The sequence below is a fragment of the Paenibacillus sp. 3LSP genome, from assembly GCF_032465655.1.
GTDB lineage: Bacteria > Bacillota > Bacilli > Paenibacillales > Paenibacillaceae > Fontibacillus > Fontibacillus barengoltzii.
Window position 1 is genome coordinate 1 of the sequence record NZ_JAWDJI010000209.1, and the last position, 57,010, is coordinate 57,010.

49 protein-coding genes and 2 pseudogenes are annotated in these 57,010 nt (G+C 52.2%); 43 read left to right on the top strand and 8 right to left on the bottom strand.

Translation table 11 applies throughout. The annotated features are described in order from the left end of the window. Window positions 1-79: 79 nt before the first annotated feature. The 3 genes and pseudogenes from RW092_RS17845 to RW092_RS17855 all read left to right on the top strand — a co-directional run. Window positions 80-919, top strand: a pseudogene (locus RW092_RS17845) (DAK2 domain-containing protein); the annotation flags it as partial. Window positions 920-1,137: 218 nt separating this feature from the next. Further along, a complete protein-coding gene (locus RW092_RS17850; RefSeq protein WP_036713770.1) occupies window positions 1,138-1,815 on the top strand; it encodes a response regulator transcription factor in 678 nt (225 codons plus the stop codon). Further along, window positions 1,812-3,638, top strand: coding sequence for a HAMP domain-containing sensor histidine kinase (locus RW092_RS17855; protein WP_036713773.1), 1,827 nt, complete (start codon window positions 1,812-1,814; stop codon window positions 3,636-3,638). Before RW092_RS17850 ends, RW092_RS17855 begins: the two co-directional genes overlap by 4 nt. A gap of 159 nt (window positions 3,639-3,797) precedes the next feature. Here RW092_RS17855 and RW092_RS17860 read toward each other — a convergent pair whose 3' ends face one another. Beyond that, the gene (locus RW092_RS17860; RefSeq protein WP_156124688.1) at window positions 3,798-3,974 is read right to left on the bottom strand and encodes a hypothetical protein; all 177 of its coding nucleotides are present in this window, start codon (window positions 3,972-3,974) and stop codon (window positions 3,798-3,800) included. 208 nt (window positions 3,975-4,182) lie between these two features. Between RW092_RS17860 and RW092_RS17865 the strand changes: the two genes are divergently transcribed. From RW092_RS17865 to RW092_RS17895, 7 genes are all read left to right on the top strand, one after another. Next, complete coding sequence (locus RW092_RS17865) at window positions 4,183-4,776, top strand: N-acetylmuramoyl-L-alanine amidase family protein (RefSeq protein WP_316010854.1); 594 nt, start codon at window positions 4,183-4,185, stop codon at window positions 4,774-4,776. Window positions 4,777-4,815: 39 nt separating this feature from the next. Continuing rightward, the gene (locus tag RW092_RS17870) at window positions 4,816-5,493 is read left to right on the top strand and encodes an SGNH/GDSL hydrolase family protein (RefSeq protein WP_306433241.1); all 678 of its coding nucleotides are present in this window, start codon (window positions 4,816-4,818) and stop codon (window positions 5,491-5,493) included. A 38-nt stretch (window positions 5,494-5,531) separates the two neighbouring features. Next, window positions 5,532-6,938 carry an MBOAT family O-acyltransferase gene (locus tag RW092_RS17875; RefSeq protein ID WP_316010855.1) on the top strand — a complete coding sequence of 469 codons (1,407 nt, stop codon included), beginning with the start codon at window positions 5,532-5,534 and terminating at the stop codon, window positions 6,936-6,938. A gap of 12 nt (window positions 6,939-6,950) precedes the next feature. Next, on the top strand, window positions 6,951-8,090 hold the full coding sequence (locus RW092_RS17880; RefSeq protein WP_316010856.1) for a DHHW family protein: 1,140 nt from the start codon (window positions 6,951-6,953) through the stop codon (window positions 8,088-8,090). A 4-nt stretch (window positions 8,091-8,094) separates the two neighbouring features. Then, window positions 8,095-8,592, top strand: a complete 498-nt coding sequence (locus RW092_RS17885; RefSeq protein ID WP_212950736.1) for a DUF4358 domain-containing protein — start codon at window positions 8,095-8,097, stop codon at window positions 8,590-8,592. A 220-nt stretch (window positions 8,593-8,812) separates the two neighbouring features. After that, window positions 8,813-9,670 carry an NmrA family NAD(P)-binding protein gene (locus tag RW092_RS17890; protein WP_316010857.1) on the top strand — a complete coding sequence of 286 codons (858 nt, stop codon included), beginning with the start codon at window positions 8,813-8,815 and terminating at the stop codon, window positions 9,668-9,670. Between the two features lie 173 nt (window positions 9,671-9,843). Further along, on the top strand, window positions 9,844-10,419 hold the full coding sequence (locus RW092_RS17895; RefSeq protein ID WP_316010858.1) for a YdhK family protein: 576 nt from the start codon (window positions 9,844-9,846) through the stop codon (window positions 10,417-10,419). Here RW092_RS17895 and RW092_RS17900 read toward each other — a convergent pair. Both RW092_RS17900 and RW092_RS17905 read right to left on the bottom strand, forming a co-directional pair. Further along, window positions 10,416-10,559 carry a hypothetical protein gene (locus RW092_RS17900; RefSeq protein WP_316010859.1) on the bottom strand — a complete coding sequence of 48 codons (144 nt, stop codon included), beginning with the start codon at window positions 10,557-10,559 and terminating at the stop codon, window positions 10,416-10,418. The genes RW092_RS17895 and RW092_RS17900 overlap by 4 nt on opposite strands. Before the next feature lie 16 nt (window positions 10,560-10,575). Next, window positions 10,576-11,280, bottom strand: a pseudogene (locus RW092_RS17905) (APC family permease); the annotation flags it as partial. Between the two features lie 179 nt (window positions 11,281-11,459). On the opposite strand from RW092_RS17905, the gene RW092_RS17910 reads away from it, so the two are divergent. The 11 genes from RW092_RS17910 to RW092_RS17960 all read left to right on the top strand — a co-directional run bounded on the left by RW092_RS17910 (window position 11,460) and on the right by RW092_RS17960 (window position 24,279). Then, a complete protein-coding gene (locus RW092_RS17910) occupies window positions 11,460-13,400 on the top strand; it encodes an IS701 family transposase (protein WP_316010860.1) in 1,941 nt (646 codons plus the stop codon). Further along, window positions 13,393-13,545: a hypothetical protein gene (locus RW092_RS17915; protein ID WP_316010861.1), complete on the top strand. Its 153-nt coding sequence runs from the start codon at window positions 13,393-13,395 to the stop codon at window positions 13,543-13,545. Before RW092_RS17910 ends, RW092_RS17915 begins: the two co-directional genes overlap by 8 nt. Before the next feature lie 114 nt (window positions 13,546-13,659). Continuing rightward, entirely contained in the window at window positions 13,660-14,106 is a 447-nt protein-coding gene (locus RW092_RS17920; protein WP_028538299.1) for a MarR family winged helix-turn-helix transcriptional regulator, read from the top strand. A gap of 72 nt (window positions 14,107-14,178) precedes the next feature. Beyond that, entirely contained in the window at window positions 14,179-14,976 is a 798-nt protein-coding gene (locus RW092_RS17925) for an arsenite methyltransferase (RefSeq protein WP_016311643.1), read from the top strand. A 922-nt stretch (window positions 14,977-15,898) separates the two neighbouring features. After that, on the top strand, window positions 15,899-18,130 hold the full coding sequence (locus RW092_RS17930) for a hypothetical protein (RefSeq protein WP_316010862.1): 2,232 nt from the start codon (window positions 15,899-15,901) through the stop codon (window positions 18,128-18,130). A gap of 26 nt (window positions 18,131-18,156) precedes the next feature. Then, the gene (locus RW092_RS17935; protein ID WP_016311645.1) at window positions 18,157-18,912 is read left to right on the top strand and encodes a hypothetical protein; all 756 of its coding nucleotides are present in this window, start codon (window positions 18,157-18,159) and stop codon (window positions 18,910-18,912) included. Between the two features lie 43 nt (window positions 18,913-18,955). Further along, window positions 18,956-20,353 carry a glycosyltransferase family 2 protein gene (locus RW092_RS17940; RefSeq protein ID WP_036624697.1) on the top strand — a complete coding sequence of 466 codons (1,398 nt, stop codon included), beginning with the start codon at window positions 18,956-18,958 and terminating at the stop codon, window positions 20,351-20,353. Window positions 20,354-20,485: 132 nt separating this feature from the next. Next, window positions 20,486-21,295 (top strand): response regulator transcription factor, encoded by an 810-nt coding sequence (locus RW092_RS17945; protein ID WP_316010863.1) that lies wholly within the window; start codon window positions 20,486-20,488, stop codon window positions 21,293-21,295. 66 nt (window positions 21,296-21,361) lie between these two features. Continuing rightward, window positions 21,362-22,702: a nucleotide sugar dehydrogenase gene (locus tag RW092_RS17950; RefSeq protein ID WP_036645319.1), complete on the top strand. Its 1,341-nt coding sequence runs from the start codon at window positions 21,362-21,364 to the stop codon at window positions 22,700-22,702. Between the two features lie 11 nt (window positions 22,703-22,713). Next, entirely contained in the window at window positions 22,714-23,643 is a 930-nt protein-coding gene (locus tag RW092_RS17955) for a glycoside hydrolase family protein (protein WP_009225288.1), read from the top strand. 123 nt (window positions 23,644-23,766) lie between these two features. Then, on the top strand, window positions 23,767-24,279 hold the full coding sequence (locus tag RW092_RS17960) for a Crp/Fnr family transcriptional regulator (protein WP_009225289.1): 513 nt from the start codon (window positions 23,767-23,769) through the stop codon (window positions 24,277-24,279). Between the two features lie 71 nt (window positions 24,280-24,350). Here the strand turns inward: RW092_RS17960 and hmpA are convergent, their stop codons facing one another. Beyond that, entirely contained in the window at window positions 24,351-25,556 is a 1,206-nt protein-coding gene (gene hmpA / locus RW092_RS17965) for an NO-inducible flavohemoprotein (RefSeq protein WP_009225290.1), read from the bottom strand. A gap of 444 nt (window positions 25,557-26,000) precedes the next feature. Between hmpA and RW092_RS17970 the strand changes: the two genes are divergently transcribed. Further along, window positions 26,001-26,666, top strand: a complete 666-nt coding sequence (locus tag RW092_RS17970; protein WP_028538293.1) for a YitT family protein — start codon at window positions 26,001-26,003, stop codon at window positions 26,664-26,666. A 27-nt stretch (window positions 26,667-26,693) separates the two neighbouring features. Here RW092_RS17970 and RW092_RS17975 read toward each other — a convergent pair whose 3' ends face one another. Then, complete coding sequence (locus RW092_RS17975; protein ID WP_028538292.1) at window positions 26,694-27,179, bottom strand: DinB family protein; 486 nt, start codon at window positions 27,177-27,179, stop codon at window positions 26,694-26,696. A 130-nt stretch (window positions 27,180-27,309) separates the two neighbouring features. On the opposite strand from RW092_RS17975, the gene RW092_RS17980 reads away from it, so the two are divergent. Continuing rightward, complete coding sequence (locus RW092_RS17980) at window positions 27,310-27,876, top strand: CGNR zinc finger domain-containing protein (RefSeq protein ID WP_316010864.1); 567 nt, start codon at window positions 27,310-27,312, stop codon at window positions 27,874-27,876. Window positions 27,877-27,941: 65 nt separating this feature from the next. On the opposite strand, the gene msrB is transcribed toward RW092_RS17980, so the two are convergent. Continuing rightward, complete coding sequence (msrB, locus tag RW092_RS17985) at window positions 27,942-28,931, bottom strand: peptide-methionine (R)-S-oxide reductase MsrB (RefSeq protein WP_016311654.1); 990 nt, start codon at window positions 28,929-28,931, stop codon at window positions 27,942-27,944. 453 nt (window positions 28,932-29,384) lie between these two features. Here msrB and RW092_RS17990 point away from each other — a divergent pair, with 453 nt between their 5' ends. Then, entirely contained in the window at window positions 29,385-30,086 is a 702-nt protein-coding gene (locus tag RW092_RS17990) for a TerC family protein (RefSeq protein ID WP_127575097.1), read from the top strand. An 82-nt stretch (window positions 30,087-30,168) separates the two neighbouring features. Here the strand turns inward: RW092_RS17990 and RW092_RS17995 are convergent, their stop codons facing one another. After that, window positions 30,169-30,990, bottom strand: coding sequence for an AraC family transcriptional regulator (locus RW092_RS17995; RefSeq protein WP_316010865.1), 822 nt, complete (start codon window positions 30,988-30,990; stop codon window positions 30,169-30,171). A gap of 149 nt (window positions 30,991-31,139) precedes the next feature. Between RW092_RS17995 and RW092_RS18000 the strand changes: the two genes are divergently transcribed. The 9 genes from RW092_RS18000 (at window position 31,140) to nirD (ending at window position 40,123) form a co-directional block, all read left to right on the top strand. Beyond that, window positions 31,140-32,198 carry a Gfo/Idh/MocA family protein gene (locus RW092_RS18000; RefSeq protein ID WP_316010866.1) on the top strand — a complete coding sequence of 353 codons (1,059 nt, stop codon included), beginning with the start codon at window positions 31,140-31,142 and terminating at the stop codon, window positions 32,196-32,198. A 35-nt stretch (window positions 32,199-32,233) separates the two neighbouring features. Beyond that, window positions 32,234-33,004 carry a sugar phosphate isomerase/epimerase family protein gene (locus RW092_RS18005; protein ID WP_316010867.1) on the top strand — a complete coding sequence of 257 codons (771 nt, stop codon included), beginning with the start codon at window positions 32,234-32,236 and terminating at the stop codon, window positions 33,002-33,004. Continuing rightward, a complete protein-coding gene (locus tag RW092_RS18010; RefSeq protein ID WP_016311659.1) occupies window positions 32,997-34,079 on the top strand; it encodes a Gfo/Idh/MocA family protein in 1,083 nt (360 codons plus the stop codon). Before RW092_RS18005 ends, RW092_RS18010 begins: the two co-directional genes overlap by 8 nt. Before the next feature lie 18 nt (window positions 34,080-34,097). Further along, window positions 34,098-35,066, top strand: a complete 969-nt coding sequence (locus RW092_RS18015) for a sugar phosphate isomerase/epimerase family protein (RefSeq protein ID WP_016311660.1) — start codon at window positions 34,098-34,100, stop codon at window positions 35,064-35,066. A 171-nt stretch (window positions 35,067-35,237) separates the two neighbouring features. After that, window positions 35,238-35,555 (top strand): winged helix-turn-helix transcriptional regulator, encoded by a 318-nt coding sequence (locus RW092_RS18020; RefSeq protein ID WP_009225301.1) that lies wholly within the window; start codon window positions 35,238-35,240, stop codon window positions 35,553-35,555. A 63-nt stretch (window positions 35,556-35,618) separates the two neighbouring features. After that, window positions 35,619-36,185, top strand: coding sequence for an FAD-dependent oxidoreductase (locus RW092_RS18025; protein WP_016311661.1), 567 nt, complete (start codon window positions 35,619-35,621; stop codon window positions 36,183-36,185). 255 nt (window positions 36,186-36,440) lie between these two features. Further along, on the top strand, window positions 36,441-37,073 hold the full coding sequence (locus RW092_RS18030) for a hypothetical protein (RefSeq protein ID WP_316010868.1): 633 nt from the start codon (window positions 36,441-36,443) through the stop codon (window positions 37,071-37,073). A gap of 238 nt (window positions 37,074-37,311) precedes the next feature. Beyond that, a complete protein-coding gene (gene nirB / locus RW092_RS18035; protein WP_316010869.1) occupies window positions 37,312-39,744 on the top strand; it encodes a nitrite reductase large subunit NirB in 2,433 nt (810 codons plus the stop codon). 31 nt (window positions 39,745-39,775) lie between these two features. After that, complete coding sequence (gene nirD, locus RW092_RS18040; RefSeq protein ID WP_016311664.1) at window positions 39,776-40,123, top strand: nitrite reductase small subunit NirD; 348 nt, start codon at window positions 39,776-39,778, stop codon at window positions 40,121-40,123. A 295-nt stretch (window positions 40,124-40,418) separates the two neighbouring features. Here the strand turns inward: nirD and RW092_RS18045 are convergent, their stop codons facing one another. Beyond that, a complete protein-coding gene (locus tag RW092_RS18045) occupies window positions 40,419-41,135 on the bottom strand; it encodes a Crp/Fnr family transcriptional regulator (protein WP_028538282.1) in 717 nt (238 codons plus the stop codon). 448 nt (window positions 41,136-41,583) lie between these two features. Between RW092_RS18045 and adhE the strand changes: the two genes are divergently transcribed. The 10 genes from adhE to RW092_RS18095 all read left to right on the top strand — a co-directional run. Beyond that, complete coding sequence (adhE, locus tag RW092_RS18050) at window positions 41,584-44,199, top strand: bifunctional acetaldehyde-CoA/alcohol dehydrogenase (protein WP_016311666.1); 2,616 nt, start codon at window positions 41,584-41,586, stop codon at window positions 44,197-44,199. A gap of 244 nt (window positions 44,200-44,443) precedes the next feature. Beyond that, window positions 44,444-46,711 (top strand): formate C-acetyltransferase, encoded by a 2,268-nt coding sequence (pflB, locus tag RW092_RS18055; protein WP_316010870.1) that lies wholly within the window; start codon window positions 44,444-44,446, stop codon window positions 46,709-46,711. A 115-nt stretch (window positions 46,712-46,826) separates the two neighbouring features. After that, a complete protein-coding gene (pflA, locus tag RW092_RS18060; protein ID WP_316010871.1) occupies window positions 46,827-47,567 on the top strand; it encodes a pyruvate formate-lyase-activating protein in 741 nt (246 codons plus the stop codon). Between the two features lie 209 nt (window positions 47,568-47,776). Next, complete coding sequence (locus RW092_RS18065; protein ID WP_316010872.1) at window positions 47,777-49,168, top strand: ABC transporter substrate-binding protein; 1,392 nt, start codon at window positions 47,777-47,779, stop codon at window positions 49,166-49,168. 92 nt (window positions 49,169-49,260) lie between these two features. Beyond that, a complete protein-coding gene (locus RW092_RS18070; RefSeq protein ID WP_028538279.1) occupies window positions 49,261-50,145 on the top strand; it encodes a carbohydrate ABC transporter permease in 885 nt (294 codons plus the stop codon). Beyond that, the gene (locus tag RW092_RS18075) at window positions 50,145-50,972 is read left to right on the top strand and encodes a carbohydrate ABC transporter permease (protein ID WP_316010873.1); all 828 of its coding nucleotides are present in this window, start codon (window positions 50,145-50,147) and stop codon (window positions 50,970-50,972) included. Before RW092_RS18070 ends, RW092_RS18075 begins: the two co-directional genes overlap by 1 nt. Window positions 50,973-51,023: 51 nt before the next feature. Then, a complete protein-coding gene (locus tag RW092_RS18080; protein WP_316010874.1) occupies window positions 51,024-52,874 on the top strand; it encodes a cache domain-containing sensor histidine kinase in 1,851 nt (616 codons plus the stop codon). Then, window positions 52,849-54,456 carry a response regulator gene (locus tag RW092_RS18085; protein ID WP_316010875.1) on the top strand — a complete coding sequence of 536 codons (1,608 nt, stop codon included), beginning with the start codon at window positions 52,849-52,851 and terminating at the stop codon, window positions 54,454-54,456. Before RW092_RS18080 ends, RW092_RS18085 begins: the two co-directional genes overlap by 26 nt. Window positions 54,457-54,490: 34 nt before the next feature. Beyond that, on the top strand, window positions 54,491-56,098 hold the full coding sequence (gene nagZ / locus RW092_RS18090) for a beta-N-acetylhexosaminidase (RefSeq protein WP_316010876.1): 1,608 nt from the start codon (window positions 54,491-54,493) through the stop codon (window positions 56,096-56,098). Window positions 56,099-56,331: 233 nt separating this feature from the next. Further along, the coding region (locus RW092_RS18095) for an IS91 family transposase (RefSeq protein WP_316010877.1) at window positions 56,332-57,010 on the top strand (679 nt) is incomplete at its 3' end.

The following is a 57,010-nucleotide window of genomic DNA, read 5'->3' on the forward strand; positions in this document are numbered from 1 at the left end:
CACGTATGAACTCAGTTGAACGAACTTAAAAGGACGCCGCCAGGCGTTTTTCTTAATACCACAAAACCCATGATAGTTCTCGATCATGAAGCTGGACGACCGGCTGAAGCGGCTGCTTGCCGCCGAATGCGAGACGCCGGCGCTGGCCGTGCGGGGCCCGTTCGAACCGGTGCGCTATCGCAACGGCGCCGTTGAAGAGAGCGGCAAAAAGCCGCCTTCCTTCGGCATGACGACCGGCGAAGAGCATGCGGTCATTCGCGACGGGAAGCTTTCGCTTGATAACCTGATTTATGTGGTCGATAAAATGAGCGCCATCATCATCGAAAACGAAGTGCCCTTCTGCGAACTGGACTCCCATGCGGGGGACGGGGACTTCGGCATGAGCGTGGCGAAAGGATTCAGGCAGCTCAAAGCGGAATGGGACGAAGTGACCGCCCAAGCAAAAGACATCGGCTCGTTCCTGGACGCGTGCTCGCTGGTGATCATGGAGCACTGCGGCGGAGCCTCCGGACCGATCTGGGGTTCGGCGTTCCGGGCGGCGGGCAAATATGCGGGCGAGCGGAAAGAGCTGTCCGTGCCGGAAATCGCCGAAATGATGGCCGCCGTGGTCAAAGGCGTTCAGGATACCGGCGAACGATCTTTCGGCAGGGGAGCCGTCGTCGGCGACAAAACGCTGGTCGACGCGCTGGCGCCTTACGCGGATGCGTGGGCAGCGGCGGCTGAAGACGGCGCTGACCTGATTGCCGCCGGCATCCAGGCAGCGGAGGCGGCGGTCGAAGGCGCCAAAAAGACCGAAGCAATTTCCGCCCGGATGGGACGCGCGGGAACGGTCGGCGACCGGAGCATCGGGTACCCCGATGCCGGAGCGTATGCGCTGGGCGTCATTTTTACCGGAATTGCCCGGTCGCTTAGATCGTAACGGAGGATGATTGCATAAGATGCCGGATGCCGCATGTTCAACGCGAACATGCGGCATCTTTTTTTTCATGGATTCTTCATGGATTCAATGTTGCAAGGGGTTTGTCTGCAAGATGCAAACATGCTAGGATAACGAATACATACGTTGCCGGGCTTCTCCTGAAACGGGAGACCCGCGCAGCAGCCATTTGGAAAGAATAATGCAAAAGAGGTTGTCACATGCCGAATACGATTTTGATTGTGGAAGACGAACCTATTTTACGGGAAATCATGAAGGATTATCTTCTTGAGGAAGGATACGGGGTGCTCGAAGCCGCCGACGGCAAACAAGCGCTTGCGTTATTCCAGGAACATGAGGTCGATTTGATCATTTTGGACATCATGCTGCCGGAATTGGACGGCTGGTCCGTGTGCAAGAGGATCCGCAAGGCGTCAAACGTCCCGATCATCATGCTCACCGCCCGCTCGGACGAAGACGATACGCTCCTCGGATTCGAGCTCGGCGCCGACGATTACGTCACCAAGCCGTACAGCCCGCCGATCCTGCTTGCACGGGCGAAGCGGCTTTTGGACCGCCGGCAGGTTCGCGAACAGGATAGCGATACGCTGACTAGCAGCGGCATTACGATTCATTTTCCGTCCCGCACCGTATCGGTCGTGGGGGAAAACTGCAGCTTAACGCATACCGAATTCGAGATTTTGGCCCATCTCATGAAAAACAAAGGAATAATCATCACCCGGGAGCAGCTGATCACGAAAATTTGGGGATATGATTTCGCAGGAGACGACCGCACGGTAAACAGCCATATCCGCAATCTCCGTTCCAAGCTGGGGGAGCATGCCAAACATATCGTCACGGTCGTACGTTCGGGGTATAAATTCGAGGAGCAGCCATGAAAAGGAGCATCGTGCTTAAGCTGTTCTTATTGACCGCGGGGTTGTGCCTGTTCCTGATCGCCGTGATTTTCGCCTTGCAAACCGTGTTTTTCAAACAATTTTATGCCCATCAAAAGGTAAAGGATGTGCAGTCGGCGCTGCAAGCTTACGGACAGGACTACGCGAAACATGCCGCGAACGCGCGGCAGACGGCGAAGCTGGAGCAAGATTTTTACCAAAAGTATAATACATGGATCACGGAATTGGACTCCTTTGGAAATTTGCAACATACCGACGATTACTTTATGGAGATCAAGCTGGACCGTATGGACGATTACCCTGAGTTCTCCGGTCGCACGATCAAAGTCCCGCTCTACAGCTTTATTAACGTGGAAGATTTTTATAGCGATAACCAATTTATCACGCCTTGGATCAAGGAGGGCGAACCCATCGCCTTTGAAGGATTGATCATAAAAGAGCAGCTGGTTATCCAGCGGATGGCGAAATACCCATACAATCTGCGGGAGGAAGGCCAGTTGGAAAATCGGCAGATGGTCAACAAAGAGTACGAAGTCGTCAATCGGTACCCGAGCCCCCCGACCCAGTATCATGAAACTTATCCCAGCGTTTTGTTCACCGGGATGATTACGAAAGTCGAAATACCGGAAGGCGCAGGAGGCTCGCGCTACACGAACCACTTGTTTCTGGAGCGCATCAAAGCTTTCCAGGCCGATTTGCTTTACGGGGATTATGATCAAACGGCAGATGCGAAACCATTGCTGAATTACGAAGAAAACGGCGTGAGTTACAAAATATTCATCGATCCGCTCCAAGACGAGAAAGGGAAAACCGGATACCTGTTTGCGGTCACGTCGCTGCAGCCGGTGAACGAAGCTGCGGGGATGATCCGGCATTATTACGCCTACATTGCGGCCGGCGCGCTGCTGCTCGTGCTGCTTGCGTCGTTCTATTATTCGCGCCGGATCGCCCGGCCGCTGCTCCGCATCAACCGAACCGCGCAGCAAATGGCGGCGCTCGATTTCTCCGAAAAAATACCGGTTGCGACCAAAGACGAAATCGGCGATTTGTCGCGCAGCATCAACGAGCTTTCCGAGAAGCTGCACAGCCATATCGTCAGGCTGGAGCAGGACATCGAAAAGGAAAAGCAGCTCGAGCATACGCGGAAGGAATTTATCTCCGGGGTGTCGCATGAACTGAAGACTCCGCTAAGCGTCATCCAAAGCTGCTTGTCCGTGCTCAAGGACGGGATTGCCAGCCATAAGCGGGATCATTATTTTGCGGCGATGGAAGACGAAGTGAACCGGATGAACCTGCTGATCGGGGACATGCTGGAATTGGCCAAATACGAGTCCGGCACGTACAAAATGGAGATGGGACCGTTTGACATCGGCGCTGCCGTCGGGCGGATATGCGCCAAATTGGCGCCGGACATGGAGCAAAAAGGACTTCGCCTGCACGTGTCGCTTCAACCGGCCGAAGTCGTCGGCAATGAGCTCCGGATCGGTCAGGTCCTGGTCAATTTTTTGACGAACGCGATCCGTTATACGCCCGGGGAAGGGGCCGTTTTCGTCGCCGTCACGGAAGAAAGGGAACGGGTAAAAATAGGCATCGAGAACAAAGGCACCCATATCCCGGAGGAGCAGCTGGGAAAAATATGGGACCGTTTCTACCGCGGGGAACCCTCCCGCCAGCGGTCGACCGGAGGTACGGGACTCGGCCTGGCCATCTCCAAAAAAATCCTGGAAATGCACGGCGCCCCTTACGGCGTAACCAACACGGAGGACGGGGTTCTGTTCTATTTTTATTTGAATAAAAAAACGTAAGATGAAGGCGCGAACTTCGGTTCTGCGCTTTTTTATTTTTATTTGATGATGATGACGTCCGCATCTCTGCATCTCTTTCTACTAAATCTTTATTGCAGATACCCATCAATATAAAAAGTTTTACGATCAACAGCAATTTGTAGACCGTAAGCTCCGCGATCAAATCGCCGAGGAAGGCATCAAAATCCGGGATTGGACGATCGATTCGAACGATTGGAAGCTGAAGGATCGCAATTTATAGCCGCAGGGCGGCGTTAAAAAGGAAGATTTGACGGAAGGAGCTATCTCTACGGGCCGATCGGTTCTTGGAGACAGCTCCTTTTTCTCGTTTCGCATCGCAGCCCTCCGGAATCTCTACATCGTTTTGATGCCATCTGCACTTGATCTTTATTTCGCGCGATTAAACTATTTTTCGGAAGGAGGAGAGAGAGAATGAGAAAATCCGTGCTGATCGTGACTTGCTGCTGTCCGGCGCGCTGATCGTCCTGCTTTATGGCATCCGTTCGGCAGGTCAAGCCGCGGCAGCATCGATCTAAACCATCGAATGATAAGCTTTTTGGGCCAAAACGGCGCCGCCTCCCATCCGCCGGGGACGCCTTATAAAGTCGTCATCGATCCCGGACACGGGGGCAAAGACCGCGGCACGACCGGGGCGAGCGGAAATTTCGAGAAGGATTTTACGCTGCGGCTGGCGCTTAAAGTGGAGGAATTAGCGAAGAAGGAGGCGGAAATCGAAGTTCATCTGACCCGGACGGATGACCGGTTCATATCTTCGGCGGACCGCGAAAGGCCGAAACTCGCCAACGATCTGGGGGCCGATTTGTTTATATCCATTCACGGCAATACGTACGAGGACGCAAGCGTTTCGGGGACGGAAACTTACTATTATCACGACGATCCCCTCCCTTTGGCCGAAATCATGCAAAAGCATGTCGTTCAAGGGAGCGGGTTTCGGGACCGGGGCGTCAAGAAAGAGAATTACTTCGTCGTGAAGGATACGGAGATGCCGGCCGTTTTGATTGAGACGGGGTATCTAACGAACCCGCAGGAAGAAGCGCAAATGCTGGACGACGAGGCGCAGTACCGGATAGCCGGGTCCATCCTGGACGGTATCAAGGATTATCTGAAGCTGGATTAAACCATAGATGGAAATTCGATTCAAGGAAGGTAGATGGACATGAACAAAAAAATCGTAACGTCATTGCTCATCGGGAGCATCGCGGTAGCCCTGGCGGCATGCGGAAACGATGCGCCGGAAAAGCAGGCGCAAGAGACTGCTTCCCAAACGCAGGAACGGGGGAATGCTGCTGCATCCGCGCCGGAGGATTCGTATCAACGGACATTTGAAGATTGCGTGTTTCTGGGGGATTCCATTACGGAGGGGTTGTCCTTCCACGAGTTGCTCGACGAGAAAAACGTGCTGGCCGGCGCGGGGAAAACGGCGGAATTTTCGCTGGAGGACATCGGCGAGCTCACGAAGCGCAATCCAAAGCAGGTGTTTATTCAATTGGGTTCGGATGACATTTTGTGGCCGACGGACGACCCCATAGCTTACTCCATGAAAAACTACGCGAAGCTGATCGGCAAGATCAAAGAAAAGCTTCCGCAAACCCGGATCACGCTGTTGTCGGTGACCCCGGTAACGGAGGAGGCCGTCAAGATGGAGCCGCGCTATCAAAATATCGGCCGCTACAATCAAGCCGTCAAAGAATTGGCCGGCAAGGAAGGCGCCTCTTTTGTCGATTTGTCGCCGATCTTTTCGGGCGGCTCCGATTTTTACGATGCCGATGGGATTCATTTCAAATCTGAATATTATACGAAATTGCTGGAGCTGCTAAAGGAGCAAGCGAAATAACATGGCGGCGGTTCAGTCCCTTTTGGAGGTGACGCGGGTTGGTTTTTAGCAGTCTGATTTTTTTGTTTCTTTTTCTGCCCGTCACCCTGCTGGTTTATTATGCGTCGCCTAGGAAGCTTCGGAACGGCGTCCTCTTTGTCGCAAGCTTGATTTTTTATGCCTGGGGCGAACCCGTATACATTTTGATCATGGTGTTCTCGACGGCGTTTGATTACGTGAACGGTCTTTTGATCGAGAAGTACAGGCACCGAAAGGGGATCGCAAGGGCTGTATTCATCGGTTCGATGACGGGAAGCTTAGGCCTTCTCGGGTTCTTCAAATATGCCGGATTTCTCGCGGATAACATCAACGGGCTGTTTCATCTGCATCTGCAAACGGCCGATCTGCCGCTGCCGGTGGGCATCTCCTTTTATACGTTCCAAACGATGTCGTATGTCGTGGACGTATATCTTGGAAAAGCGCCCGCACAGAAAAACATCGTTGCTTTCGGGACGTACGTGACGATGTTCCCCCAGCTTGTCGCGGGTCCGATCGTCAAATACGGCGACATCGCCGGGCAGCTTGCTTCGCGCAGCGTCAGCTTGGCCCGCTTCGGCGAGGGGGCGGAGCTGTTCATGAAAGGCCTCGCCAAAAAAGTGCTGCTGGCCAACAACATCGGGTTGCTGTGGACAAGCGTCAAAGCGGAGCCGTTCGCCGAGCTTTCCGTCCTGTCCGCCTGGCTTGGGATCATCGCGTTTACGCTGCAGATTTATTTCGATTTCAGCGGGTATTCCGATATGGCGCGCGGCCTCGGCAAAATGTTCGGCTTCGATTTCATGGAAAACTTCCGCTATCCCTATATATCCAGAAGCGTCACGGAGTTTTGGCGCAGATGGCATATTTCGCTTGGCGCCTGGTTCCGGGAATATGTGTACATTCCGCTTGGCGGCAATCGTCAGGGCATGGCGAAGCAGCTTCGGAACGTGCTGGCCGTATGGTTTTTGACCGGTCTATGGCATGGCGCCAGCTGGAATTTTATCGTATGGGGATTGTATTTCGGTTTTTTCGTCATGATCGAAAAGCTGTTCCTGCTGCTGTGGTTAGGTCGTTGTCCCGCATGGTTCGGGCATGTCTATACGCTGCTGATCGTCATCGTCGGCTGGGTATGGTTCGAAATGGAGCATTTGGCGGAAGCCGTGCAATTCATCGGCGTGCTGTTCGGCTTCGGCGGTAATGGCTTTGTGGATCGGCAGGCACTGTACGCGCTGTCCGCGAATGCCGCGCTGTTTATCGTATTAGCCTTTTGCGCGACCCCGATTCCGGGCAAGATGCTCGCATTCGTGAAAACGAAATGGCAATGGGCCGGCTCTATCGCCGCTCCGCTCCTGTATTTCCTGTTCATGGCGTTGTCGACGGCTTACCTGGTCAACGAAACGTACAATCCGTTTTTATATTTTCGATTTTAAAGGAGGGCGGCCATGGACAAGTTCGAAAATTTCAACAAAAAAACGCCGGCGGTATTGCTGCTGCTGTTTATCGGCGTCATGCTCGCCCTGAATCTGGCCGCGCCGGACCGGACCTTTTCGGACTCGGAGAACCGCATGCTGAAGCAGCTGCCGCATTTTACGTTCGAATCGCTGCTTTCGGGCGCCTTTACTTCCGATTTCGAGGCTTACGTGTCCGATCAATTTGCCCTGCGCGACTTATGGATCGGAGCGAAAACCGACGCGGACCGCGCCATGGGAAAAAAAGAAAGCAACGGCGTTTACCTTGGAAAAGGCGGTTACCTGATCCAGAAGTTCGTCCCTCCGGCGGAAGGGGATTTGGAAGCCAAAATGCAAGCCATCCATGCGTTTGACCAAGCGACGCCAGGCTTGCGCAAATATGCGATGATCGTGCCGACGGCAGCGGCCGTGCTTCAAGCAAAGCTGCCGAGATACGCCGAAACCGGCGCCGAGGAGGTTTATTTAGGAAAGGTCCGGCAGATGATGCCTCCCGGCATCCGTTTTGTCGATGTGTTCCCCGCATTATATGCTGTACGGGAGCAGCCCATTTTTTATCGAACCGACCACCACTGGACGACGAAAGGGGCTTATGCCGCCTATCTGGAGCTGTGCAAGCACATGGGGCTGAACGCGCAAAAAGAAGAGGATTTTCACATCCGGCAGGCCACCGGCACGTTTTTCGGCTCGCTGTATTCCAAAAGCGGGTACAGGCATGTGCAGCCCGACTCCATCCAGCTCTATCTGCCAAAGCATCCGGAAGCCTATACCGTCTCGTATGTCGACGAAGGGCGGACCACCGATTCGTTGTATGCGATGGACCAGCTGCGGAAGAAGGATAAATATGCGGTCTTTTTGAACGGCAACCACGCGCTGGTTCGGATCCAAACGGGTCAGAAGAACGGGAGAAAGCTGCTGGTCGTCAAGGATTCGTACGCAAACAGCTTCGTTCCGTTTTTGCTCATGCATTTCGGCGAAATTGACGTGGTGGATCTTCGTTACTACGAGGACGATCTGGCGGCTTTGGTGAAGGAACGCGGCATTCGGGAGATGCTGCTGTTATACAACGCAATCACGTTTTGCGAAGACCCATCCATCAAACACATATCGGAGTGATTTTATGAATACGCCATGGAAAGGAAAAACACGGGGCTGGCTTGCCGCCATCCTCGCAATCGCCGTCGTCATTGGCCTGTTATCCGGGTGCGCAGGGGGGAGGGGCAAAGGAACCGCCGCGACGTCCCTCGATGAAATAGGGGAAAAGATCGGACAGGCGGCAGATTTGAAAGAAATGAAAAAGGGAGACCTGAAAAAGCTGCAGAAGTTGTACAATATCGATCCGGACGCCGTCGAGGGCTTCATCCTCTATACGTCGAACTCGAACGTCAGAGCGGATGAATGGGCAGTGATCCAACTGAAGGATCCGCAGCAGGCGGAAAACGTCAAAGCCGGCATCGGGCAGCGGATTGCCGCGCAAAAAATCAAATTCAAGGATTACCGCCCCAACGAGTTTTTTCTGGTGGAAAACCATGTGCTGAAAACCAAAGGTTCGTTCGTCTTTTTTGCTGTCTCTCAGGAAGCGGAGCAAATGGAAAAAGCGTTCGACGATGCGTTTTGATGCTTTTTTGACTGGATAGATGCACAGATAGATATCAAATGATCATAGTTTGCTGCCAAAGAAGCGGGGCGCTGCATCGACGCGGCGGAATGACGCTGCTGGGCGTAGCCGTTACTTTTATCACCCTCAAACGGAAAAAGCAGCCATCCAAGATGGAGAAAAAAGAAATGGCTTCGCATTAATATTTTAGACCAATCAATCTGAAAAGGGGAAACCAGACATGAACAACGACAGCAAAATTTTGATAACAGGCGCGAGCGGCAAAACGGGAAGCCGCATTACGAAACGGCTTATCGAGTTAGGATACGGCGTTCGAACCGCGAGCCGCGGGCAATCGGCTACTCTCGGGGCAGGCGAGCAAGTGACATTTGACTGGTTCGACGAATCAACGCATGCACCCGCTTTAAAAAACGTCGATAAGCTGTATTTGGTCGGTCCGGTTGGGATGATGGATCCTTCGCCAATCGTGCTGCCTTTTCTGGAAAAAGCTTTAAGGGAAGGCGTACGCAGGGTCGTTTTTCTCGGCAGCGCTTCGATCCCCGAAGGCGGCCCGGTTTTTGGCAAGATACATCAGGCCATACGCCAGCGCGTTCCGGAATGGGCGGTACTGCGGCCGTCCTATTTCATGCAAAATTTCACCGAAGGCCATCATGGAGCCCAAATCATCCGTGAAGGGACCATGATCACCGCCACCGGGTCAGGCAGGGTCGGGTTCGTGGACGCCGACGATATTGCAGAAGTGGGGGTGAGGGCGCTGATCGATCATCAGCCCCACAACACCGATCATATCATCACGGGTCCGCATTCCCTGACTTACGCGGAAGCGGGTGAAATCATCGGCGCGGCGGCCGGCCGGGCGATTCATCATATACATGTAAGCACGGGGGAGCTGGCGAACCGGTTGACGTCTTTTGGCATGGCGGAAGATTATGCCCAGTTTCTTGCCGGAATGGATGAAGACATCATGCTCCATGGCAAGGAGGATTTGGTAACCGATACGGTCGAGCGCATCACCGGGCGCCCTCCAAAGTCGCTGGAACAGTTTGCCCGCGAGCATGCTTCGTTTTGGAGACCGTAATAAACAGAAAACCGCGGATGCCGCGGTTTTTTGTTTTTGGGGCCGGACGGCATAGCCTGAAAAAAATAATATATCAACATCTGCATCTCATATCTCGGCGATTTTGGGTAAAAATGTTAAGGCATAGGGGGTTCCCGGGCAAGACCAAAAAAACGCAAAGGTGTGTGACATCGATGAACAAAAGAATCGTCTCTCTGTGCCTTGCAACCGTGCTCCTGACAAGCAGTTGCGACCGTGGTGCCAACGGCCATGCGGAAACCGCCGCGGAAAAGGAAAATGCGGAAATGGGCATGATGAGCATGCATCATCACTCCGATTCGGGAGAAGTACCGAAAGGGTTAAGAGAAGCCGAGCATCCGACATACCATGTGGGAGATACCGTGGTCATCCACGCGAAACATATGGCTGGCATGGACGGGGCCACGGGAAAAGTGGTCGGAGCTTATGATACCGTAGCCTATTCCGTTACGTACACCCCGACGGACGGAGGCAAACCGGTGCGCAACCATAAGTGGGTCATTCAGGAAGAAATCAAGGATGCAGGCAATCAACCCTTGGAGCCGGGACAGAACGTGATATTGGAAGCCGATCATATGGAAGGCATGATGGGGGCTCAGGCCACGATCGAAACGGCCGACCGGACGACGGTATATATGGTGGATTACATCCCGACAAACGGGGGAGCCCCGGTAACAAACCATAAATGGGTCGTGGAAAGGGAGCTTTCCGAAAGATTATATAAAAGTTAACTTCCCGTACCCGGACCATTCAGCCTCTTTCGTCCTGTTTCCCCGGAGCGGCTGCCGATGACGATGCCCGTTCCCCATCTTCCACTTGCGTAAAACAAGGCGCCCATCGAGAGATGGACGCCTGATTTGCATTCGGACACACGACTTTTTATGGCTTTATGCGGTTTTGTTTCCGGTTTTCCGATGCCGCCGCAGCAGCGGGTAAAACAGGATGCCGCTGACGATCAGCGCAACTCCGAGCAGGAACGTCTTGAGATCCGCCGTTCCCGCGATGATCACCCACAGCGAATAGATCGCCGCCAATCCGGCAATGATTCCCTCGCTTACGCGCTCCTTCCGCAGCGCGTAGGTTTCGCCGGTCCAGATCAGCTTGAGGTGATAAAGCGAAGCGATCAGGTAAGGCACCAAATAAGCGAGCGTAGCGATATAGATGATAAAATCGAATGCGGCCGAAATGGAGCCGGAAACCGTGGACAGCAGCAAAATCTGGCCGAGCGCGTTGGAGACCCAGAGGGAAACCTTAGGCATGCCTTTGCCGTTTTCCTTGGAAAACGACGGGAGGAACACGCCCAGCTTGGCCGCTTGAAAAGGCACCTCGGCGCTGAGCAGCACCCAGCCGATCGTGGAGCCGAGCAAACTGATGAGCCCAAGACCCGCCAATAGCTTGCCCCCGATCGGGCCCGTCACGGCGGAAATGCCGTCGACTAACGGATTCTGGGAAGCCATCAGCTGCTCCTGCGTCAGGAGGCCCATCGTCAGCATGCTGATGCCGACATACAGCACGATCGAAATCAGCAGCCCCGCGATGGTCGCGCGGCGGATATCCTGCTTCCGGCGGGCGCGGGCGGCAAAGACCATCGCGTGCTTTCTCAAAGTCAACATCTTTCAAATTACATCCAAAGAAAATGACATCTGTTAATTTAATACTACAGCGAAAGATATGACTGGACAAGGAGTGAAACAGGTTTTACAATGGATTCAAGGGGACGGAATGTTTCCGTCGTACACTTGAATTCCCAAAAAAGGACGAGAAAACGCAAATGGATGACAGCGTGGAATCACTCAATATAACCTCCATCCAAGATTTACAACCGATTCACATTATGTTGGTCAATGGCACAACATTCGAGCGAACCTGGGATCAGTTGGTCCGCCAACATCATTATCTTGGATACACCAAAATGTATGGTCCCCGTATTAAGTACTTGGCCATGCATCATGATCAGCCGTTGGCAGCCATCAGTTACAACCGGGCCGCACTGAAAGTGGGCGTGCGGGATCGCTTCATCGGATGGGATGAGGCCTTGAAACAACAGCATTTGGATCGGTTGGTGTGCAATAATCGTTTTCTCATCTTGCCGTGGGTTCATGTACCGAACCTTGCTTCGTATGTGTTGTCCCGGACTTTGCGGCGTCTCCGGGAAGATTGGTTCCGTTTGTACGGTGCCCGTCTGTTCCTGGTCGAAACCTTTGTCGATCGATCCCGTTACGAGGGAACGTGTTACAAAGCCGCGGGATGGCAACCATTGGGCCAAACCCAAGGGTTTTCCAAGGTTGGACATGCATACAAGTATCACGGACACCGAAAAACGGTTTTCGTTAAAGTACTGGACCCGCGTTTCCGAAAAGAGTTGGGCGTAATGCCCGACCCCCGTCCCCTATTCATCCGCAAAGCGGAAAACAGGGAGGGGACCCGGATGCTGCTATCCATACCGGACTATGATCCGCACATCTTGGAACAATGCGGGATTGATGAGAATGAGAGCTCGATCGTTTCCGACATGCTGGAGCAATATTTGGAACACTATCGCCCCTGCTATAAACGTTCCGAACAAAAACAGCTCGCGGATACCTTTATCAAAGGGCTGCTCAGCGATCTGGACCGGAAATCCATTGAGCCGGTAGCGCTTCGTTATACGGGAGCTGAAGGCGTGCGTCCACTGCAAATGTATTTCAAAAATTCAACTTTTGACGATGAAAAGATGCTGAAGATCTATCAGCAGCAATTGGCCGCGCTGATCGGCGAGGAAGACGGGATGCTCAATGTGGACGGCTCCGACTTTCCGAAGAAGGGCTCCCATTCCGTGGGGGTCGCTCGTCAGCATTGCGGCATCTTGGGCAAAACGGAGAACTGCCAGGCTGGCGTATTTGTAGGTTACTCCAGCACCAAAGGGTATGGGCTGGTTGATCGGCGGCTCTACATGCCGGAGTCCTGGTTCTCTGAATCCTATGCTAGATTGCGAAAGCAGTGTGCCGTTCCCGATAACCTGACGTTCCGGACGAAAAACCAGTTGGCTTCGGAGATGCTGCAAGCTGCAGCCGCTTCCGGTACATTTCCATTCCGGTGGGTCGGTTGCGACTCGGCCTTCGGCTGTGATCGGGCTTTTCTCGAATCCTTACCGGAGGGTTGTTACTACTTCGCCGATGTACGTGCCAATGAATTGGTGTTTCCCGGTATGCCCGAGATGATCATTCCTCCTTCAAAGACCAAAGGACGGAAATACAAGTATCCGCGACCCTCGTTTCCGCCGGTCAAAGTGGCCGATTACGCGAACGATGAACATTTGCCGTGGCAACGCATCGTTTTGGCTGAAGGGGCCAAGGGACCCATTGTGGCTGATGTCAAGTGTGTACGAGTAGTGGTGTGCACCAGTTCCACGCCCTATGGAAACTATCTGGTGCCCAAAGAGGCCGTGTGGCTGTATATCCGTCGTTATGCCAATGGCCGAATTAAATACTCCCTTTGCAACGCGCCGGAAGATACGCCGATGGAAGTCCTGAATCGGGTAGCGACCATGCGTTGGCCGATTGAACAATGCTTTGAGGAATGCAAGAGTCACTTGGGTATGGGACATGTGGAAGCTCGTTCTTACAAGGCGTGGCATCGGCATATGCTGTTTGTCATGATGGCACATTTATTTACGCAAATGCTGCGCATTCACTTTAAAAAAAACGATCGTATTGACCATGCCGATGGCTAAGCAACTGATCGCCGCTTCTCTTTCTCAGGATCGTTCGATCTATCACCGGGTTCTGAATGAAATCCGGTATCGACTGAAACGCAATCAAATCGCTTACTTGTCTCACCGAAAGAAAGTAATGAAGATGATCGGTTCAAAAACGTGAATTCTAGAACTTTCGCTGTAGTACTAATTGAATTAATAGATTTACTACGAGGGGCAAAATTACTTGCAAATTGCAAATAAATGAGTATAATGGATTCATAAGAGGTGAGGCACCATGGAAAATGTACGTGAATTATTTCAGATCATGACTCGTCGCTTTGGCTTTCTGAATAAAAACTGCTGTTCTGCGGGTGGCTGTGACATCTCCGTCATTCAAAGCCATATCCTTTATGAAATTGATCGTCAGCACAAGCCTTCTATTCAGCAAGTAGCAGAGACATTAGGGACCGATATCACGACATTTAGCAGACAGGTTCAATCGTTAATTAAGATGAATTTAGTCAAGAAAACGCCCGATCCAAAAGACCGCAGGGTGCATCTTCTTTCCTTAACGACGGAAGGCAAGTATGTTGCGGGGGCGATTGACCAGCAAATGAAAGATTATTTCAACGAAATCTTCTCGCACATGAACGATTTTGAAAAAGAGACCGTCATCCGCTCGATCAAACTATTAAACGAAGCGATGGCGAAATCCAGCCAATGTTGTTCAGCCCCTTATTAAGGGCGATCTTTTCAATAATATTTGCAAAATGCAAATAATTATAAATATAAAAAAGTAAAGGAGAGAGGATTCATGAATCAAGTCAAGAACGATCAAATTCGCCAAAATGTACGCAGCCGGTACAAAGAAATTGCTTTGCAAGGGGCGGAGGAGTCCAGCTCGTGCTGCTCGTCAGAATCAAGCTGCTGCGGTACGGCCAATGAGGTCTCTTCGCAGTTGGGTTATTCTACTGAAGAACTAGCGGCTGTTCCAACTGGCGCGAATCTAGGCCTAGGATGCGGGAATCCGCAGGCAATAGCAGAGCTGAAACCGGGGGAAGTCGTATTGGATCTCGGAAGCGGCGGCGGTTTCGATTGTTTTCTGGCATCAAGGCAGGTTGGGGATACCGGTTATGTGATAGGGGTCGATATGACGCCTGAAATGGTGAGCCGCGCTCGGGGCAACGCTGTCAAAGGCGGGTTCACGAATACGGATTTTCGGCTGGGGGAGATTGAGCATTTACCGGTTGCGGATCAAACGGTGGATGTGATCATATCTAACTGCGTCATCAATCTCTCGCCGGATAAACAACAAGTCTTTGATGAGGCATTCCGTGTTTTACGCTCCGGCGGGCGTCTAGCCATTTCCGATGTCGTTACGACGGCAGAGCTTCCGGCGGAAATCAAAAACGACTTGGATGTTTTGTATTCGGGGTGCGTATCTGGGGCTTCATCGGTTGAGGAACTCAAAGCGATGCTTAAGCAAAGCGGATTTAAGGATATCGTAGTCGAGCCGAAAGAGGAATCCAGAGCGTTTATTAAAGATTGGGTCCCTGGTTCGAAGGTAGAAGACTACATTGTTTCTGCCGTCATCAAAGCGGTCAGACCCTAAGGTTCATCGATTCCGACCGCGCATTCTCGGGCACTCGCTGTGAACCGGAAGGTCGGTTCCCCTAACGTCTCTAAGGGGGATGGCAAGGACGAGAGGTCCTAGGAACTGTGCCGAGAGTCGATCCCGGGGCACGACGGGCGTGCCTTCAGACCGAGTCTGGACCAGAAGGGATTGCGTTTGCGGACATTATTGGAGCCGACATCGATTCGCCGGATTAACGACGAGTAAATTTGTGCAAAGCTAAAGTAAAACCAATGAAGCTGCTGATCTGCCGCTGGCGGATCGGGAGCTTTTTTTGTTAACAGAAGGTGAAAAATGAATGAGCTGGGATCTGGAGGGAGTGGGCGGGAAAACGTCATTTTTTAGGAAGGAAGTCGCCGATCAAGGCAGGATGGCATGACGCAAAAACGTATTCCAAGATGCTGAAAAAACGATAGTCCCAAGCTGGGACCTGGGAAGCTTTTTTTGTGAGGGGCTGTAACGGAAGCAAATCGCGAAAAACCGCAGAATGATGCGATTTTCGGACAAGACTTTGGTATCAATTTTGTAACCATTATGGAAAAGGGTGTAAAAATTGAGCGAAACCTAGATGAATTTCGCACGTCTATTATCACGAAATGAACCAACCGGACAAGGGTGCCGAAAATCCGTATCCCCCCGGAAAACAGGCCCAACTGTAAAACACTCCCAACAGCCTAGTTACACGACAGGTCCGGTTGGTTCATGATTAAAAGTGATTTTGAGAAGCGGAGGTGCGAATCGGCCATACTGCATCATCACCTGCATAGCTGCATAGAAAAGCGGCCGTACGTAAGGTTGCTGCCCTTATTGCTCATCGGAGGCCAGACACAGCAGGGGCATCGATCTTAAACGGAACGTGCACGAGAAGAAGAACAGCGAGGTGAACTAAGAGGTAAATCCGATGACGACATTAGCGAAGAAACGATTAGCGATCGGGCTCGTTCTGGCAGGCCTCTTGATCGCAGGCTGCGTGGTGCTGGTCGTATTAAACTGGCCGCCGCCCCATTACAGCTATGCGGCAGAGGACGGAACCGAGCTGAAGTTCCGCACCGAAGGGGACAAATTTCTCGCCTATGACGGCGAGAGCCGCTGGGAGGAGCTGTTCGTCAAAGGCGTCAACCTGGGGGCGACGGTGCCGGGACATTTTCCTGGGGAATTTCCGATCACGGAAGACGACTACTTACGCTGGTTCCAACAAATTGACGATATGGGCGCAAACGTCATTCGTATTTATACGGTGCACAACCCGGTGTTCTACAAGGCGCTCGTCAAATACAACCGGGACAAAGGGAAGGATCCCCTCTATTTCATTCAAGGGATCTGGTCGCCGGAAGAGCAACTCATTGAGCAGCAGGACGCTTATATTCCGGGGATCAAGGAAGCCTTTCACAAGGAAATTGAAAAAGCGGTCAAAGCTGTATACGGCGATTTGAAGGTGCCCAAGCAGCCGGGAACATCGGGCGGCAAATATACCGCCAACGCCGGTCCTTATCTCATGGCTTGGCATATCGGCACCGAATGGGACCCGGAAATGGTGGATAATACGAACCGCAAGCACGCGGATGTTACGCCGTATCAAGGACAGTATTTTGCGGCGACCGAGGAAGCAACCCCGTTTGAGAGCTGGCTCGCGGAGCTGGTGGACGACACGGCTCAGAAGGAGCGGGCTTACGGTTGGGAGCATCCGATCACGTTTACGAATTGGGTGACCACGGATGTGCTGGAGCATCCTGGTGAACCGTTGTTCGAGGAGGATCTGGCCAGTGTGGATGCCACCCATATTCGGCCGGTGAAATGGGAAGCAGGATACTTCGCTGCTTATCACGCGTATCCGTACTATCCCGACTTTTTCCATCTGGATAAGACGCTCGAGACGATTCCGGATGGAAATGGGGATTACAACACCTATAAAGCTTACTTACAGGAGCTCAAACCTTACTATAAGGACATTCCGGTTATGATTACCGAATATGGCGTCCCGTCTTCGCTGGGCGTCTCCCACCTCGGCCGAGGGGGACGGAACCAAGGGGGGCACAACGAACAAGAGCAAGGTGAAATCAACGTCTCTTTGACGAAGGATATTTACGATACCGGATATGCCGGCGCGATCTTGTTCATGTGGCAGGATGAATGGTTTAAGAAGACGTGGAATACGATGCGCTTTGAGATCCCGGAGGATCGACGCGCCTTTTGGCTGAATGTGCTTACGAACGAAAAACAATTTGGCCTGTTGTCCATGGGTCCCGGAAAAGAAGACGATCTCATCATCGACGGCAAGCTGGACGATTGGGACAACCTGCCGGATGGAGAGGTCCAAGTCTGGGATCAACCAGCATCTGGCATCGACCGGCTGCAGGTGACCCATGACGAAGCTTATGTGTATGTCGGGCTGCGGCTCAGCGAGCCGTTCGACCCTGCGAAGCGGCTCATCCGCCTCGGTGCAAACACACAGCCTGGCGGCAACCAACCGGTGACGGAGATGCCAGGGCTGCGGTTAGACGACGGCCTGGAAGCGATCGTGAATATCGGAAGCGATGAGGAGACTGAGGTGCGGGTGGCGCCAAGCTACGATTTCCACCGCCGTCTCTACGGGCGGTACGGTTATTGGATGCTGGACGATCCTACCGAGGAGCAAACCGTGCAGTTTCAACCTTGGAAGCTGGCGGTCAGCTTGACCATGAAACCTCCGGATACCCGATCGGCCCATCCGTTTCAGGACATGACCGTTGGGCAGCTGATTCGCGGCACAACCGACACGGGAAGCGATGATTTCAACTCTCTCGCTTCGTGGCAGTACAGCGGCAATGAGGTAGAACTGCGCATTCCTTGGATGTTGCTGGGCTTCGCTGATCCCAGCTCGCGCCAGGTCATCGACTACCGGCCTTTGAAGGAGGACCTCGCCTTCTCGACGACCGAGACCGACGGCATCACCTTCGTGCCTTGGATTGAGGAGCGAAGTGAATCAGGGACAGATCACGGTGACAGCGGGGAGAACGTTGCTTTGGACACGTTCCCCAAATACGTATGGCAGCCTTGGGAAACCGTGCAGTACACCGAACGGCTTAAGTCCGGTTATTACGCCTTGCAGGCGTTCTACCGCACCTTGCCAGATCGCAGGACCACGGGAGAATAACCAGGCGCCGAGAGGAGGAAATGAAGATGGCGGGTCAGCATCTTGGCCTGGCAATTGCCTTTATTTATGTATGCCTGGGGCTGATCGGCATAGGCATACTGCTCTTGTTTTACTTAAAGATCCGGCATTTGCGCATTCAGCGTAAAACGAAGGAATACTTGCAGAAGCACCAAGACTATTTCATGTTCCTTCAGGCTCATTTGGGCGATGCTGAGGAGCTTCCGCTGCCGCCGGGCAAGCTGACTGAGCTGGAACGGCGGGTGATCCAACAGCGGGTAACCGAATGGATCGAACAATTTAAGGGCGATCTGCAGCAGAAGCTGATCGCATTATGTTACAACGCTGGCTTTGTCCAGCAGGACCTGAAGCTGCTCGACAGCTTGTTCTACGGCCGGCGGATCGCCGCCGCCTACCGGCTTGGCGGGATGCGGGCGGCGGAGGCGGTGCCGCGGCTGCTCACGATGCTGAAGGATCAGAAATACAGCCCGCTGAGCATCGTCATTGCCCGCTCAATTGCCAAGAGCGCGGAGCATGAGCAGCAGCTCAGAGATATGCTGGTCTATTTGTTGCGTCATGGCAAACCGATTCACCATCTCGCCGCTGACATTCTGATGGAGACGCGGCTGGACACCAGCCGGCTTCTCCTTCAGTTGATGAAGGAAGACAACCCGGATCTGGTGAAGGTGGCGATGGCTGCGATGCGCGGCCAAGAAATGCCGGGGCAAGTCCCGGCGCTGGGGCGTTATGCGTTTGCGCTTGAGAGGAGGGAGACCACTGCTTAGAGATATTTTGCTGATTTATGGTCTGTTTGCGACGTATTACGTCATGTCGGTTAACTTGATTTATTTTTCGATTATGACGTTCTCGTTCCGCCAAATTCTGACGATCTTCCGCCGGGCGGCCTATTCGAAATACAACACGCTGTCCGGTTCTGAACTGGTACCGCCGGTCTCGCTGCTGGTGCCTGCCTTTAATGAGGAACTCACGGTTATTGAGAACGTGAAATGCTTGATGACCCTGAACTATCCGACCTATGAAGTTATCGTTATTAACGACGGATCGAAGGATAACACGCTGGGCGTGCTGCGGGAAGAATTTGAGCTGATGCCGCTAGAGAATCCAGACGTTCGTCACACGATCGACTGTCAGCCGATTACGGCGGTGTACCACAATCCGAAGTACCCGCATCTGTACGTCATCGACAAACCGAACGGCGGTAAAGCCGATTCGTTGAATGCCGGCATCAACCTGGCGCATTATCCGCTCATTTCTTCGATTGATGCCGACTCGTTGCTGGAGAAGGACGCGTTGATCCGGATGGCTCGGATGTATATGGAAAATCCGGAGGAAACGGTGGCCATCGGCGGCGACGTGCGGATTGCCAACGGCTGCGTGATTGAGAACGGGGCAGTGAAAGAGGTTTCGCTGCCTCGCAAAATCTGGCCGATGTTCCAGGCCACGGAATACTTGAAGGCGTTCCTCGGCGGCCGGATCGGCTGGAGCTCCATCAATGGGCTGATCATCGTCTCTGGAGCGTTTGGCCTGTTCCGCAAGGATTACGTTATCGCCGTCGGCGGTTATCGCGGCGGGTATCCCGGCGAGGATATGAACATCATCATTAAACTTCATCGGTACATGCTGGAGAACAAGCTGAAGTACCGTATCGCCTTCTGTCCGGAAGCGGTGTGCTGGACACAAGCGCCGGACACGTACCGGATTCTGTCGAACCAGCGCAAGCGTTGGGGCCGCGGGAACCTGAAGAACATGATCGAGAACTACGACATGGCCTTTAATCCGAGATACAAGGTGATGGGGCTTCTGACGATGCCGTACAACATTATTTTTGAAGCGCTGAACCCTTATTTTAAAATCACGGGGCTGCTCGCCCTGATTGGGTACACGCTGATGGACATGACGCACTGGCGGATTCTTGCGATCTTCTGGCTGATCAACTTCCTCAGCGGTTACGTGCTCAGTATCGGGGCGCTCTTACTGGAGGAACTGGCGTTCAAACGATTCGACAAGCTGTCGGATTTGTGCAAGCTGTTGTTGTTCTCGGCGCTAAAGTTTTTCGGTTACGCGCAGCTCGGGGGATTGTGGCGCATCCAGGGACATATCCAGTTTATGCGCAATAACAACTCCTGGGGGACGATGACCCGTCAAAGCTGGCAGGACAAAGGAGATTCGGCTGCCAAAACAGCCAAGCCGGCCAAGTCAGCCTAGGGAACGGAGAGCTCCCTCCCCCGCTTTGCGGCGGTTGCCGGAAAGGAGATGATAGGGCAAAGGAAGGCTTGGATCCAAGAAGTAACCAAACTTAAGGATAAACTTACGGAAGAAGAAAGGCGGGAATGAATGATGTCAAACCTGACAGCACTGCATAACCAAACGGAACAATCCGGCTTATACGCCGGCATGGGGCAACGCGTGAGGGAAACAGCCAGCGAGGTAAACGGGGTGGTATTCATTTATTCCGCAGGCGGCCCCTCTTACGTGGCATCCCAGGTGCGGGGAATTTTGGAGTCTGAACCTGGACTTCAGTTTGATGTATGGAGCGGGGATGAGCCAGGAAGCGTGGCGGTACTGCTGCCAGGCCTGACACTGGATGCCGTTCACTATCAAGGCTTGCGCCTGAAGCAGCAGCTGCAGGAGCGCATTGCCGATTACCGTCCGCGGATGGCGCTGGCCAGCTTCACTTCGCAGGCAGCGATTACCCCGCAGGTGCTGAGTCAAATCGAGGAAAAAGCCAAACAGAATTACTCCGATGATATTTATATTTTTACCAAGGCTGACATGCTGGTTGTCAAAAGCCGAGTCCTAATCGTGGAAGGGGATCCGGCGGTACGCGAATTCCTTCAAATCCGGCTGAATATGCAGGGCTATGAAACGATGACAGCCGATAACGGCTTGACCGCCCTGGACTTGATTGCCGATTGGAAGCCGGATCTGGTGCTGACAGAGCTGAACCTGTACGGGATCGATGGACTGCCGTATATCCATAAAATTCAGAAGGTCGGCAACGAGCAGATGCCTAAAATCGTTGTGCTAACGGAGCAGCGGGTCGAGAAAACGATCAGCTTATGCTTCCAAAACGGGGTAGACGATTATATCACCAAGCCGTTCTCCCCGGTTGAACTCGACGCGCGAATTCGCCGTTGCATCCAATAACATCTGATTCCAATACAGAGAACATAATGGAGGTAGAAACCTGTGAACAATCATTACCAGAAGCTGATGAATGCGATTGAATCGAAAACCGCCGTACTGGGCGTAGTGGGTTTAGGTTATGTCGGCTTGCCGCTGGCAGTGGAAATGGTGAAGCAAGGATTCCGAGTGGTGGGCATCGATCTGGATACATCAAAAATCGAGAAAATCCACCGCGGAGAATCGTATATTCACGATATCCCGTCCGAAACGCTGGCCGAAGTGATGGCTACAGGGCGATTCCAGGCAACCACGGATTACGCGGTACTGTCCGAAATTAACGCGGTCAGCATCTGCGTGCCGACGCCGCTGAGCGAAAATCAGGATCCCGATACCTCCTATATCGTCACCGTGGTGGATCAGTTGAAGCGGTACATGAAAAAAGGCATGCTGATTACGCTGGAAAGCACAACTTATCCGGGGACGACGGAAGAGCTGATTCAACGCGAGCTGGAGAAGCTGGGCTATACAGTAGGTGAGGACTTCTTCCTCTGCTTCTCGCCGGAGCGGGTCGATCCGTCCAATCCGAAATTTAATACTTACAACACCCCGAAAGTCATCGGAGGAACTACCAAGGCTTGCTTGGATTTGGGGACGGCACTGTATTCCCAATATGTCCAAACGGTTGTTCCTGTGTCCTCGCCGAAAGTGGCGGAAATGTCCAAACTGCTGGAGAACACGTTCCGCAGCGTGAATATCGCTTTTGTGAATGAAATGGCTATGATGTGCGACCGCATGGGCATCGATATTTGGGAAGTCATCGACGCGGCGAAGACCAAGCCGTTTGGCTTTATGCCGTTCTATCCGGGACCAGGCATCGGCGGTCACTGCATCCCGCTGGATCCGATGTATTTGAGCTGGAAAGCGAAGGGCTTCCGGTTCTACAGCCAATTCATCGAGCTGGCGCAGTCGACCAACGACAACATGCCTTATTATGTCGTGAATAAAACGTCCAAAATCATGAATGAATATGCCAAATCGATTAAAAAATCCCGCATCCTGATCCTTGGCATGGCGTACAAGCCGGACATCGCCGACCTGCGCGAATCGCCGGGATTGTCCGTATACGAGCTGTTTAAGGACAGCGGCGCCAAGGTGGACTATTACGACCCGTATGCGACAAGCTTCCGTGAAAAATCCGGCGGCGTGGTGCACAGCGTCGAATACGACCTTGATCGATTCAAAGCCTACGACTGCATCGTCCTGGTGACGAATCACAGCAACTTCGATTATGAAGGCATCGCTCACCTCGGCGTGCCAATCGTGGACACGCGCAATGCGTTCCGTGATTATCCGCTGCCGCATGTGTATAAGATCGGCCACTCGGTTGCACAAGTTCAGGAAGAGTCCCCAGCGTTGATCGTAGGTTAAGGATACGAGTCTTGATACTCAAAAAACCGATCTTCGTCCGCCTTCGGGCGTTGTCGGGAAGCAAGCGGCCGACCCTGCTGGTGCTTGGCGGAATGCTGCTATTGGCTTTGCTTATGTTATTGGCTTTTATCCGGCCATCAGGTTCACAAGCGAAGGCAACCTGGATTTGGGAAACGAAGGTGATCGAACAGCAACCGGACGAGCTGCTGAACTTCGTCCGCAGGCAGGGCGTGAATACAATCTTCTTGCAAATTGGCAGCGGGGTAGAGCAGGGCAGTTACCGCAGCTTCATCCGCGCTGCCTCCCAGGCAGGTATCCAGGTGCATGCTTTAAGCGGTCATCCGGATTGGGCGCTGCGGGAGCATCGGGGCGAAGCCGAGGCGTTTCTGAAATGGGTGATCGACTTCAACCGGGAAGGGAAGCCGGAGGAGCGGTTTGCGGGCGTCCAACTGGACGTTGAGCCCTATTTGCTGGACCGTTGGCGGAACGATCAAGAAACCGTGGTAGAGCAATGGATGGAGGGCATCCGTATCTGGACTGAAGAGGCGAGATATAACGATCTTGCGATCGGTGCGGCCGTTCCATTCTGGCTGGATCGGATAGATCACCCGAGCGGAGCCCTGAAGCTGCCGCTGGGCGACTGGATGGTTGATCAGTTCGATTACTTGGCGATTATGGCCTATCGGGATGCTGCAGGCCGCATCTATGAAATTTCACAGCGGACGCTAAATGAAGCGGATCGGCAAAAGAAACGGGTCTGGGTGGGCGTCGAGCTGGGCGAGAGCCGGGAAGGGCCCGGCGTCTCCTTCCATGATCTGCCGCTTGCTTCGCTGGACCGGGAAATGGAAAGGTTAGAGGAGCTGGGGAAAAGGCACGGATCGTTTGCCGGCATTGCCGTTCACAGCTATGAAGCTTGGCATCGTAAACTCAATGGGCCGTAATAACAGAAGGCTGCCCCATAGAAATAGACGGGGACAGCCTTTGTTTTGATCTTGGTTAGGACAGTCTTCTCTGTTTTTGCTATAATAAAACTAATTGGCAGTTGTGGAAATGGAGAGATTGGCATGATCCTACATAAAGGCGAAATCTTGTTCCGTCAAGGGGACGATGGTTCTTTTCTATACCATATTAAGAGCGGGCTGTTTAAGGTAACGCGTCTGCACCCGAACGGGAACATGGTTTTGTTTAATATTTTGTACCCGGGGGAAACGGTACCGCATCATTCCTTGATTACCCCGAAAGAGGTGCACGGGACGGCGATCGCTCTCATGCGTAGCGAGGTTGAAGCGATCCCTGCGCAGGTATGGTATCGCGAGCTTCAGGAGGATCCGAAGAAGCCGCTGGAGGTCGCGCAGCTGTTGCAGGAGAAGGTTCGGTTCATGCAGGAGCGGCTTGACCATTTGACGATAGGGACGCCGGCTGAACGTCTGGAGCTGCTGACGAAATGGCTGGGACAGCATGCTCATGGCGTACCTTTGACCGATTATTTAACTCAAGAAGAGATCGGACAGCTGATCGGCGTGCGGCGAGAGACGGTGAACCGGCTGCTGCGCAGCCATGGTCACGAACGGTCATAAGAAACGGCTTCACGAACAAAAGCGCGGATAACCGGGGATTGCTCCGGTTATCCGCGCTTTTGGTATGCCGCTTATTCGTCCAGGGTTCCAGCCGGTCCAAAAAATTCAAAGTGAATCCGCTCTTCGGGCACGCCCCATTCCTTCAAGGCGCGGCGAACCGCCTTCATGAAGGGAACCGGGCCGCAGAAGTAAAAGTCGCTGTCAGCTGTCGTAATCGTCTTTAGCCAAGGCAGATCGATATAGCCGGTTTTGTCGCAGCCTTCGCCGGCTTCGGACGTTTCATATACGGTGTAGGTACGCAGATTGTCGTTGGTCCGTGCGAGCTCGGCAATATGCTCCTTCATCGCATGGTGCTTCGCGTTGCGAGCGGCGTGGACATAGACGATATCGCGTTTGATTTCGCCTTGCAGCGCTGCTTCCAACATGCTGACCATCGGCGTAAGACCAACGCCGCCGCTGAGCAACACAAGCGGCAGGTTCGACGATGGATTCAATGTGAAATCGCCGGCCGGCGCGCTAAGTTCGAGCACATCGCCTTCTTCGATCTGGGTATGCAGATAGGTCGAGACAATGCCCGCCGGGCGGTCCTCCGCAGCATCCTCCCGTTTCACCGAAATCCGGTAATACGGCTTGCCCGGTGCCGTGGACAGGCTGTAATGGCGCAGATGGGTAAACTCCTGGCCTTCCGGTTTTACACGGACGGTAATGTATTGCCCCGGCTCATAGGCGGCAATCGCTTGGCCGTCCTCCGGCTTCAGATAAAAGGAGGTGATCACGTCGCTCTCCTTAATCTTCCGGTCAACGATGAAGCGGCGGAATCCGCGCCAACCGCCTTCTTTTTGCTCGGCTTCGCGGTACATCTCCGCTTCTACGCTGATAAATACGTCCGCAATGACACCATATGCCTTAGCCCAAGCATCAAGGATTTCCTCGGTGGCGGCGTCACCCAGCACCGTCTTGATGGCGGCGAGCAGGTTCTCGCCAACAATCGGGTATTGCTCCGGCTGGATTCCTAACGCCCGGTGCTTCTGGGCAATGCCGCGAACGACCGGAAGAATCTCTTCCAGACGGTCAATGTGCGCCGCAGCGGCATACACCGCATTCGCCAGCGCGGTAGGCTGTTTGCCTTGGCGTTGGTTGGCATGGTTAAACACGTTGAGCAGCTCGGGATGATTTTTGAACATGGTCTGATAGAAGGTTTTCGTAATCGTTTGTCCATGAACTTCGAGAACAGGTACGGTAGATTTAATGATTTCGATCGTCTTTGAATCAAGCATCGGTGGAACCCTCTTTCCTTGATTTTTCGTTCCACCTCAGTATAGGAAGGCTTGAATGGTCAAAAGGTGACTTTCGTCACATCGAAAATTGCCAATGTGTGAACTGTTACTAAAATGCAATGACATCTATCACACAATCCAAGGAAATAAATTGGCTTGTCGCCTGTCCCGTGGAGTCATGATTCGTTTTGTGGTATAATATGAATAGAAGAAATTCTAACAGAAAGGATCAGGATACCATGAGTCCCCGAAGGACGAAATCCCAAAGGACGATTTGGAAACGTTGTGATCTCTCTTACACTTAGCTCCTTTCGTAGCTAGTCGGTATTTCGGCGACAAACCTACGAAGGAAGCGTGAAATCATGCGAAGGATGAATTCCTCATGGACTCACTCCGTAGGGTGTTGCCGAATGGTCAACCAAACTACGATAAGAGGGATTCCAAATGAGGACAATAGCAAGATGGCAGACGTACGGTACTCGGTTATTAATGATGTTAGCAGGATCTAGTTTATTGGCGTTTACGTATTACCACATCAATTTTCAGAACGGATTGTCGGAAGGCGGATTTGTTGGCCTGGCGTTGCTTGGCAAATATTTGTTTAACCTGCCTCCGGCCTTGACCATGATCGCACTGGATTTGCCGATCGTGGTGCTTGCCTGGTGGTTGAAGGGCCATCGGTTCGTGCTGAATACGGTGGTGGCATCATTGACGTTTTCGCTGGTTTACGAGTTGTGCGAGCAATTTTCGCCGCTGTCGATGAACCTGCACGGCAACCTGCCGTTGGCCGCATTACTGTCGGGTCTTCTCACCGGTTTCGGTGCGGGACTTGTGCTGCGGGCCGGCGGAGCGAGCGGCGGGGACGATATCTTGTCCATGCTTCTAAGCCAGTGGTCCGGCATCAAGATCGGTACGATGTTTATTATCATGGATGCGGTCGTGCTGACGGTCTCATTGTTATATTTACCATTCAAAGAAACGATGTTTACCATATTGGCAGTGCTGATCGCCGGCAAAGTGATTACCTGGACCGTCCATTACGGTCAGGGACAGCTTACGCCGATGCGGCTGCCTTACCATCCAATCAAAGAGAAAACGGCTCGAGCTTAAGGCTCGGGCCGTTTTCTCTTTGATGGATCAGGATCTCCAAGATCCCTGCTGCCGGCGGATCAATACGATTTGTCCGGCATGATAGGCATCATGCAGCATCCAGCGGGAGAGTTCGTGTCCGTACGACTCGCCCGTATTGACATAAGGTGCCGCCAGGGCTTCAGCGGTCAAGGAAGCGATCACTTCGCGCAATTCCAATTGAATTCGTTTCGTTTCAGCGAGCACGTCTTCCCAGGCCGCTTCGTCCTGAACTCCAGTACCGTTGAAGCTCTCTTCGTTCGTTTCGAATCGGGGGCCCGGTTCGATTCCTTTCAAACGGCTGAGCATCCGCCCGTTATAGTAGTTGATATGATTGACGGTTTGCCAGATCGTATTTCCGCCTCCCGGAGGAGCCCAAGCAGCTTGCTCGGCGGTCAATCCCTCCAATGCTGTCGACAACGGCACGATCCATTCCTCGACATCCCAAGTATTGTCCTTTTGCACAACGAGTAAATCGACGGGGGTAATGCTCATTCCATTTCCTCCTTATCATTGTAACTGGCTAATTACGATTTCAAGGGTTACAATGATATTGTAGCAGAAGAAATGAGAAATGTAACCGTTTATTTATTGATTAGGTCGTTACGGATTTGGGGGCTTCGAAGTGGAAACATTATGGAGTGATTTTTTGAACAGCGAGTGGCATGACTGGCGGGGAAGCGGACGCAGCGAAGATCGGCTGGAGAAGCTGAACTATCAGCAGTGGTTCCTTAATCAATGGCAATTGACTGCTCCTGTGCCGATGCCGGCGGAAGAGGTCTTGGCCATGCGTCATTTTCGGGAACGCCTGCATGCCTTAGCGGTCAAATTGGCGGGAGGCGGCCAGATGGAGGAAGCGGATTGGCAGATGCTCAATGAACATTTGGTGCAGGATCCGGTTACCCGCAGGTTGTCCGGAGAACCGGGAGGCATCCGGCTGCAATATGTTCCAGTGACGGAGGACTGGCGCCATGTGCGGGCAGAGATTGCCGCCAGCTTCAGCGAAACGCTGCTTCACGGGGAAACGTCAAGAATTCGCCTGTGTGACAACCCGGATTGCCGCTGGTTTTTTTACGATGACACGCGTAACCGGACGAAGAAATACTGTGAAGACAAGACGTGCGGCAATTTGATGAAGGTGCGGAGGTTTCGCGCCCGGAAGAAGGCGGGAACCGATCCAGGCGAGCAATAGCTTGTTCTTCATAAATAACAAGAAACAGGCGGCCGAGAGGGGCTGCCTGTTTCTTGTTTCAGGTATTACTTTTGCGATTTGGGCTCATCTTCAAACAGGTACAGATATTCTCCGTATCCTTCCTTCTCCAAATCGGCCTTCGGCACGAAGCGGAGCGCTGCCGAATTGATGCAATAGCGGAGTCCTGTTGGTTCCGGACCGTCCTCGAAGACGTGACCCAGGTGGGAATCGCCCAGCCGGCTGCGCACTTCAGTGCGAATCATGAAATGGCTGGTATCGGTCTTCTCCTTGATGTGATAGCTCCGGATCGGGCGGGTAAAGCTCGGCCAACCGCAGCCGGCATCGTATTTGTCACGGGAACTGAACAACGGCTCGCCGGAGACGACATCCACGTAAATGCCTTCTTCTTCATGGTCCCAATACTCTCCGGTAAAAGGACGCTCAGTCGCATTATTTTGTGTGACCTCGTATTGGATTGGCGTCAACTTGCGCTTCAGCTCTTCCCGATTGGCAGGGCCGGACCAGTGGCGCTCCAGAAAATCCTCGCGGCCGGAACCTTTGCGATACAGCCGATAGTGTCCCGGATTTTTCTTATGATATTGCTGATGATACTCCTCGGCAGGATAGAATGGGGCTGCCGGCAGAATCGGGGTAACAATCGGTTTATCGAAGCGGCCGCTTTGCGCAAGCTCTTGCTTGGAAGCTTCCGCCTCCTGACGCTGCTGCTCATCATGATAGAAAATTGCGGTCCGATACGAATCCCCGCGGTCATGGAATTGGCCGCCTGCGTCAGTTGGATCAATTTGCTGCCAATACAACTCCAGCAGTTTGCGGTAAGGAAAGATGTCCGGATCGTACGTAATCTGCACCGCTTCATAATGGCCGGTGTTCCCAGCGCAAACCTCCTCGTACGTAGGGTTTACCGTGTGACCGCCGGTATATCCAGAAATAATGCCGTGAACGCCGGGCAGCTCCTCGAATGGTGACACCATGCACCAGAAGCAGCCTCCGGCAAACGTGGCTAATTTGAGATTGGAATTTGTTGATGGACTCATTTGGGATCCCTCCATTTCATCACTATTATAACTTGTTTTGACACAAAGCCAAAATGATAGCATAAAAGGCTGGTTCTCTCGTAAAGTGCGTGCTATAATATAACTCAATAAAACATGCATGGTTCCCAAAGGGGAGTAGCTGTTACAATAAAGTCGTCATTACGGGAGTTATACATACCCCGGCTTTATTGGCAACGAAGAGTTGTTAGCGAGACCTTTGCCCGTAGCGAGTATTGGGTAAAGGTCTTTTTTGATGCGTATATGCGTCGTGCCCAATACGGACACGGCGCATTTTTTTTGGAACGGTGGGATCTTCCCGTAGTCCCAGCCATCTCGATCGTCCGATTGAACCGTCTCGCCATCTTGCTGGCCTGAGGCAATGGACGTGAATGGCGAGGCCGTGATCCAAAAAAATAGAACCGCAAGCATGGAACATTAGAAAGGGGAGAGAACATGGACTTCTTGTCACCGGAATTTTGGATGGCCTTATTATCCATCGTCCTGATCGACCTCGTCTTAGCTGGGGACAACGCAATCGTTATTGGGCTTGCTGCCCGCAATGTACCGCAACAGGATCAGAAGAAAGTAATCGTATGGGGAACCCTGGGGGCAATTGTGATCCGGGTCGTCATGACACTGCTCGTTGTGCAGCTGCTCAACATCCCGGGACTACGGCTTGCCGGAGGGCTTGCTTTAGTCTGGATTGCTTATAAACTGCTGATTGAGGAGAAAAGTCATGAGATTAAGGCCGGGAACCAAATGTGGGCGGCCATTCGCACGATAATTATCGCCGATGCCATGATGGGTCTCGACAACGTGCTTGCAGTCGCTGGCGCAGCACACGGTGACACCTTGTTGGTCATTATCGGTTTGGCTGTATCCGTACCGATTATGGTATGGGGCAGCACGATGATTCTGAAGCTGACGGAACGCTTTCCGATCGTCATTACGATTGGGGCGGCTGTGCTGGCTTGGACTGCATCCAAGATGATCGTTGAAGAACCGTTGATTCATGACTGGTTCGCCAGCCCTTGGATTAAATACGGCTTCGAGCTGCTCGTCATCGCCGCGGTCGTGCTGCTTGGCAACCTCATGAAGAAGCGCAAGGCGCGGCTTCACCAAGCGAAAGCGATGCCGCAAACAAACGGAAGCTAATAGGAAACGCAAGAGAACAACGCCGCAGGCGGCCGATTAACGGCCGTCGCGGCGTTATTTTTTGTGTTTGTTGACTCGTTCGTTAAGTGTTGTTCTCCCGGGCAGATAAACGAAACTGCTTGGGCGACATGCCAAAGCGCTTGCGGAATACTTTATGAAAGTAGTTGTAGCTGGGGAAGCCGGAGCTTTCCGCAACATGCTCCAGTGATAAAGGGCTGAAAATAATCCGCTCCCGCGCCATGTTCAGCCGCACCTCCAGCGTGTATTGAATCATGCTGGTGCCAAAGGCCTGCTTGAATAGATGCACTGCCCTTGACACGCTGATGCCAACGTGGGCTGCTGCGTCCTCCAGTTTAAAGGGCGAGGAGGCGTTCTCTTCGATATAATTTTTTAGACGGTGGGCAAGATAGGTAGGATAGGTGGGCTGCGGCTGCTCGAGCAAATTTCGTTCAATCTCCAAGCACAGAATCTTCAAGTAATACTCGGAGATAATCGGCATGGGGTTAGAGATGCGGCGCTGCTCCAGCATAATCTGACGGAAGGCTCCAACCATCCCTTCGGACAGGGGAACCTTCAAACGGTGTGGCAGCGGCCGGCGATTCCACCAGGACTCGATCCATTCCCCGGACAGGAAAATATGGTAATCTCCGCTGGAAACCACCGGTTCGCCAGTTCCGTTCGTTTCGGCTTCGATTTTCAACTCGTAAGGGTCCCCGGGAGCGAATAGCAGCATATCCCCAGGCTCCAGCAGCTCCAGCCGTCCGTTTAGCCGCGTGCGGCATTTGCCTAACGTCTGCAGGCGGATGAGATAATTTTCGTGCCCGTTCGGCAGGGTCGTGTGGAACGGTTTGCGGTGCAACGAATAACCAGCATATAAAATTTGCAGGTTTGCCTCTTTGTTCATCGGTGTCCTCCACAGGGTTCTCGAAAAAAATGACCAGATTGTTCATGTTTCAATCATATTATTCATTTTACATTGGAGCAATTTGAAATACCATGGTACATGGGTAGCGCATCAAATAGACAAACATCTGCTTGGCAGGAGTGACCAAAATGACAGACATCCAGATTGGCATTATCGGCTGCGGCAACATCAGTCCGGCTTACCTCCGTCATTTGGCGAAGAGCGACAGGCTGAAGGTTGTGGCGCTGGCCGACCAGTTTCCGGAGAAGGCGCGCGAGCGGGCCGAGGAATTCGGAATTGAAAACGTATTCACAGTTGAAGAATTGTTACGGCATCCTAGAATCGACCTGATTCTGAATCTCACGGTGCCTTCATCCCATGCGTCGATTAACATTGCGGCTCTGGAGCACGGCAAGCACGTCTACGTGGAGAAGCCGTTGGCGATCCGCTTGGAGGACGCCAGACGAATGCTGGAGCTGGCTGCGGCACGCAACCTCCGCGTTGGTTGTGCCCCGGATACCTTCCTTGGCGCCGGGCTGGAAACGGCCCGCAAGGCGATTAACGACGGGTTGATCGGACGTCCCGTGGCAGCTACCGCGTTTATGGTCAGCGGAGGCCCGGAGCGCTGGCATCCGAATCCGGAGTTTTTCTATGCCGAAGGCGGCGGGCCGATGTTTGACATGGGGCCGTACTATCTGACGGCGCTAGTCCAATTGCTAGGACCGATTCGCCGGATCAGCGGTTCGGTGGGAAGTCAGATTCCGGAGCGGACGATCGGCTCGGGACCGAAAGCGGGCACTCCGATCCCTGTTCATACGCCAACCCATTACAGCGCTTCGCTGGATTTCGTGGGAGGGGCGATCGGTACGCTGGTGACCAGCTTTGATGTGCGAGGCGGGAGCATGCTGCCGCGGATGGAGATTTATGGCACCGAAGGCACGCTGGAAGTCCCGGATCCGAACTGGTTTACCGGCGAGGTGAAGCTTCGTCGGGCCGGAGAAGAGACTTGGGAGACGTTGCCGCCGGTATTTGCCAGCGAAGATAACGAGCGGGGACGCGGTATTGAGGAAATGGTGCAAGCGATACAGGAAGGCCGGGAGCATCGAGCCAGCGGCAAACTGGCTTATCATGTTCTGGAAGCGATGCATGCGGTTACTCGGTCCTCGAATGAAGGTCGGCATATCCTGTTGAGCCCTGTAGAGCTCTAAGGGACTTACTTATGATGAAGAGGAGAAATGAACCCATGACGAAACTTGGTTTGCAGTTGTATACGGTAAGAGATCATTTGGAACGGGATTTTGAAGGAACCTTGCGCAAGGTGGCGGAGCTTGGTTATCAAGGCGTCGAGTTTGCCGGTTTTTACGGACGAACGGTAGAGCAAGTCCAGGAGATTCTGCAGGAGACGGGATTAACAGCGATTGGTGCGCATACGCCCTATACCCGGTTGAAGGAAGCGATCGACGAGGAATTGGCGTTTAATAAAGCGATTGGCAGCCGCTATATTATCGTTCCTTATTTGGCGGAGGAAGACCGCAACCGTTGGTCGGAAATCATCGAAGATTTGAAAATATTCGGTGAAAAGTGCAAAGAGGAAGATTTAGTGCTTTGCTATCATAATCATGATTTTGAGCTGACATTACAACACGACGGCAAGCCGGTGCTTGACGCCATCTACGAGCAAGTGCCTGAACATCTGCTGCAGGTGGAGCTCGATTCCTGCTGGGTTGCCTTCGCTGGAGCGGATCCGCTGGATTATATCGCTACATATAAGGGGCGGCTTCCGCTGGTGCACTGGAAGGATGTAGTCAAGAAGGCAGACGGTTCGCCGGATACGGTTGAGCTTGGCCGCGGGGAGATTGCCATCACGGAGATCGGCGATGCTGCGATTGCTGCGGGGGTAGAATGGCTAATCGTCGAGCAGGACCATTGTGCCGGAGATTCGCTCACGAGCATTCAGACAAGCATGGAATGGGTGCGTGACTATGCGCAAAAAGGAGGTAAACTTCATGTCTAAAACGTTGAAAGTAGCTATTATCGGCTGCGGCGGGATTGCGAACGGTAAACATTTGCCAAGCCTGGCCCAGCAGCCTGAGGTGGAGATGGTCGCATTCTGCGATATCATCGAAGAACGCGCAGCCAAGGCTGCTGCCCAATACGGCGGCGAGAATGCCAAGGTATACACCGATTATCGTCAGTTGCTGGCGGAAAGCGATGCCGAAGTCGTACATGTGTGCACGCCAAACGATTCCCACGCAGAAATTACGGTTGCTTCGCTGGAATCCGGCCGCCATGTTATGTGCGAGAAACCGATGGCTAAGACGGCAGAACAGGCGCGTCAAATGCTGGATGCGGCGAAGCGTACGGGCAAGAAGCTGACGATCGCTTATCAAAACCGCTTCCGCAGCGACAGCTTATACTTGAAGGAAATTTGCGAAAAGGGTGAGCTCGGCGACATTTATCTGGGCAAGGCGCTGGCGCTTCGCCGCCGGGCCGTGCCAACCTGGGGCGTCTTCCTTGATGAGGAGAAGCAAGGCGGCGGTCCATTGATCGATATCGGTACGCACGCTCTGGATCTGACCTTGTGGCTGATGGACAACTATGAGCCGAAGAGCGTCACCGGTTCTGTCTTCCATAAGCTTGGCAGCCGTGAAAATGCAGCGAATGCATTTGGGCCTTGGAATCCGGAGGAGTTCAAAGTGGAGGACTCCGCATTTGGCTTCATTACGATGAAGAACGGCGCGACGATCATTCTGGAATCGAGCTGGGCGCTCAACATCGTGGATATCGGCGAAGCCAAGACACTGCTGTGCGGAACGGAAGGCGGCGCGGACATGACCAATGGATTGCGCATCAACGGTGAGAAATTGAGTCGCCTGTATGAAACGAAGATTGATTTGGGCTCGGGCGGCGTTGCCTTCTTCGAGGGCAAACAGGAGACCGAAGCTACACGTGAAGCAAGAGCTTGGGTACAAGCGATTCTCGAGGATAAGGAACCGCTGGTGAAGCCGGAGCAAGCATTGGTTGTTACGGAAATTTTGGAAGCGATTTACGAGTCGGCGAGAACGGGTAAGACGGTTTATTTTGATTAATCACGGGAGGGACCGGAGATGAAATTAGGCGTATTTCTCGTATTGTTCGGAGGACTCCCCTTGGAGCAGGCGCTGGATAAGGCAGCCGCGCAAGGGCTAAAAGCTGTAGAGATCGGGACTGGAGGCTATCCTGGCAATGCGCATTGTAATCCCGATGTATTGTTGGAAAACAAACAAGCGCGGGAGGAGTTCAAACGGGCGGTGGAATCGCGCGGGTTAACGATCAGTGCGCTCAGCTGCCACGGCAACCCCCTGCACCCGCAAAAGGCGGTGGCGCAAGATTTCCATGACGCTTTCGTCAAGACCGTTCAATTGGCTGAATTGCTGGAGGTGCCGGTGGTAAATACGTTCTCCGGCTGTCCCGGCGATCACGAGGACGCGAAATATCCGAACTGGCCGGTTGCACCGTGGCCCAACGATTACCAGGAGATCCTCGATTGGCAATGGAACCAGAAGGTGATTCCGTATTGGTCGGAAATGGGCCGTTATGCCGCAGAGCATCATGTGAAGATCGGTCTGGAGCTGCACGGCGGGTTCTCCGTGCATACGCCGGCCACGCTGCTTCGCCTGCGCGAAGCGGCTGGGGAAGCCATCGGCGCCAATTTGGACCCCAGCCATATGTGGTGGCAAGGAATTGATCCGGTGCAGGCGATCTCGATCCTTGGCCGGGCTGGGGCGATTCACCATTTCCACGCTAAGGATACGACGATTGATCCGGTGAACGTGAACCGTTACGGACTTACGGATATGCAGCCTTATACGATGATGCAGGACCGGGCTTGGCAGTTCCGTACGGTGGGTTATGGTCATGATTTGAAAACTTGGGCGGACATTATCAGTGCCCTTCGCTTGTATGGCTACGATTATGTTGTCAGCATCGAGCATGAAGACGGCCTGATGTCGATCGACGAAGGGTTCACGAAGGCGGTACGCAATCTCCAGCAGGTGTTGGTGGAAGATTCTGCCGGCGAAATGTGGTGGGTATAAGTTACAACCAGCGTAATATACTATACTAGCGGCCGCCGCCTAGGCGGTCGTTTTTTTTTAAATGACCGGGCATCCCCCTTACTTTCCTCCAATAAATATGCTATTATGAAATATACTAACAAATTGTAAGCTTTCAGCCCTTAGGTCGGCGATGATAACGAGGTGAATTTTATGGATGAGCATTCCCAGGCAATGTGTCCGCGATTTGAATCGGCATTTTCGTTTTTAGGCAAACGTTGGAACGGTCTGATCATCAAAACGCTGATGGACGGTCCCAAGCGATTTAAGGATATTTCGAATCAGATTCCTTCCATGAGCGATAAAATGTTATCCGAGCGGATGAAGGATCTGGAATGTGAAGGAATCCTGGTTCGCCATGTCTATCCTGAGACGCCGGTCCGGATTGAATATGAGCTAACGGAGAAAGGCCGGGCGCTTCGTCCCGTTATGGAACAAGTGCAGTCCTGGGCGGAAGAGTGGATTAAATAAACAACGAACATGCCGTTACCGGCGAGCGGGCGGCATGGAATATCATAGAAAGTAGGTGTACGTGTGGCTGATGTAATTGTTATTGGAGCAGGACCTGCAGGAGCAAGTGCAGCACTTTTCTTGGCGAAGGCAGGTAAAGAAACGCTCGTTCTGGACAGCAACTCCAGCATGACCAAACGGGCATGGATCGAGAATCATTACGGTGCGAAGGACATTTCCGGACCCGATTTGCTGAAGGTCGGCCGGGAGCAGGCGGAGAAATTCGGCGCGAAGTTCATTGAAGAGAAAGTGTCTGACATCGATACGAACGGTGGTTCAACGGTTACGGTGAAGACCGAATCCGGTCGCAGTTATGAAGCGTCCCATATCATATTGGCCACCGGCGCGTTAACCGACCTTGCAAGCGCTATCGGTTTGGAGCTGAAGGAAGGCCGCGAACCTCGAATCAAAACGGTGATTGCTACGGATGGCCAAGGCCGTACGAGCATTCCACGCATTTGGGCAGCAGGAACGGTTGCCGGGGTAAGCGTGCATACGATCATCACCGCGGGCGACGGTGCGAAGGTCGCGATTGAGTTGATTAGCGAAATGAATGGCGAACGCTACGTTGATCACGACGTACTTAAGTAAGACATCTGAACATACAACAGGCCTCCGATGACGGGGGCCTTTTTATTTTGCCAATATCCATCAGGGAGCCTGAAATTTGAGAACCTGCACTTTGTCCGGTATGCTTAAGAAGAAGGAATACGATCTGGCCGAAGTTGGGAAAATGATGAGGAGAAAGGCAGGGCGGCTATGTTTAACAGATGGCGATGGTTCGTTGGATGTATGGCAGGACTGACTATAATCATAATCGCGTCGGCGTGCGCCCGCGGCCAGATTATGGATCAACCGACACCAGCGGAGACGCAGACAACAGAAGTAGAACACCCCCACGATATCACATTAATGATTGATGGTGGCACCTTTATCCCAGATGTGACGCGTAACCTGCATTTTGATTATATCGACGGGTTAACGGTACGTCATGCCTTGGCAAGCAGCGGGATTGTCAAATTTACAGAGGACCAGTCCGCCATTCAATCGGTGGGGGAGGTGTCGCTGGATTCGGCGTTGGAATGGGGGACCCGGCTAAATGATAAGGAACTGGCCTCTACCAACTGGGATCAGGAGCTGCAAATGGGTGACAAGCTGCTGGTTTACGTCAAGACGGTGGACAGCTATGAAGCGATCTCACCGCTGGCGTCCTTGCTGTTGATTATCGACGGGGGCGGTCAGAAGAAATATTTTGTCCATAAATACAGTGATAATACCACCGTTCGAGATCTCCTGAAGCACAGTGGAATGGTTCAGTTTAATCCCAACCATAAATCAATTATCTCCGTCGGCGGCTATACCCCTAAGCAGGACGAGCAATGGATCCTGAAAGTGAATGGGAAGAAGCTGCTGGATAATGGCCTGGATATGAGATTAAAGCCGCAAGACTACGTGGAGATTAGCTTGGGGACGCAATAGAAGTACGATGTAACTTAGAGATCCGTAATCCTGGTAATCATCCGGGAGAGCGGATCTATTAATAGAATATTGAAAAAGTTATGACAAAACTATGTTAAAATTTTCACAATTAATGTGAACGGAATCACAAAGTCCTCCTTATTTGAAAAGTATACTGGGAGCATGGGATAACTTCAAATTTTAACTATCGCCAAGTCGCATGAGACCAGGTGTTTATTGGAGGAGGCATTTTAAAGATATGGGAATGGAACGAGAGAAACTAGTTGTTATCGGTAACGGAATGGCCGGAATCAGCACGGTAGAGCAAATCCTGAAGTTGACTACGAAATTTGACATTACGGTATTCGGAAGCGAGCCGCATCCGAACTACAATCGGATTATGCTGTCATATGTGCTGGAAGGCAGCAAAACGCTGGACGATATCGTGCTGAACGATTTGAACTGGTACAAAGAGAACGGGATCACCCTGCATCTCGGAACTGCAGTGGAGCGGATTGATGCCGAAGCCAAAGAGGTCGTCGCCGAAAATGGGGTGCGCGTCCCGTACGATAAAGTGCTGATCGCAACGGGCTCCAATTCGCTGATCTTGCCGATTCCAGGCAGCGATAAGGAAGGGGTCGTTGGCTTCCGTGACATCGCGGACTGCAAGCAAATGTTGGAGGCGGCGAAGACCTACAAGAAGGCGGCCGTCATTGGCGGTGGACTGTTGGGATTGGAAGCGGCCAAAGGTCTTGTGCAACTGGGGATGGACGTGACGGTTGTGCATTTGATGGAAGATCTGATGGAACGCCAGTTAGACCATCAGGCAGCGAGCATGTTGAAAGCAGAGTTGGAGCGGCAAGGGATCAAATTTAAGATGGGCGCACAAACGACGGAGCTGTTTGGCGACCATCGGGTTCGCGGCCTGCGCTTTGCCGACGGGACGGAGCTGGAGGCAGAATTCGTTGTTATGGCTGTGGGGATCCGACCTAATGTTGCGGTTGCTAAAGCCAGCGGCATCGAAGTGAACCGTGGGATCGTCGTGAACGACTATCTGCAAACCTCGCTTGAAGGCGTGTATTCAGTGGGGGAATGTACGGAGCACCGCGGGGTTTGTTACGGTCTGGTTGCGCCTTTGTTCGAGCAGGGGATGGTGTTGGCGAAGCATATCAGCGGCGTGGATACCGCGCCTTATGAGGGTTCGGTCGTATCGACCAAGCTCAAAATTTCCGGCGTGGATGTATTCTCCACCGGTGAATTTATCGATGGACCGGAGCATACGGTGATCGTCAGCAAGGACGAGTGGAAACGCACCTATCAGAAAATTTTGCTGAAGGACGGCAAGCTGGTTGGGGCAGTGCTGTTCGGGGATATCACAGATTCGGCTGAGCTGCAGAAGCTGATTAAGCAAGGCGCGGAGATGACCGATGAGTTGTACGAATCGCTGATGGGCGGGGGTTGCTGCGGCGGCACCAAGAAGAAGGCATCGGTCGAAACGATGAGCGATGAGGAAATCGTCTGCGGCTGTAACGGGGTGACGAAAGGCACGATCGTAGACTGCATCGTAAATCAAGGGATGACGACGGTCGACGAGATTAAAGCGAGCACCGGAGCGACTCGATCTTGCGGCGGCTGTAAACCGGTCGTCGAGCAGATCCTGCAATATGTGCTTGGTGATGGCTTTACCCAATCGGCGAAACAGGGGATTTGCAGCTGCACTACGCTTAGCCGGGACGAGATCGTTGCCGAGATTAAAGCGAAAGGGCTGCAGACAACCAAAGAAGTGATGAATGTGCTCGGATGGACGCAGCCGGAAGGCTGCTCGAAGTGTCGGCCGGCGATTAACTACTATCTGGGCATGATCTACCCGGATACCCATGAAGATGAAAAAGCTTCGCGTTTCGTCAACGAACGGATGAATGCCAACATCCAGAAGGACGGCACGTATACCGTGGTGCCGCGGATGTACGGCGGCGTCACGACGCCGGAAGATCTGAAGAAAATCGCCGATGTTTCGTTGAAATACAATGTCAAGGTGGTCAAGGTCACGGGCGGACAACGGCTGGATTTGATCGGCGTGAAGAAAGAGGACCTGCCGAAGGTGTGGGCGGAGCTGGATATGCCGTCAGGTTATGCTTATGCCAAATCGTTGCGCACAGTAAAGACCTGCGTTGGTTCGCAGTTCTGCCGTTTTGGCACCCAGGATTCAATGGGTATGGGCGCGCTGCTGGAGCGCAAATTCGAGCGGCTGGACTTCCCGGCGAAATTTAAGATGGCGGTTAACGGCTGCCCGCGTAACTGCGCCGAGTCGTGCACCAAAGATATCGGGATCGTTGGCAATGACGGCGGTTGGGAGGTCTTCATTGGCGGTAACGGCGGGATCAAGCCGCGCTTGGCGGACTCGCTGTGCAAGGTGAAAACCGATGAAGAATTGATTGAAGTGTGCGGCGCGCTGATGCAGTACTACCGTGAAACCGGCAACTACCTGGAGAGAACGTCGGAATGGGTGGAACGGATGGGCCTTGAACATATCCGCTCGGTTATCGTTGACGATGTGAAGAACCGCAAAGCGCTGATGGAACGGATTGAATTTGCTTTGAAGCAAGTATCCGATCCATGGAAAAAAGTGCTGAACGACAACGAACAGCTTGGCAAATTGTATCACTCGTTAGAAGTGAGCAGCCAGCTGTAATACAGCGTCCTGGAGAAAGGGGTCATGGTGCATGAGTATGGAGAGTAAGGGCGAAACGTTTTATCCTGTTGGTGCCTTGGAGGATTTTCTGCCGCAAATCGGGCGTGTCGTGGAAGTGGCCGGCCTGCAAATTGCCGTGTTCCGAACATCGGATGGCCGGATTTTTGCGGCGCTGAACCAAAATCCGCATCCAAAGGGCGGACCGCTGGCCGAGGGGATCGTATCGGGTCATTATCTGTATGATCCGTTGTATGATTGGAAAATCGACCTGACCACCGGGCTCGTTCAAGCACCGGATACCGGGCAGGTCACGATGTTCCCGGTCAAGGTGGAGGACGAACAGGTCTACATTGCCGCTGCTGCTTTGCAGCAAGCGTAGTGCGGCTATTGACAGCGCGGTGATCGGAAGGTCGCCGCGCTATTTTTGAAGCATGAGGCAAGTTTGATTTGGGGGCGGTGCGGTATTCGTCGGCATGGCATATTGGTTCATTTCGACCGTGCGCAAGAAAGCATAGGGCGCATAACCACACAAGTATCCCCCAACCTCATTGGGTAGCGAAGAGGATTGGGGGATTTTTTTGCGCGATGGGAGGAAAGTAAAAAAACCGCCCTCCAATCATGGGACGGTTCAATACACCGGAACTAACGCCGTATATAGGGCGAGTACTAGGCGGTTAAATACGGCAGATTTCGTTCGGGCACAGCTCGCAGTGGCAAATATCTTGCAGCATGACCAGGTCTTTGATTACGATCATCCCGTTCTCATAGTCCAGCGCTTCTTTTTTGCGCAGGTCGCTTAGCATCCGGTTGACACTTTCGCGCGTTGCCCCGATCATGTTGGACAAGTCAGTATGGGTGATCTTCTTATTGATCAGAATTGCATCTCCGTGCGGTTCACCGTACGTATTGCTCAAGCGAATCAAGGTCGAGCACAAAGCGCCCGGTTTGCCGTACATCATCAAATCGCGGAATTTGGTTTGCGTCAAACGGTGATGGATGCCCATCCATTTCATGAAATCGATGGCGAAATCGCAATGCTGGCAAATCATGATTTCCAGGTCCTTCTGCTCAATAATACCGATTTCACAGTCTTCGATAACTTCGGCGGTAAAACTATGCTTCGAGCTGAAGAACGGATCGGCTTGCCCAACCATATCGCCGACACCATACATGTAGAGGATCAACTCTTTGCCCTCATCTGTCGATTTCGTCAACTTCACGCGGCCGCGCTTGATGTAGAACAGTTTATCGGAATAGTCTCCTTCCCAGAACAAATGTGTCCCCTCGGGATAAGATTTGTCTTTCATCGTAACGAGAAGGCGATTGAAGTTTTGCTCTGAAAAACAGCTCGTATTGCCGCGGGGCAGGGTGGCATTCACAATTTCACTCATCATCGATTTCCCCTTTGTGCTCCAAATTTTTCTGAAAATTTTAAATTAATTATAACTGGTTTTTTTTAATTTTTGGGGGCTATAAAGCCCGAAAAAGTGAACATTGTGAGAAATTTCACTATGTCGAATCGGATATTCACGCTAAAAACGGTGCAAATTAATAAACTGGCGCTCGCAGCATTCGATAAGTATTTCAAAGAGACACTATGTACACAATGTAAAGTATATATGAAAAATTTATCGTGGCAAGCGAAAAACTTTCAACTTTTTTAAAGTATGTGAAAAAATTCACTATACAAAACAAAAAGCCTGTGCTATGATCAAGACATAAAGAGAAGCACACAAGCTTCATAGGGATTCGCTCATAAGTGAATTTTTTCACAAATTAAATTTTAGTCCACCATGTGCAAGCAAATCCCTAATCCAAAAATTTAGGAGGGTGAGAGAGATGGCTGTTAAAAACGAAGTGGCTGTGAAAGCTCAGCCAACCGCACAAGAGTATATTCAAACGTTGATCGACAAAGCGAAGAAAGCTTCCGAAGCTTTCATGAGCATGGATCAGGAGCAGATCGACAAGATTGTGCAAGCGATGGCTTTGGCTGGACTCGACAAGCATATGTATCTGGCGAAAATGGCGATCGAGGAAACGGGACGCGGCGTTTACGAAGATAAAATCATCAAGAACATGTTTGCAACGGAGTATATTTGGAACAGCATTAAGTACCAAAAAACAGTTGGCGTCATCGAAGACAATCCTTACGAAAGCTTCCAAAAAATCGCCGAGCCGCTCGGGATCATTATGGGGATTACTCCAGTTACGAACCCGACATCGACTACGATTTACAAAGCGCTGATCGCCGTGAAGACACGCAATCCGATCATCTTCGGCTTCCATCCATCCGCGCAAAAATGTAGTGCAGAAGCCGCTAAAATATTGCTTGAAGCGGCCGTTAAACACGGCGCACCTGCGGACTGCATCCAATGGATCGAAGATCCTTCCATGGATCGCACGAACGCGCTGATGAATCACCCGGACGTAGCTTGCATTCTGGCTACCGGCGGTTCCGCGATGGTTAAAGCGGCTTATAGCTGCGGTAAACCGGCCCTCGGCGTAGGCCCTGGTAACGTTCCTTGCTTCATTGAGAAGAGCGCCGACCTGGATCAAGCGGTTAACGACCTGATCTTGTCCAAAACGTTCGACAACGGCATGATTTGCGCATCCGAACAGGCGGTAATTATCGAAGAACCGATCTTTGACCAAGTGAAGAAGAAAATGATCGCCAACGGCTGCTATTTTGTAAATAAAGAAGAAGCTGCGAAGCTGACCGCAGGCGCGATCAACGCTGAAAAATGTGCGGTGAACCCTGCGATCGTTGGTCAATCGGCCGTAAAAATCGCGGAAATGTGCGGCATCGACGTCCCGGCCGGAACGAAAATTCTCGTTGCCGAGATCGAAGGCGTTGGCCCGAAATTCCCATTGTCTGCAGAAAAGTTGAGTCCTGTACTCGCTTGCTACAAAGTGAAAAATGCAGAGGAAGGCATTAAGCGTGCGCTGGAAGTGGTGCAATTCGGCGGTATGGGTCATTCCTCGGTCATCCACTCGAATAATGATGAAGTGATTCAACAATTCTCCGAACGGATGCCAACCTGCCGGATCCTGGTGAACCAACCTTCTTCGCAAGGCGGTATCGGCGACATCTACAACACGAACCTGCCGTCGCTGACACTGGGCTGCGGATCGTATGGACGCAACTCGACTTCGTCGAACGTAACGGCCGTGAATCTGATCAACGTGAAAAGGGTGAATCATCGTACCGTGAACATGCAATGGTTTAAAGTGCCTAGCAAAATTTACTTCGAGAAAAACTCGACGCAATACTTGGCGAAGATGCCGGACATCTCCCGCGTCATGATCGTGACTGACCCGATGATGGTGAAGCTTGGCTATGTGGAAAGAGTCGAACATTTCTTGCGTCAACGCCAAACGCCAGTCGCCATCGAAGTGTTCTCGGACGTTGAACCCGATCCATCGACCACGACTGTACAACGCGGTACAGAGCTGATGGCGAAATTCCAGCCGGACTGCATTATCGCGCTGGGCGGCGGTTCGCCGATGGACGCAGCCAAAGGCATGTGGCTGTTCTATGAATATCCGGATACCGACTTCCACAATCTGAAGCAAAAATTTATGGATATTCGCAAACGGATCTACAAATATCCGCGTCTCGGCCAAAAAGCGAAGTTCGTGGCGATTCCAACAACGTCGGGTACCGGTTCCGAAGTGACCTCGTTCTCGGTAATCACGGATAAAATCAACGGCAATACGAAATACCCGTTGGCGGATTACGAGCTGACGCCGGACGTCGCGATTATCGACCCTGAATTCGTATACAGCTTGCCAAAAGTTGCAGTCGCAGATACCGGAATGGACGTACTGACGCATGCGATCGAAGCTTATGTCTCGGTTATGGCGAACGACTACACAGACGGTCTGGCGATTAAAGCGATCCAACTGGTGTTCCAATACCTGGAGAAATCGGCACTGACCGGTGACAAGCTGGCCCGTGAGAAAATGCACAACGCTTCGACGCTCGCAGGGATGGCGTTCGCCAACGCATTCCTTGGCATCAACCACAGCTTGGCGCACAAATGGGGCGGTCAATACGGTACGGCTCATGGACGTACCAATGCGATTCTGATGCCGCACGTCATCCGCTACAACGCGAAGAAACCAACGAAATTTGCGGCATGGCCGAAATACAGAAATTTCGTTGCCGATGAACGTTATGCAGAAATTGCCCGCATTCTGGGTCTGCCGGCTCGCACGACGGAAGAAGGCGTGAAGAGCTTGATCAAAGCGGTGCGCGATCTGAACAAGAAGCTGGGCATTCCGGAATCGTTCCAAGCGCTTGGTTTCGATGCGAAGGATTTCGAATCGCGCGTCGATTACCTGGCGGACCGTGCCTTCGAAGACCAATGTACGACGGCGAATCCGAAGCTGCCGCTGGTCAGCGAGCTGGCTGAGATTTATCGCGATGCCTTCTATGGTAGATTTGAAGAATAAGTGAACAGGCGGGTAAAAAAGGTGACAAATATCACTCAATGTGATATTTGTCACAATCTTTTTGGATAGGAAGAGCTATGATTACAGTATAAATGATCCCTCAGAAATAAGTGAGTGGAACCCGGTCTTTCGGGGCCGGGTACCATAATTGTCTAAGTTGTGAAAAGTATCACAAATTTTAGGGATCATGAGGCGCGGGATAGACCTTCAACCGCGACCACATATATAAATGGAGGGAATCAAGATGTCGGTGATCGAAAGAGAAGTAACAGAAACGAAGGCACAAAACGCATGGAGAGGCTTCAAAGCTGGGAAATGGATGAAGGAAGTGGATACGCGCGATTTCATCCAATCCAACGTGAATCCTTATGAAGGAAATGAATCCTTCTTGAAAGGCGCTACGGCGAACACGAAAGCGTTGTGGGATATCGTATCGCAGCTGTCCGTGAAAGAACGGGAAGCTGGAGGGGTCCTGGATGTAGACGTGAATACGCCGTCGACGATTACTTCCCATGCTCCTGGATATTTGGATAAAGAGAAGGAACAAATCGTTGGCGTTCAGGGTTCGGCCCCGTTCCAACGCACGATCCATCCATTCGGCGGGATCAACATGGTTATCAATGCATGCAAAGCTTATGGCTTCGATCTGCCAGCTGAGATCGTCAACCTGTTTACAACGATTCGTAAAACCCATAACCAAGGGGTATTTGATGCTTATACACCGGAAATGAGAGCCGCCCGTAAAGCCGGGATTATCACTGGCCTTCCTGACGCATACGGCCGCGGTCGGATCATCGGGGACTATCGCCGCGTTGCTCTGTATGGCGTAGACTTCTTGATCAAGCAAAAACAACAAGAACTGAAATCCCTTGAAGTGGATGTCATCGATGAAGATGTGATTCGCTTGCGGGAAGAAATTTCTGAACAAATTCGCGCTTTGGGTGAATTGAAACAGCTTGGCGAAATGTACGGATTCGACATTTCCAGACCGGCGAACAATGCGAAGGAAGCTTTCCAATGGCTGTACTTCGGTTATCTGGCAGCGGTCAAAGAACAAGACGGTGCCGCGATGTCCCTCGGACGTGTATCTTCGTTCCTCGATATTTACATTGAACGCGACCTGGCTGAAGGAACGCTGACTGAAGAAGCAGCCCAAGAATTGGTTGACCATTTCGTTATGAAGCTGCGCATCGTGAAATTCTTGAGAACGCCAGAGTACAACGAACTGTTCAGCGGTGACCCAACTTGGGTAACGGAATCGATCGGCGGGATGTCCGTAAACGGTCAGACGCTTGTAACGAAGAACAGCTTCCGCTTCCTGCATACGCTGTACAACCTGGGACCGGCTCCAGAACCAAACCTGACTGTGCTCTGGTCGGAGCAACTGCCTGATGCCTTCAAGAAATACTGTGCGAAGGTATCGATTGAAACGAGCTCGATTCAATACGAAAACGACGATCTGATGCGTCCGATTTACGGTGACGATTACGGGATCGCCTGCTGCGTCTCCGCGATGAGAATCGGGAAACAAATGCAATTCTTCGGCGCTCGTGCGAACTTGGCGAAAGCTCTGTTGTACGCGATCAACGGTGGTAAGGATGAAAAATCCGGCGTCCAAGTGGGTCCGGAATATCCAGCGATCACTTCGGAATATCTCGACTATAACGAAGTAATGAAACGCTTCATCCCAATGATGGAATGGTTGGCTAAGCTGTATGTCAACACCCTGAACGTGATCCACTACATGCATGATAAATACTGCTACGAACGGATCGAGATGGCGCTGCACGACCGTGACATTCTTCGTACGATGGCTTGTGGTATCGCCGGCTTGTCCGTGGCAACCGATTCGCTCAGCGCGATCAAATATGCGAAAGTGAAACCGATCCGCAACGAAAACGGCATTGCAGTAGACTTCGAAATCGAAGGCGACTTCCCTTGCTACGGCAACAACGACGACCGCGTTGACCAAATTGCGGTAGAGCTGGTTGAAACGTTCATGAGCATGATCCGCAAGCATAAAACGTATCGTAACTCGCTGCCAACTCAATCGGTGTTGACAATTACGTCGAACGTTGTATATGGTAAGAAAACAGGCAGCACGCCGGACGGACGTAAAGCTGGCGAACCGTTCGCACCAGGGGCGAACCCGATGCACGGCCGCGACAAGAAAGGGGCGTTAGCTTCCCTGAGCTCGGTAGCGAAACTGCCATATGAGCACAGCTTGGACGGCATCTCGAATACGTTCTCGATCGTGCCGAAGGCATTGGGTAAAGAAATCGAAACTCGCCAATCGAACCTTGTATCGATGATGGACGGATACTTCGGCAGCAACGCGCATCACTTGAACGTCAACGTCTTTGACCGTGAACAACTGCTTGACGCTATGGAACATCCGGAGAACTATCCGCAATTAACGATCCGTGTATCGGGGTATGCGGTGAACTTCATCAAGTTGACTCGTGAACAACAATTGGATGTCATCAACCGGACCTTCCACGGCAAAATGTAATAACCTGCTGACTAGCAGCAACAATTGAAGCTGAACGATAAAATGGGGAGTTGGGCTTGGATCGCCTTTCTCCCCATTCCATTATCGGGAGCGATTTAGGGAAAGGGTGACGAAGATGCTTAAAGGTCGCATACATTCATTAGAAACGTTCGGAACCGTAGATGGACCGGGGATTCGTTTCGTCCTCTTTATGCAAGGCTGCTTGTTGCAGTGCCAATATTGCCATAACCCGGACACCTGGAGTTTGACGGAAGGCAAGGAGATGACGGTTGAAGAAGTTTTGGCTGAAATCGAGCCATACTTGAACTACTATCGTACATCGGGCGGCGGGCTGACGGTTTCGGGCGGCGAAGCGACGCTGCAGGCGCCGTTTGTTACGGAATTGTTCCGGGAAGTGAAGCGGCGCTGGAACCTTCATACGACGCTGGATACGAACGGCTATAACGAGGGCGACAAGATCAAAGATTTGCTGGATGTCACCGATTTGGTCCTGTTGGATTTAAAACATATCGACAACGAGAAGCACATCAAGCTGACGGGCAAACCTAACGATCGAATGTTGAAGATGGCTCGCTGGCTGTCGGATCATGATCGGAAAATGTGGATTCGTCACGTATATGTGCCCGGCATCCACAACGATGAACAAGATTTGCTGGAGCTCGGGCGGTTTATCGGCAGCCTGAAGGGGGTAGAGAAGTTCGAAATTCTCCCTTACCACCAAATGGGCGTATACAAATGGCAGGAGCTCGGTTGGGCTTACCCGCTGGAAGGTGTACCTTCGCCCACGGATGAAGAGATCGAACGAGCTTATCGGTTGATTCGCGAAGGCGAGCAGCAAGTAGCAGCCAACTTGTGAAATATATGTCATATACTCTTACACTAAAATCCAATATCTCAATTCCAAACGGTTAAACCTCTCAATATACGTTAGGTTTAACCGTTTTCATTTTGGTTTTTAGAGGATATTATCCCCTGAATAGAAAAATGTCCTCCTTATCAAAGGTGGTGACGCTTTCTATAATGAGGGTGTATCACATAAACGAGTTTGAGGAGGGTCTATCTAACATGAGGAAGAGTTTGGTGCTGCTGCTGTCTCTTGTGTTTGTTGCATCCGCGCTGCTCGCCGGCTGCGGCAAATCCGGCAACAACGGAAACAATGCTGCCCCTGCCCCGTCGAATGAAAGCCAGGGCACGTCAAATGCGGGGACCGAAACGGAAACGAACAACGATCCGTTTGAAATCACGATCCGCCACACCCAGGTTGGGGAATCCAAGAAGTTCCGCCTGGCGATGCTGGAGGACGTCGTTAAGAAGACGGAAGCTGCTGTACCGGGCTTAACGATCAAGCTGGATGCGGTAGACTCCGAAGTGAACCGCAAAGAGAAGCTGCGGGGTGAAATGGCTGCTGGCAAACCGCCGGAAATCTTCGACGTCTTTGGCAGTCCGGATGCCCAACTGTATGCCAAGGAAGGCTTGATGCTGGATTTGACGCCAATCATCGAAGAATTGGGGATCAAAGATAAATTTACGACACTAGATCCGTTTACCCTTGACGGCAAAGTATACGGCTTGCCAATCGGGGGTTCTATCGAAGGGTATTTCTACAATAAAGAGTATTTTGAATCCAAAGGGCTGACGGTACCGAAGACGCTTGGGGAACTGGAGCAAATCGCCGAGAAAATTAAGGCGGACGGCAAAATTCCGTTTGCACAATCCTCGAAGGATGCTTGGATTCCGCTGATGACGACCAATAACCTGTGGTCCTATTATGCCGGTCCGGAGATCACTTATGGCTTCAAGACAGGCGCAACGAAATGGACAGACGAGAATATGGTCAAGGCGATTGCCAAACATCAGGAATGGGTTGAAAAAGGTTACTTTAAGAAAGGCGAGCTCGGCTTTGAATACGCGGATATGAGAAACCAAGTCATTACAGGCGAGGCCATCATGATGATGGACGGCTCCTGGGCGAACTCCGTATTCCGTGATCCGGCTCAAGCTGGCGACATGGTTGGCAAAATCGGCTTCTTCAACATGCCGCCATTAAATGAAGGGGATCCAGTTGTTGTCATGCAGGATGCCAATAACGGTTATGGCTTCTCCAGTGCCGTTGCGGAGGATCCACGCAAGCTGGCAGCCGTTAAGGAATTCATCAAGAACATGTGGACGGAAGAAATGCAGCTGCGCGGCTTGAAAGAAGACGGCGTACTTCCGGCCATGAAGATGGATTTGGAGCAAATGAAGACGGCGTCCGACGACCCGCTGATGCAGGATATTTTTAGAGCGGTAAGTGAAATCGGCACTTCCTTCCCGGCGTTTGACGCGCTCGTGCAAGCGGAAGTGAATACGGCGCTGAGCATGGGCATTCAGCAAATCATCGGCGGCGAAATCGACCCGGCGAAGATGCTGGAGAATGTGCAGGCCGCGCAAGATGCAGCCAATGCTGCGGCGGAATAATTGTGAAATCTCAAGTTTGATCATGAACAAGGGCGTCACCCGCCGGCAGCGGTTCTGGGGACGCCCTTGCTTCCAACTACGGAGGTATAGGCATGAATAAAGCGCTCAGAAGTCCTCTGATTTACAGCTTATTTGTTCTCCCGGCATTGATCTTGTTTGTTGCCTTTTTCATCTATCCGATCTTTAACGCCATCAACAACAGCTTTACCAGCTGGAACGGCATTTCTAAGCATATGACCTATATTGGTTTGGACAATTATGAGATGGCCTTCAAGGATCAAGCATTCTGGAAATCGGTGCGCAACAATGTGTACTTCATTCTGTTCTCCTGTCTGATTCAGGTTCCGCTGATCGTGTTCTTCTCCCTCTTAATCGCAAATGTGAAGAAGCTGAAGGGACTGTATAAGACAGCGGTCTTTATGCCGTCGATCATGTCCACCGCCGTCATCGGGATCTTGTGGGGGTTCATTTATAATCCTGATTTCGGGCTGATGAACCAAGTGCTTGGGATCTTTGGCATTCCTCCGGTGTACTGGCTGTCGGACAAAAATTGGGCCATGCTCTCCATCCTGATTACGAATGCTTGGCAGTGGACCGGATTCTATATCGTAATGGTGCTGGCGGCGATTCTGGCAATCCCGCGTGAACTGGACGAAGCCGCGGCGATTGATGGAGCGAGCGGCATCCAACGGGCGATCCGAATTACCCTTCCGCTGATCATGCCGATCATTAGTGTCGTCGTGATGCTGTCGGTGGCCGGCGCCATGAAAGCGGCCGATATCGTACTAGTTATGACCAAAGGCGGGCCGGCCGGCTCAACGGACGTCATGGCAACGTACATGATCCGCTACGCGATCACCAGCTTCCGTCACGGATTTGGCAACGCCATCGCCGTGCTGATCTTTGCCTTTACGATCATTATTACCGCCTTGTACCAAATCCTGGTCGTTCGACGCACAGAAAGGATTGAATACTGATGAGAGTGCTGAAAAAGTCGATCCCGCATCTGTTCCTGATGGCGTATCTGCTCATCATTTTGTATCCGTTTCTGTTCGTGTTGTTCTCTTCGGTCAAAACCGATAACCAAGCGATCGCTTCCAATCCGTTTGGGTTACCGTCGTCGATTATTTTTGACAATTACATTAATGCTTGGGTGAACGCCAAGATCAGCACGTATTTTTTCAATAGCTTATATATCGGTGTATTATCGGCGTGCTTGTCGATTCTGTTTGCGGCGATGCTGGCCTTTGCCGTGACCCGCATGCGGTTCAACCGGCTCAGTGCGGTCGTATTCCAGCTCATCCTGCTGGGGATGCTGATCCCCAACAACTCGCTGCTGCTGCCGATCTACAGCATGATGCGGAACCTGAACGTTCTCGACACGCACATAGCCTTGATTTTGCCTTATGTGGCGAACGCGATTCCGTTTTCGGTCATTATTCTAGCGGCGTTTATGCGCTCGATCCCGGGTGAAATTGAAGAAGCTGCCGTTATGGACGGATTAGGCTCTGCGGGGGTGTTCTTTCGCGTGATGCTGCCGCTAACGGTGCCGGCAATCGTGACCGTGTTTATCATTAACTTCCTCGGCAACTGGAACGAGTTTTTGCTGGCAAACTATTTCCTGTCCAAGGATGAACTTCGCACGCTCCCGGTTGGGATGGTCGGATTCCGTGATGCGTACAACACCAACTACGCGCAGATGTCAGCTGGCATCGTGTTCAGCGTACTGCCGGTCATGATCATCTATGCAGTGCTTCAAGAAAAAATAATTGAAGGCGTTACGGCTGGCAGCGTTAAAGGTTAGATCGCGGCGTGGTAGAATAGGGTTAGTCTTACCAATTGGGAGCTGCCGCCGATGAATTTGCGCATTAAGCTGTTTACCGCCTTTTTGGGGTTAGTCATCATTCCATTGTTTATATTAGGCATTATCACGTTTTGGATTACGTTTAATTCGATTGAGAAGAAATACAGCCAGCAGGCGGAATATTCGCTGAAGGCCATCGGCTACAGCATTAAGAACGTCTTTCAGGAGATGGATAACGTCACGGATAACGGGATTGCCAAAGGGGTTTTTCAAGCTGCTTTATCCGCCAAGGATCCGGATTCCCAGGATTTGACGGCCACGACCCAGCTGGAGCTGAACGCCAATCAGCGAAATTTCCGTTCTCTGCTGTACAGCCATCCGGCCATTGACTACGCGTTTTTGTACAACATCCATGGAGGCCGGAAATCCAATGTCATCGCGATCTTTAATAAGGAAAATTTCGAGACGCTGCCCTATGAAAAATTCAAGGAGCATCCTTTATATAACGAAGTGATGGCCCTGAACGGCCAGCCGAAATGGATCGCTCCCCACGAATATCCGGAATTAACCGGATCGGACAACGTGTTTACGCAAATCCGCCTAATCAAAGAGCTTAGCAACCTGGAGCGGGTTGGCGTGCTGGTGGTGCAGATCAAGAATTGGGAGTTTGAGAAGATTTTTCAGAACCTGAAGCTGGGCAGTCAGATGCGCGATACCCGGTTTATGCTGGTGAATGACAAAGGACTGATTCTGTACGATTATCATTTGGAGTTGGATGGCCAGCAAATCAAGGCCTATCTGCCAAAGAAATTGAAATGGGAAAGCGACGAGAGGTATCGGAGTTTTAAAGGGAAATTTAACAACCAAGAGAGCGTCATCTCCATTTATAAATTACAGGATTATCCGTGGAGCCTCGTTTCGGTTACATCCTGGAGTTATTTGTCGCAGGAGGTTACGACCTTTGCCAAATGGTTTGTTGCCATTATTTGTGTGTGCTTGCTGACGGCGATGTTATTTAATTTGATCTTTATGAATCGGATCACGGGGACCATCGGTGTGATTGTCCGATTCATGCGCAAGGTGGAGAGCGGCGACCTGAAAGCTCGGGTAGACGAGAAGGGCGACGATGAGCTGCTTCTGCTGCAGAAGGGCTTCAACAACCAGATGGATAAAATCAATGAGCTGTTTGAGCAAGTGAAACGGGAGCAACGGCTGAAGGCCAATGCCGAGCTGCGCGTGTTGCAGGCTCAGATTAAGCCGCATTTCTTATTTAATACGTTGGAATCGATTAACGTGCTTGCCGTCCAAAACGAAGGGCGCAAGGTCAGCGAAATGGTGCTACGGCTGGCGAATATTTTACGGATTAGCATTCAAGACAAAGAAGAGATCAAGCTCAGCCTTGAAATCGAGCATTTGCGCAGCTATTTGGAAATTCAGAAGTTCCGATTCGAGGAGTTGTTCGAATATTCGATCGATATTCCGGACGAAATGATGAACTGCCTGCTGTTGAAGCTTACGCTGCAGCCGCTTGTGGAGAACAGTATTCAGCACGGGTTTGAGGGCATCGATTATAAAGGCAGGATCGCGGTCACGGGGAAAATGGAGGAAGATCGCATTCTGCTGCGGGTTGAAGATAACGGAATTGGGATGACCAATGAGCAGTTGGCGAAGATTCAATATGCGGATTTAGACGATCCGGCATATCGGTCCTTGACACCCTACCCGAACCATGAACGTCGGGGCTTGGGACTTCGCAGCGTGTCGGATCGGCTGAGATTTCAGTATGGCAGCAGGTACGGATTATTTATTTGCTCGCAGCCCGGGTACGGGACGACGATTCAGTGTGTGATACCAAGATATGAGGCGGGTGTTCACGATGAAGTTAAAAGCGTTGCTGGTTGACGACGAAATTCATATACTCACGAACTTGTCGAAGGTTTTGCCTTGGGAGGAAATGGGGTTTGAAGTTGTTTTGTTGGCCAAGAACGGCAAGGAAGCGTTAGAGATCGCTTCAAAGCATCGTCCCGACTTGATCTTAAGCGATATCCGCATGCCAGTGATGGATGGCATTCAACTGCTGCAGGAGCTGCGGGAGCGGGAGATCCCTTGCGAAATTTTGTTGTTGACCGGGTATCAGGAATTTGAATATGCTCGAACTGCAATACGTTACGGCGTGAAGGATTACATTTGCAAACCAATCAACTATTTTGAGCTGGAGGAGACGGTTCGAGGGATTGCAAAGCAGATTCGCGAGAAGCGCAAAAACCTGAACAAGGAGCAGCGGCTGAACCAGGTGGTTGATCTAGCCAATGAAAACTTCCTCTTACATTCCTTGCTCGGACAAGAGACGGATGCGGAAGGGCTGTTGTGGGATGACGAGGATGGAAGTAAAGAGCAACGACGTTACGCCATGATGCTCTTGGATTTGGAAGGTTATTCACACCGATCGATTGCCTGGACGCTCCATGAACGAAAAGCGTGGAATCTGCACATCAAGCATGCGTTGAAGGATGTATTTGGCGAAGTATTACCCGGCTTAACCGTGCTGCAGATCCGGGAAGGAGAATGGTGCCTTGTGTTTCCATCCCCTTCAGGGGATCGGACCGTTGACGAGCAGGCGTTGATGCCGGGCTTTGAGCGGATCCGACAGCTCATTCGCAGCAAGGAGGAGCTTCCTGTTCGGATGTGCATGGCGGCAGGGCCTCATGGTTTGCAGGAAATATCGCTGGTGTACCATCGCTTGCAGCATCGGTTGATTTTGGGAGCGGCGCAGGAAGGTTTCGTGAAGGCGGATGCGCTGCCAACGGACGATTTTGCTCCGGATCAGGACGCGATGGAAGTGCAATGGGGCTGGATCGAGCAGCTGGGAACCGGATTGCGCAATGGGAGCGGCGAGGTCTTGGAACGCATTGCCGGGGAATTGAAATCGTATATCGGAGGTCTGGATGAACGGCAGGCGTGTGCGGCGGAGAAGCTGATGCACTATTTGCTAATCCATTTGCTGCGTGAAATGCGCGAGCTGCAGATGCTCCCAGGGGAACAGGAAGAAGGGTTATGGAAGCGGCTGCGGGAGCCGATGAGTTTGAAGGAGCTGCTGTCCATAATCGTTTCGCTCATCGAGCATGCGCGCAGCTCCCTGTCCGCGAAGAAGTCCTCGGAACTGCTGATGATGTCTGCACAAAATTATATCCAGAACCATCTCGGCCGTGACTTTGGAATTGAAGACATTGCCGACTATCTGGGCATTAGCAGCAGTTACTTTTGCTTGCTCTTTAAGAATCATTTTGGCGAAACATTTGTTGAGTATTTGACCAAACAGCGAATGGAAATGGCGAAATGCCTGTTGCGGACCAGTGAACGTTCGATCGCTCAAATCGGCAACTCCATCGGTTATCAGGAACGGCGATATTTCACAAAGGTCTTTCAGAAGTACACCGGCATGACGCCGTCGGATTACCGACAGAAGGAATCAAACGTATCTTAAAACGAAATGGAGAATTCAACAAGGAGGACGGCTCGTGGACTTAACCGCATGGACGTTAGAGGAGAAAGTCGGGCAGTTATTTATTTGTGGATTCCATAGCTTGGTGCCGGACGAACAGATTCGGACGCTGGTGCAGCAGTACCATGTGGGCGGCGTCGTATATTTCCGCCGGAACATTGCTTCAGTGGAGCAGCTCGCTGAGCTGTCGCGGAGCTTGCAAAGCTTGCCGCGCAGCAAACCGGAGCTTCCGCTGTTTATCTCGATCGATCAGGAAGGCGGGATGGTCGCTCGGCTGGATCATGAAGGGATGAGCCGGATTCCCGGCAATATGGCGCTTGGGGCGGCGAATGACCCTGCTCTCACGGAGGAAGTGGCGCGGCTTGCAGCCAAGGAGATGCTGCAGCTCGGCATCAACTTCAACTTTGCGCCGTGCGTCGACGTCAATAACAATCCGGCCAATCCCGTGATCGGCGTCCGCTCGTTTGGGGAGCGGCCGGACCAGGTGGCCGTGCATGGCGCCGCGGCGGTTCGCGGCTATCAAGCCGAAGGCGTGATCGCGACGGCGAAGCACTTCCCCGGCCACGGGGATACAGCCGTGGATTCCCACCGCGGCTTAGCCAGCGTCCCGCACGGGAAGGAGCGGCTGTACCAGGTTGAGCTGGTCCCGTTCCGGGAGGCGATTGCCGAGGGCGTGGATGCGATCATGACGGCGCATGTGATCTTTCCGGCGTTTGAGCCGGAAGGGACGCCAGCCACATTGTCGCATCGGGTGCTGACCGGCTTGCTGCGAGAGGAGCTGGGCTACGGCGGGCTGATCGTCACCGATTGCCTGGAGATGCAGGCTATCGCGGGACATTATGGCATCGCCGAGGGTGCGGTGCAAGCGATTGAAGCCGGCGCGGACCTCGTGCTCGTGAGCCATACGCTGGCTGAACAGCGTGCGGCGATCGAGCGGGTGGCCGAAGCGGTGCGCAGCGGCCGGATCAGCGAGGCGCGCCTTGACCGCTCGCTCGAGCGCATCTTGGCGCTCAAGGCGAAGCGGATCGGCAGTGCGGCGCAGGCGGCAGCCGCTGCAACCGCGACGACAGCGCCGCTGACGCCGGAGGCGGAGAGCGCTGCGCTGCTGCGCCGAGCGGCTGAGCGCAGCGTGACGCTCGTGAAGGGAGCGGTCCGCTTGCCGCTCAAGAGCGACCAGCCGGTGCTGGTCGTCTGGCCGGAGCTGCGGCACCGCACCGAGGTCGATGAGCCAGCGGTGCATCAATATACGCTGGCGGACGCGCTGCGGCCGCTTCATGCTCAGGTGAGCATGACGGTCATTGGCACACAGCCCAGCGAAGAAGAGATTGCCGCGGTGCTGGAACAAAGTGAAGAGGTCGACCAAATCGTTGTGGCGACCTACACAGCGGTGGGAGAGATTCCTGAAGGCCAGCAGAAGCTCGTCCAGCGCCTTCAGCAGCTCCCGGGCAAACGTCTGATCGTCATATCTACGCGAAATCCTTATGACTTGAACGCCTTTCCTGAGATTGAGACCTATCTTTGCTTATATGAAAATCGTCCGTTTTCGTTGGATGCCGCAGCCAAGGTGCTGGTCGGTGAGCTGCAGCCGCAGGGAGTATTGCCCGTCAGCTTAAATCAGGATTAGTCCATCTTCTCATAGAAACGTCCGGGAGTGATTTCCGGGCGTTTTTTAAGATATCAGAAAGTATAAACTTCGGGGCATTGGCATCCTGATATCGCAAGAAAAACTTCCGCTAAACGCGGTCTGTCTACTTTGAATGTACGTCGACAGACGTTTTTCTTAACATTATAGAATTTATAAAATTTCGGGGTGGGAGAGGCCTTCCGCCTCGTTTTTGTTTTTGGTAAGGTAAACGTATGGAGACGAACATTTTGAAGCGAATCTTCTTTGACGAGCATAGACACTGGGAGCGATTTGTTGCGAAGCATAAGGACAAGCTTCGATCCAACGTGATCAAGGAAGTGGAGAAATTCCGGAAATGCGGAGATCCAAGGAATGGCTTTAAGCTAATGGTGTGCGAAGGCTGCCACGACCTACGGCTCGTTCCGTATCGTTGTAAAGGAAGATTCTGTACGACCTGTTCATGCGGAGAAACAGAGGAATGGGCACGTCTCCTGGAACAAGATGTATTCCAAGTCAACCACCGCCATGTCGTCTTCACGATCGACGAAGGATTACGGGAAATCTTTCTGCTCCATCGGGCAAAATTACTCAAAGAATTTATGGATGAAGCGGTACGCTTAGTCAAAGAACATTTTGAGAAGAAACATAAGGTAACTCCCGGAATCGTAGCTGGGTTGCATACGTTTGGGGCACGGCTTAACTTCAATCCTCATGTACATATGCTCGTAACGATGGGAGGAATGAAGAAGACCGGGGAGTGGAAAACATACGATTTTATTCCGTTCGAGATGCTGCGTAAGCAATGGCAGACGGTTGTTTTGAAGCTGATTCGTCGAAAGTTAAGTGAACAAGAGAAAAAGCAAGTGCAGTCCCGTTTGCAAAAAGCTTACTGCGAGAACGGAGAAGGCTTTT

Coding starts and splice junctions, on each gene's coding strand:
- RW092_RS18085 (WP_316010875.1), top strand. CDS start 52,849: ATGAAGTTAAAAGCGTTGCTGGTTGACGACGAAATTCATATACTCACG.
- pflB (WP_316010870.1), top strand. CDS start 44,444: ATGTCGGTGATCGAAAGAGAAGTAACAGAAACGAAGGCACAAAACGCA.
- RW092_RS17855 (WP_036713773.1), top strand. CDS start 1,812: ATGAAAAGGAGCATCGTGCTTAAGCTGTTCTTATTGACCGCGGGGTTG.
- RW092_RS17975 (WP_028538292.1), bottom strand. CDS start 27,179: ATGAGCATTACCCCCGTCGATTTACTCGTTGTGCAAAAGGACAATACT.
- RW092_RS17885 (WP_212950736.1), top strand. CDS start 8,095: ATGAATACGCCATGGAAAGGAAAAACACGGGGCTGGCTTGCCGCCATC.
- RW092_RS17895 (WP_316010858.1), top strand. CDS start 9,844: ATGAACAAAAGAATCGTCTCTCTGTGCCTTGCAACCGTGCTCCTGACA.
- RW092_RS18080 (WP_316010874.1), top strand. CDS start 51,024: ATGAATTTGCGCATTAAGCTGTTTACCGCCTTTTTGGGGTTAGTCATC.
- RW092_RS18005 (WP_316010867.1), top strand. CDS start 32,234: ATGACGAAACTTGGTTTGCAGTTGTATACGGTAAGAGATCATTTGGAA.
- RW092_RS17995 (WP_316010865.1), bottom strand. CDS start 30,990: ATGAACAAAGAGGCAAACCTGCAAATTTTATATGCTGGTTATTCGTTG.
- nirD (WP_016311664.1), top strand. CDS start 39,776: ATGAGTATGGAGAGTAAGGGCGAAACGTTTTATCCTGTTGGTGCCTTG.
- RW092_RS17910 (WP_316010860.1), top strand. CDS start 11,460: ATGGATGACAGCGTGGAATCACTCAATATAACCTCCATCCAAGATTTA.
- RW092_RS17970 (WP_028538293.1), top strand. CDS start 26,001: ATGAGGACAATAGCAAGATGGCAGACGTACGGTACTCGGTTATTAATG.
- RW092_RS18000 (WP_316010866.1), top strand. CDS start 31,140: ATGACAGACATCCAGATTGGCATTATCGGCTGCGGCAACATCAGTCCG.
- adhE (WP_016311666.1), top strand. CDS start 41,584: ATGGCTGTTAAAAACGAAGTGGCTGTGAAAGCTCAGCCAACCGCACAA.
- RW092_RS18065 (WP_316010872.1), top strand. CDS start 47,777: ATGAGGAAGAGTTTGGTGCTGCTGCTGTCTCTTGTGTTTGTTGCATCC.
- RW092_RS17920 (WP_028538299.1), top strand. CDS start 13,660: ATGGAAAATGTACGTGAATTATTTCAGATCATGACTCGTCGCTTTGGC.
- RW092_RS17890 (WP_316010857.1), top strand. CDS start 8,813: ATGAACAACGACAGCAAAATTTTGATAACAGGCGCGAGCGGCAAAACG.
- RW092_RS17930 (WP_316010862.1), top strand. CDS start 15,899: ATGACGACATTAGCGAAGAAACGATTAGCGATCGGGCTCGTTCTGGCA.
- RW092_RS17880 (WP_316010856.1), top strand. CDS start 6,951: ATGGACAAGTTCGAAAATTTCAACAAAAAAACGCCGGCGGTATTGCTG.
- RW092_RS17960 (WP_009225289.1), top strand. CDS start 23,767: ATGATCCTACATAAAGGCGAAATCTTGTTCCGTCAAGGGGACGATGGT.
- RW092_RS18070 (WP_028538279.1), top strand. CDS start 49,261: ATGAATAAAGCGCTCAGAAGTCCTCTGATTTACAGCTTATTTGTTCTC.
- RW092_RS17915 (WP_316010861.1), top strand. CDS start 13,393: ATGGCTAAGCAACTGATCGCCGCTTCTCTTTCTCAGGATCGTTCGATC.
- RW092_RS18015 (WP_016311660.1), top strand. CDS start 34,098: ATGAAATTAGGCGTATTTCTCGTATTGTTCGGAGGACTCCCCTTGGAG.
- hmpA (WP_009225290.1), bottom strand. CDS start 25,556: ATGCTTGATTCAAAGACGATCGAAATCATTAAATCTACCGTACCTGTT.
- RW092_RS17870 (WP_306433241.1), top strand. CDS start 4,816: ATGAACAAAAAAATCGTAACGTCATTGCTCATCGGGAGCATCGCGGTA.
- RW092_RS18010 (WP_016311659.1), top strand. CDS start 32,997: ATGTCTAAAACGTTGAAAGTAGCTATTATCGGCTGCGGCGGGATTGCG.
- RW092_RS18030 (WP_316010868.1), top strand. CDS start 36,441: ATGGATCAACCGACACCAGCGGAGACGCAGACAACAGAAGTAGAACAC.
- RW092_RS17935 (WP_016311645.1), top strand. CDS start 18,157: ATGGCGGGTCAGCATCTTGGCCTGGCAATTGCCTTTATTTATGTATGC.
- nirB (WP_316010869.1), top strand. CDS start 37,312: ATGGGAATGGAACGAGAGAAACTAGTTGTTATCGGTAACGGAATGGCC.
- RW092_RS18045 (WP_028538282.1), bottom strand. CDS start 41,135: ATGAGTGAAATTGTGAATGCCACCCTGCCCCGCGGCAATACGAGCTGT.
- pflA (WP_316010871.1), top strand. CDS start 46,827: ATGCTTAAAGGTCGCATACATTCATTAGAAACGTTCGGAACCGTAGAT.
- RW092_RS18020 (WP_009225301.1), top strand. CDS start 35,238: ATGGATGAGCATTCCCAGGCAATGTGTCCGCGATTTGAATCGGCATTT.
- RW092_RS17865 (WP_316010854.1), top strand. CDS start 4,183: ATGATAAGCTTTTTGGGCCAAAACGGCGCCGCCTCCCATCCGCCGGGG.
- RW092_RS17850 (WP_036713770.1), top strand. CDS start 1,138: ATGCCGAATACGATTTTGATTGTGGAAGACGAACCTATTTTACGGGAA.
- RW092_RS18075 (WP_316010873.1), top strand. CDS start 50,145: ATGAGAGTGCTGAAAAAGTCGATCCCGCATCTGTTCCTGATGGCGTAT.
- msrB (WP_016311654.1), bottom strand. CDS start 28,931: ATGAGTCCATCAACAAATTCCAATCTCAAATTAGCCACGTTTGCCGGA.
- RW092_RS17990 (WP_127575097.1), top strand. CDS start 29,385: ATGGACTTCTTGTCACCGGAATTTTGGATGGCCTTATTATCCATCGTC.
- RW092_RS17945 (WP_316010863.1), top strand. CDS start 20,486: ATGTCAAACCTGACAGCACTGCATAACCAAACGGAACAATCCGGCTTA.
- RW092_RS17925 (WP_016311643.1), top strand. CDS start 14,179: ATGAATCAAGTCAAGAACGATCAAATTCGCCAAAATGTACGCAGCCGG.
- RW092_RS17940 (WP_036624697.1), top strand. CDS start 18,956: ATGTCGGTTAACTTGATTTATTTTTCGATTATGACGTTCTCGTTCCGC.
- RW092_RS17950 (WP_036645319.1), top strand. CDS start 21,362: ATGAATGCGATTGAATCGAAAACCGCCGTACTGGGCGTAGTGGGTTTA.
- RW092_RS17860 (WP_156124688.1), bottom strand. CDS start 3,974: ATGCGAAACGAGAAAAAGGAGCTGTCTCCAAGAACCGATCGGCCCGTA.